52 protein-coding genes and 1 pseudogene (1 of these 53 only partly in view) are annotated in these 57,306 nt (G+C 60.9%); 25 read left to right on the top strand and 28 right to left on the bottom strand.

The window, feature by feature from the left end; genetic code table 11:
• On the top strand, positions 1–200 hold the 3' portion of the coding sequence (pqqD, locus tag BLV67_RS30325) for a pyrroloquinoline quinone biosynthesis peptide chaperone PqqD (protein ID WP_069787025.1). The gene continues 76 nt to the left of window position 1, outside the view; the window shows 200 of its 276 coding nt (coding positions 77–276); the start codon falls outside the window, past its left edge; the stop codon is at positions 198–200.
• Positions 193–1,323 carry a pyrroloquinoline quinone biosynthesis protein PqqE gene (gene pqqE / locus BLV67_RS30320; protein ID WP_141722723.1) on the top strand — a complete coding sequence of 377 codons (1,131 nt, stop codon included), beginning with the start codon at positions 193–195 and terminating at the stop codon, positions 1,321–1,323. Before pqqD ends, pqqE begins: the two co-directional genes overlap by 8 nt.
• 5 nt (positions 1,324–1,328) lie before the next feature.
• Here the strand turns inward: pqqE and BLV67_RS30315 are convergent, their stop codons facing one another.
• Both BLV67_RS30315 and BLV67_RS30310 read right to left on the bottom strand, forming a co-directional pair.
• Entirely contained in the window at positions 1,329–1,487 is a 159-nt protein-coding gene (locus tag BLV67_RS30315; RefSeq protein WP_003194776.1) for a YqaE/Pmp3 family membrane protein, read from the bottom strand.
• Positions 1,488–1,669: 182 nt separating this feature from the next.
• Positions 1,670–2,929, bottom strand: a complete 1,260-nt coding sequence (locus tag BLV67_RS30310) for an aspartate aminotransferase family protein (protein WP_069787023.1) — start codon at positions 2,927–2,929, stop codon at positions 1,670–1,672.
• 209 nt (positions 2,930–3,138) lie between these two features.
• Here BLV67_RS30310 and BLV67_RS30305 point away from each other — a divergent pair, with 209 nt between their 5' ends.
• Complete coding sequence (locus BLV67_RS30305) at positions 3,139–4,038, top strand: LysR family transcriptional regulator (protein ID WP_065929400.1); 900 nt, start codon at positions 3,139–3,141, stop codon at positions 4,036–4,038.
• A 226-nt stretch (positions 4,039–4,264) separates the two neighbouring features.
• Here BLV67_RS30305 and BLV67_RS30300 read toward each other — a convergent pair whose 3' ends face one another.
• The 10 genes from BLV67_RS30300 to bioB all read right to left on the bottom strand — a co-directional run bounded on the left by BLV67_RS30300 (position 4,265) and on the right by bioB (position 16,622).
• Entirely contained in the window at positions 4,265–6,043 is a 1,779-nt protein-coding gene (locus BLV67_RS30300; RefSeq protein WP_065929401.1) for an acyl-CoA dehydrogenase C-terminal domain-containing protein, read from the bottom strand.
• 248 nt (positions 6,044–6,291) lie between these two features.
• A complete protein-coding gene (locus BLV67_RS30295) occupies positions 6,292–8,061 on the bottom strand; it encodes an acyl-CoA dehydrogenase C-terminal domain-containing protein (protein ID WP_069787022.1) in 1,770 nt (589 codons plus the stop codon).
• 90 nt (positions 8,062–8,151) lie between these two features.
• Positions 8,152–9,441 (bottom strand): GGDEF domain-containing protein, encoded by a 1,290-nt coding sequence (locus BLV67_RS30290; RefSeq protein WP_065929403.1) that lies wholly within the window; start codon positions 9,439–9,441, stop codon positions 8,152–8,154.
• Positions 9,442–9,645: 204 nt separating this feature from the next.
• Positions 9,646–11,451: a phenylacyl-CoA dehydrogenase gene (locus BLV67_RS30285; protein ID WP_017138032.1), complete on the bottom strand. Its 1,806-nt coding sequence runs from the start codon at positions 11,449–11,451 to the stop codon at positions 9,646–9,648.
• Between the two features lie 278 nt (positions 11,452–11,729).
• Positions 11,730–12,011, bottom strand: a complete 282-nt coding sequence (locus tag BLV67_RS30280; RefSeq protein WP_017138029.1) for a hypothetical protein — start codon at positions 12,009–12,011, stop codon at positions 11,730–11,732.
• 106 nt (positions 12,012–12,117) lie between these two features.
• The gene (gene bioD / locus BLV67_RS30275; protein ID WP_069787021.1) at positions 12,118–12,798 is read right to left on the bottom strand and encodes a dethiobiotin synthase; all 681 of its coding nucleotides are present in this window, start codon (positions 12,796–12,798) and stop codon (positions 12,118–12,120) included.
• Positions 12,795–13,607, bottom strand: coding sequence for a malonyl-ACP O-methyltransferase BioC (bioC, locus tag BLV67_RS30270; RefSeq protein WP_069787020.1), 813 nt, complete (start codon positions 13,605–13,607; stop codon positions 12,795–12,797). Before bioC ends, bioD begins: the two co-directional genes overlap by 4 nt.
• On the bottom strand, positions 13,600–14,331 hold the full coding sequence (locus BLV67_RS30265) for an alpha/beta fold hydrolase (RefSeq protein WP_069787019.1): 732 nt from the start codon (positions 14,329–14,331) through the stop codon (positions 13,600–13,602). The genes bioC and BLV67_RS30265 overlap by 8 nt, the downstream gene beginning before the upstream one ends.
• Entirely contained in the window at positions 14,324–15,505 is a 1,182-nt protein-coding gene (gene bioF / locus BLV67_RS30260) for an 8-amino-7-oxononanoate synthase (protein ID WP_065929408.1), read from the bottom strand. Before bioF ends, BLV67_RS30265 begins: the two co-directional genes overlap by 8 nt.
• A 61-nt stretch (positions 15,506–15,566) precedes the next feature.
• A complete protein-coding gene (gene bioB, locus BLV67_RS30255; RefSeq protein ID WP_017138024.1) occupies positions 15,567–16,622 on the bottom strand; it encodes a biotin synthase BioB in 1,056 nt (351 codons plus the stop codon).
• A 105-nt stretch (positions 16,623–16,727) separates the two neighbouring features.
• On the opposite strand from bioB, the pseudogene BLV67_RS30250 reads away from it, so the two are divergent.
• The 5 genes and pseudogenes from BLV67_RS30250 (at position 16,728) to rarD (ending at position 22,483) form a co-directional block, all read left to right on the top strand.
• Positions 16,728–17,464 (top strand): annotated as a pseudogene (locus BLV67_RS30250) (double zinc ribbon domain-containing protein).
• Positions 17,465–17,521: 57 nt separating this feature from the next.
• Positions 17,522–18,286, top strand: coding sequence for a TOBE domain-containing protein (locus BLV67_RS30245; RefSeq protein ID WP_069787018.1), 765 nt, complete (start codon positions 17,522–17,524; stop codon positions 18,284–18,286).
• Between the two features lie 79 nt (positions 18,287–18,365).
• A complete protein-coding gene (locus tag BLV67_RS30240; RefSeq protein ID WP_069787017.1) occupies positions 18,366–20,264 on the top strand; it encodes a PhoX family protein in 1,899 nt (632 codons plus the stop codon).
• 175 nt (positions 20,265–20,439) lie between these two features.
• Entirely contained in the window at positions 20,440–21,414 is a 975-nt protein-coding gene (locus BLV67_RS30235) for a serine/threonine protein kinase (protein WP_056857817.1), read from the top strand.
• Positions 21,415–21,598: 184 nt separating this feature from the next.
• On the top strand, positions 21,599–22,483 hold the full coding sequence (rarD, locus tag BLV67_RS30230) for an EamA family transporter RarD (RefSeq protein ID WP_017138019.1): 885 nt from the start codon (positions 21,599–21,601) through the stop codon (positions 22,481–22,483).
• A 223-nt stretch (positions 22,484–22,706) separates the two neighbouring features.
• Here rarD and BLV67_RS30225 read toward each other — a convergent pair whose 3' ends face one another.
• A complete protein-coding gene (locus tag BLV67_RS30225) occupies positions 22,707–23,219 on the bottom strand; it encodes a glycine cleavage system transcriptional repressor (protein ID WP_065929413.1) in 513 nt (170 codons plus the stop codon).
• 377 nt (positions 23,220–23,596) lie between these two features.
• Here BLV67_RS30225 and BLV67_RS30220 point away from each other — a divergent pair, with 377 nt between their 5' ends.
• Complete coding sequence (locus BLV67_RS30220; RefSeq protein WP_065929414.1) at positions 23,597–25,774, top strand: malate synthase G; 2,178 nt, start codon at positions 23,597–23,599, stop codon at positions 25,772–25,774.
• A gap of 65 nt (positions 25,775–25,839) precedes the next feature.
• On the opposite strand, the gene BLV67_RS30215 is transcribed toward BLV67_RS30220, so the two are convergent.
• Both BLV67_RS30215 and BLV67_RS30210 read right to left on the bottom strand, forming a co-directional pair.
• Complete coding sequence (locus BLV67_RS30215) at positions 25,840–26,268, bottom strand: hypothetical protein (protein WP_069787016.1); 429 nt, start codon at positions 26,266–26,268, stop codon at positions 25,840–25,842.
• Between the two features lie 127 nt (positions 26,269–26,395).
• Positions 26,396–26,842: a response regulator gene (locus tag BLV67_RS30210; RefSeq protein ID WP_065929416.1), complete on the bottom strand. Its 447-nt coding sequence runs from the start codon at positions 26,840–26,842 to the stop codon at positions 26,396–26,398.
• Positions 26,843–27,089: 247 nt separating this feature from the next.
• Between BLV67_RS30210 and BLV67_RS30205 the strand changes: the two genes are divergently transcribed.
• The 8 genes from BLV67_RS30205 (at position 27,090) to BLV67_RS30170 (ending at position 36,113) form a co-directional block, all read left to right on the top strand.
• Positions 27,090–29,012, top strand: a complete 1,923-nt coding sequence (locus tag BLV67_RS30205; RefSeq protein WP_170875832.1) for a putative nucleotidyltransferase substrate binding domain-containing protein — start codon at positions 27,090–27,092, stop codon at positions 29,010–29,012.
• Positions 29,009–29,716 (top strand): 3'-5' exonuclease, encoded by a 708-nt coding sequence (locus tag BLV67_RS30200; RefSeq protein WP_065929418.1) that lies wholly within the window; start codon positions 29,009–29,011, stop codon positions 29,714–29,716. The genes BLV67_RS30205 and BLV67_RS30200 overlap by 4 nt, the downstream gene beginning before the upstream one ends.
• A 145-nt stretch (positions 29,717–29,861) precedes the next feature.
• Positions 29,862–30,380 carry an RNA polymerase sigma factor gene (locus BLV67_RS30195; RefSeq protein ID WP_065929419.1) on the top strand — a complete coding sequence of 173 codons (519 nt, stop codon included), beginning with the start codon at positions 29,862–29,864 and terminating at the stop codon, positions 30,378–30,380.
• A complete protein-coding gene (locus BLV67_RS30190) occupies positions 30,377–31,339 on the top strand; it encodes a FecR domain-containing protein (RefSeq protein ID WP_069787015.1) in 963 nt (320 codons plus the stop codon). Before BLV67_RS30195 ends, BLV67_RS30190 begins: the two co-directional genes overlap by 4 nt.
• Before the next feature lie 228 nt (positions 31,340–31,567).
• Positions 31,568–33,997, top strand: a complete 2,430-nt coding sequence (locus BLV67_RS30185) for a TonB-dependent siderophore receptor (RefSeq protein ID WP_069787014.1) — start codon at positions 31,568–31,570, stop codon at positions 33,995–33,997.
• 62 nt (positions 33,998–34,059) lie between these two features.
• Positions 34,060–35,163: a PepSY-associated TM helix domain-containing protein gene (locus BLV67_RS30180; RefSeq protein WP_069787013.1), complete on the top strand. Its 1,104-nt coding sequence runs from the start codon at positions 34,060–34,062 to the stop codon at positions 35,161–35,163.
• Positions 35,160–35,342, top strand: coding sequence for a hypothetical protein (locus BLV67_RS30175; protein ID WP_065929423.1), 183 nt, complete (start codon positions 35,160–35,162; stop codon positions 35,340–35,342). Before BLV67_RS30180 ends, BLV67_RS30175 begins: the two co-directional genes overlap by 4 nt.
• 141 nt (positions 35,343–35,483) lie before the next feature.
• Positions 35,484–36,113, top strand: a complete 630-nt coding sequence (locus BLV67_RS30170) for a glutathione S-transferase (RefSeq protein WP_065929424.1) — start codon at positions 35,484–35,486, stop codon at positions 36,111–36,113.
• Between the two features lie 186 nt (positions 36,114–36,299).
• On the opposite strand, the gene creD is transcribed toward BLV67_RS30170, so the two are convergent.
• From creD to rloA2, 4 genes are read right to left on the bottom strand one after another with little or no spacing between them, the layout of a single operon-like run.
• The gene (gene creD, locus BLV67_RS30165) at positions 36,300–37,652 is read right to left on the bottom strand and encodes a cell envelope integrity protein CreD (protein WP_069787012.1); all 1,353 of its coding nucleotides are present in this window, start codon (positions 37,650–37,652) and stop codon (positions 36,300–36,302) included.
• A 51-nt stretch (positions 37,653–37,703) separates the two neighbouring features.
• Positions 37,704–39,143: a two-component system sensor histidine kinase CreC gene (gene creC / locus BLV67_RS30160; protein ID WP_065929426.1), complete on the bottom strand. Its 1,440-nt coding sequence runs from the start codon at positions 39,141–39,143 to the stop codon at positions 37,704–37,706.
• Positions 39,143–39,811, bottom strand: a complete 669-nt coding sequence (gene creB, locus BLV67_RS30155) for a two-component system response regulator CreB (protein WP_069787011.1) — start codon at positions 39,809–39,811, stop codon at positions 39,143–39,145. Before creB ends, creC begins: the two co-directional genes overlap by 1 nt.
• Before the next feature lie 8 nt (positions 39,812–39,819).
• Positions 39,820–40,320: a retropepsin-like aspartic peptidase RloA2 gene (gene rloA2, locus BLV67_RS30150; RefSeq protein WP_069787010.1), complete on the bottom strand. Its 501-nt coding sequence runs from the start codon at positions 40,318–40,320 to the stop codon at positions 39,820–39,822.
• Between the two features lie 196 nt (positions 40,321–40,516).
• Between rloA2 and BLV67_RS30145 the strand changes: the two genes are divergently transcribed.
• Complete coding sequence (locus BLV67_RS30145) at positions 40,517–41,395, top strand: acyltransferase (RefSeq protein WP_069787009.1); 879 nt, start codon at positions 40,517–40,519, stop codon at positions 41,393–41,395.
• A gap of 485 nt (positions 41,396–41,880) precedes the next feature.
• On the opposite strand, the gene BLV67_RS30140 is transcribed toward BLV67_RS30145, so the two are convergent.
• A complete protein-coding gene (locus BLV67_RS30140; protein WP_065929430.1) occupies positions 41,881–42,453 on the bottom strand; it encodes a DUF2780 domain-containing protein in 573 nt (190 codons plus the stop codon).
• Positions 42,454–42,605: 152 nt separating this feature from the next.
• Here BLV67_RS30140 and BLV67_RS30135 point away from each other — a divergent pair, with 152 nt between their 5' ends.
• The 4 genes from BLV67_RS30135 (at position 42,606) to BLV67_RS30120 (ending at position 45,067) form a co-directional block, all read left to right on the top strand.
• Positions 42,606–43,232, top strand: coding sequence for a sigma-70 family RNA polymerase sigma factor (locus BLV67_RS30135; RefSeq protein ID WP_065929431.1), 627 nt, complete (start codon positions 42,606–42,608; stop codon positions 43,230–43,232).
• Positions 43,229–43,906 (top strand): anti-sigma factor, encoded by a 678-nt coding sequence (locus BLV67_RS30130; protein WP_069787008.1) that lies wholly within the window; start codon positions 43,229–43,231, stop codon positions 43,904–43,906. Before BLV67_RS30135 ends, BLV67_RS30130 begins: the two co-directional genes overlap by 4 nt.
• A 341-nt stretch (positions 43,907–44,247) precedes the next feature.
• Positions 44,248–44,508, top strand: coding sequence for a hypothetical protein (locus BLV67_RS30125; RefSeq protein WP_244160801.1), 261 nt, complete (start codon positions 44,248–44,250; stop codon positions 44,506–44,508).
• A 205-nt stretch (positions 44,509–44,713) separates the two neighbouring features.
• Positions 44,714–45,067 carry a hypothetical protein gene (locus tag BLV67_RS30120; protein WP_065929434.1) on the top strand — a complete coding sequence of 118 codons (354 nt, stop codon included), beginning with the start codon at positions 44,714–44,716 and terminating at the stop codon, positions 45,065–45,067.
• Between the two features lie 45 nt (positions 45,068–45,112).
• On the opposite strand, the gene fdhA is transcribed toward BLV67_RS30120, so the two are convergent.
• The 8 genes from fdhA to BLV67_RS30070 form a co-directional block, all read right to left on the bottom strand.
• A complete protein-coding gene (gene fdhA, locus BLV67_RS30115) occupies positions 45,113–46,312 on the bottom strand; it encodes a formaldehyde dehydrogenase, glutathione-independent (protein ID WP_065929435.1) in 1,200 nt (399 codons plus the stop codon).
• Between the two features lie 132 nt (positions 46,313–46,444).
• Complete coding sequence (gene purU / locus BLV67_RS30110; protein ID WP_056857793.1) at positions 46,445–47,302, bottom strand: formyltetrahydrofolate deformylase; 858 nt, start codon at positions 47,300–47,302, stop codon at positions 46,445–46,447.
• A gap of 123 nt (positions 47,303–47,425) precedes the next feature.
• Positions 47,426–48,058: a sarcosine oxidase subunit gamma gene (locus BLV67_RS30100; RefSeq protein WP_069787006.1), complete on the bottom strand. Its 633-nt coding sequence runs from the start codon at positions 48,056–48,058 to the stop codon at positions 47,426–47,428.
• A 133-nt stretch (positions 48,059–48,191) separates the two neighbouring features.
• On the bottom strand, positions 48,192–51,209 hold the full coding sequence (locus BLV67_RS30095; protein WP_069787005.1) for a sarcosine oxidase subunit alpha: 3,018 nt from the start codon (positions 51,207–51,209) through the stop codon (positions 48,192–48,194).
• The gene (locus BLV67_RS30090; RefSeq protein WP_056857790.1) at positions 51,206–51,508 is read right to left on the bottom strand and encodes a sarcosine oxidase subunit delta; all 303 of its coding nucleotides are present in this window, start codon (positions 51,506–51,508) and stop codon (positions 51,206–51,208) included. Before BLV67_RS30090 ends, BLV67_RS30095 begins: the two co-directional genes overlap by 4 nt.
• Before the next feature lie 15 nt (positions 51,509–51,523).
• Positions 51,524–52,774 carry a sarcosine oxidase subunit beta gene (locus BLV67_RS30085; RefSeq protein ID WP_010207084.1) on the bottom strand — a complete coding sequence of 417 codons (1,251 nt, stop codon included), beginning with the start codon at positions 52,772–52,774 and terminating at the stop codon, positions 51,524–51,526.
• Between the two features lie 22 nt (positions 52,775–52,796).
• Positions 52,797–54,050 (bottom strand): serine hydroxymethyltransferase, encoded by a 1,254-nt coding sequence (gene glyA, locus BLV67_RS30080; protein ID WP_065929439.1) that lies wholly within the window; start codon positions 54,048–54,050, stop codon positions 52,797–52,799.
• A gap of 237 nt (positions 54,051–54,287) precedes the next feature.
• Positions 54,288–55,016: a TraX family protein gene (locus BLV67_RS30070; RefSeq protein ID WP_069787004.1), complete on the bottom strand. Its 729-nt coding sequence runs from the start codon at positions 55,014–55,016 to the stop codon at positions 54,288–54,290.
• A gap of 90 nt (positions 55,017–55,106) precedes the next feature.
• Here BLV67_RS30070 and BLV67_RS30065 point away from each other — a divergent pair, with 90 nt between their 5' ends.
• From BLV67_RS30065 to BLV67_RS30055, 3 genes are all read left to right on the top strand, one after another.
• Positions 55,107–56,147: a threonine aldolase family protein gene (locus tag BLV67_RS30065; RefSeq protein WP_069787003.1), complete on the top strand. Its 1,041-nt coding sequence runs from the start codon at positions 55,107–55,109 to the stop codon at positions 56,145–56,147.
• Between the two features lie 184 nt (positions 56,148–56,331).
• Positions 56,332–56,532: a hypothetical protein gene (locus BLV67_RS30060; protein ID WP_065929442.1), complete on the top strand. Its 201-nt coding sequence runs from the start codon at positions 56,332–56,334 to the stop codon at positions 56,530–56,532.
• 121 nt (positions 56,533–56,653) lie between these two features.
• Positions 56,654–57,187, top strand: coding sequence for an REP-associated tyrosine transposase (locus BLV67_RS30055; RefSeq protein WP_069787002.1), 534 nt, complete (start codon positions 56,654–56,656; stop codon positions 57,185–57,187).
• Positions 57,188–57,306 lie beyond the last annotated feature (119 nt).

Here is a 57,306-nt window from a genome sequence, read left to right as displayed (position 1 = left end):
ACGTGCTGCTCTACCCCGAAGGCATGATCAAGCTCAACGACAGCGCCGCCTTGATCGGCGGGCTGATCGACGGCGAGCGCGACGTGGCCGCCATCATCGCCGAGCTGGATAAACAATTCCCCGGCGTGCCTGAACTCGGTAAAGACATTGAGGATTTCATGGAGGTCGCCCGTGCTGAGCACTGGATCGAACTTGCCTGAAAAGCCACCGATCGGCCTGCCACTGTGGTTGCTTGCCGAGCTGACTTACCGTTGCCCGTTGCAGTGCCCGTATTGCTCCAACCCGCTGGATTTTGCCGAACAGGGTAAAGAGCTGAGCACCGAGCAGTGGATCAAGGTGTTTCGCGAAGCGCGGGAAATGGGCGCTGCGCAGCTGGGGTTTTCCGGCGGTGAACCGCTGGTGCGCCAGGACCTTGCCGAACTGATCGCCGAGGCGCGCAAGCTGGGTTTCTACACCAACCTCATCACTTCTGGCATCGGCCTTACCGAGCAGAAAATCAGCGACTTCAAAAAGGCTGGCCTGGACCATATCCAGATCAGTTTCCAGGCCAGCGATGAGCAGGTGAACAACCTGCTGGCCGGCTCGAAAAAAGCCTTCGCGCAAAAGCTGGAAATGGCCCGCGCAGTGAAAGCCCACGGCTACCCGATGGTGCTGAATTTCGTTACCCATCGGCACAATATCGACAAGATCGATCGCATTATTGAATTGTGCATTGCCCTGGAGGCAGACTTCGTCGAACTCGCCACTTGCCAGTTCTACGGCTGGGCGCAGCTCAATCGTGTGGGCTTGCTGCCGACCCGGGAGCAACTGGTACGCGCCGAACGCATCACCAACGAATACCGCGCCAAGCTCGAAGCCGAAGGCCATCCGTGCAAGCTGATCTTCGTGACACCGGATTACTACGAGGAACGCCCAAAAGCCTGCATGAACGGCTGGGGCAGTATTTTTCTGACAGTCACACCGGACGGCACCGCCCTGCCTTGCCACGGCGCCCGACAGATGCCGGTGCAATTTCCCAATGTGCGCGACCACAGCATGCAACACATCTGGTACGACTCGTTCGGCTTCAACCGTTTTCGCGGCTACGACTGGATGCCCGAGCCGTGCCGTTCATGCGATGAAAAGGAAAAGGACTTCGGCGGCTGCCGTTGCCAGGCGTTCATGCTCACGGGTGATGCGAGCAACACCGACCCGGTGTGCAGCAAGTCCGAGCAGCACGGCATCATCCTCAAGGCGCGGGAAGAAGCCGAGCATGCCACCCAGACCATCGAGCAGTTGGCCTTTCGCAACGAGCGCAATTCACGGCTCATCGCAAAAGGCTGACGGCCTCAGCGCTTGGCGATGATGTACACCGCGTGGATGATGCCGGGGAAGTAACCGCACAGGGTCAGCAGGATGTTCAGCCAGAACGCCCCGCCGAAACCCACTTGCAGGAACACACCCAATGGCGGCAGCAGAATGGCGATGATGATACGAATGATGTCCATGGGTAAGCTCCAAAAAATCGGCTCGTGTGAGCCGTGTAGCTAATCGACCTTGGGCGTTCGTGAGGGTTCAGTGGGATCTGGCGTTGGGCCATCCTGAAGAGAGCAGACAAAAAAACGCCCCCAGCCAAAAGAATCAGGCTGGGGGCGCCGCGTATGCCGCGAGACGGTTCAGGAATATGAGGTTAAACGGCGATGCCCTTGCGACATTGCAGTTGGGCGGTACGCACGCGGGAGAACGCGCGCGCCAGGCGCAGGAGCATTTCGTCGATGTGGCTTTTGCTCACGTTCAAGGCTGGAGTAAAACGCAAACAGTCGGGTTGCGGGGCGATAAGGATCAGGTCTTCGTGCAATGCAGCCTTTACCACGGCATCCGCAGAATCATCTGACAGTGTCAGGCCCCACAGGAGTCCGTTGCCGCGTAGTTGCCCATGGCCGTAGCGGTAGGCCAGCCGGGCAAGGCCTTCTCCCAGGTACAGGCCGGATTCGCGTACCTGCTCAAGAAAACCGCTTTCCAGCACGGTGTCGAGTACGGCAACACCGGCAGACGCCATCAGTGCATTGCCGTGATGCGTCCCCGCCAATTCCCCCGCTTCGAAACAACAAGCCTTGCCGCGCGCCAGCAACGCCGCCAGCGGCACACCGCCGCCCAGGCCTTTGCCGAGGGTGATGATGTCGGCACGCACGCCGTACTGTTGTTCGGCCAGCAGGCTGCCGCAACGCCCCATGCCGGTTTGCACTTCATCGAGGATCAGCAGGATCCCCAGTTCACGGCACAGCCGCTCGACTCCCTTCAAATAGTGCTCGGTGGCAGGAATAACGCCAGCTTCACTCTGGATCGGCTCCAACATGATGGCAACCGTTTGGGCATCGACAGCGGCGTGCAGCGCCGGCAAGTCGTTGAAGGGCACATGGCTGAAACCCGGCAGTTGCGGCTCAAAACGGTTGCCGCCGGCACTCGTCGAGGCTGCCAACGCCGCAAAGCTTCGCCCATGACAGCCGCCGCTGGCGCTGATAATGCGATAGGCACCACCGCGATACAGCTGGCCCCATTTACGCGCCAGTTTGATCGCGGCTTCACAGGCTTCCGAGCCGCTGTTGAGCAGGTAACCCTGGTCGCTGCCGGTGTGGTCGCACAGCCGGTCGACGAGGTTCAGTTGGGCGCGGTTGTGCAGGCCATTGCCAGGGTTGATGAGCATATGAGCCTGATCGGCCAGGGCTTTGATCAATACCTGCGGGCTATGGCCGAGGCTGTTGGCGGCGCTGCCCTGGCTGAAATCCAGGTAGGCGCGCTCGTCGCTGTCCCACAGCCACGGGCCCTGGCCACGCACAAACACCTGCGCGGGCCTTGCCACAGTCGGCATCAGGGATTTACTCGAGCCGTCATGGCGCGTATCCACGATCAAATCGTCCAGGCTCGGCGCAGGGCGACGAAACAGATTCACAGCTCACCCCCGATGGCAACCGGACCTTGGTCGATGCCCCGTACAAACACACCCTTGAGGTTTTTTGCCTTGCCTATGTAAACGCCATCAACATAAACGCTATTCATTGCCCGATCCGGCCCTGTAAGCCCTGCGAATAGGCGCTAGACTAGGCGCCCGAGGGGCCATCGGCCATTTCGATTTTCCAGCTTTTTCGATAAGTAAGTCTTATGGATTTCAAGCAACTGCGTTATTTCGTCGCGGTGTATGAGGAAGGCCACGTGGGTCGTGCTGCGGAGCGCCTGTCGATCTCGCAACCGGCCCTGTCACAACAGATTCGCCAATTGGAACAGAACCTGGATGTCAGCCTGTTCGAGCGCAGCAGCAAGCGCCTGTTGCCGACATTGGCAGCACACACCTTGTACAACCACGCATTGCCGCTCATCGATGGTATGCAGCAAGCCGTCGAGGCCTTGCGCAACTTCAAGGGCCAGGCGATGCGCACCTTGGCCATTGGCGTGCTGCAAACCGTGCACACCAGCCTGGTCCCGCAGATGCTCGAGCGCGTGCGCAAAGCCCAGCCGCACCTGGTCGTGCAGATCTATGAATTGACCGGGCTTGAGATCGAGCGGCGCTTGCTCAACGGCTCGTTGGATATCGGCATCAGCTACCTGCCACCCCGCCAGCCGGGGTTAACGGGCGTGTTGCTGTACGAAGATGAACTGAAGGTGGTCATTCCCGAAGACCATCCACTGCGGGAATTCAAGAAAGTCTCGCTGAAACAGGCGGCCGAGCTGCCGATGCTGCTGTTGGGGGAAGAGTTCCAGGTGCGGCAGATCTGGCAAGGCCAGTTATCCAATTTAGGACGACGGCCTCAGGTGCAGGCGGAGTTGAATACGATGGTCGGGATTCTCGACAGCCTGCCCCATACCCAGCTCGCCACCGTATTGCCGGGGCGCTCCCAGGATGAGCACAACAGCAAGGCGCTGCTGTGGAAGCCGTTGAGTGAACCAAGAGTGCCGCTGAAGGTGGGCCTGGTGTGCCGCGACGTCCAGCGCCAGCAAGCGACGGTAGCGTTGTTGCGCACCTTGCTGGAAGACGTGATGAATGCCCCGCAGGCAAGCGCCTGACTTTTTCGCGGGCAAAAGAAAACCCCGCCGAAGCGGGGCTTTGCAGACTGTTTCCCTGACATCCATTTCACTCCGCCGTCCTGGCAGAATCCTACGTGTCCGTGTTGTTGCTTTGCGCTTCCTGCGCGACGTCCATGTGAAGTAGATTATCCGTGGATCCAATTTGGCGATAGAGGACGAATAGCAGCACGTCATGTAAGAGAATGCTTACACGCCCTCCAAGCCCTTAGAACAGTGCTTCATCCAGCAAAAACAATGATTCGCTACCGGCTTTTACCGAAGCACTCAGCGAATGAATACGCGGCAGCAGGCGGGCAAAGTAGAAGCGCGCGGTGCCCAGCTTGCTGGCGTAGAAGTCTTCTTCAGCCTCTTTGCCCAACGCGGCCTTGGCCATGCGTGCCCACATATAGGCATAGGCCATGTAGCCAAAGGCATGCAGGTACTCAACCGAAGCCGCGCCGATTTCATTCGGGTTGGTTTTGGCGCGGTCCAGTACCCAGGCGGTCAACTCATCCAGGTTATCCACGGCAGCGCTGAGCGGTCGGGTGAATTCAGCCAGCTCGGCGCCTGAAGCCGCGATGAACTGGCGGATCTCGTCAGCAAACAAGGTGTAGAACGCCCCGCCGCTGCCGACGATCTTGCGCCCCATCAAGTCCAGCGCCTGAATGCCGTTGGTGCCTTCGTAGATCTGGGTGATGCGCACATCACGCACCAACTGCTCCTGGCCCCACTCGCGGATGTAGCCGTGGCCGCCAAAGATCTGTTGGCCGAGCACGGTGGTTTCCAGGCCAAGGTCGCTGAGGAAGGCTTTGGCAACAGGTGTCAGCAGCGCCACCAGGTTGTCCGCACGTTCGCGGGCGGCGGCATCTTCACTGAACTTGGCGATGTCCAATTGGGTGGCCACGTAGGTGGAGAACGCGCGACCGCCTTCGTTCGACGCTTTCATGGTCAGCAACATGCGGCGCACATCCGGGTGCACGATGATCGGGTCGGCCACTTTGTCCTTGGCCTGGGCGCCGGTCGGTGAGCGGCTCTGCAGACGGTCGCGCGCGTATTCAATCGCGTTCTGATAAGAGCGCTCGCCCGACGCCAGGCCCTGGATACCCACGCCCAAACGCTCATAGTTCATCATGGTGAACATCGCCGCCAAGCCACGGTTCGGCTCGCCCACCAGGTAACCCACGGCTTCATCGAAGTTCATCACGCAGGTCGCAGACGCCTGGATGCCCATCTTGTGTTCGATGGAGCCGCAGCTCACCGGGTTGCGAGCGCCCAGGCTGCCATCGGCATTGACCATGAACTTCGGCACCAGAAACAGCGAGATGCCCTTTGGCCCGGCCGGCGCATCCGGCAGCTTGGCCAACACCAGGTGAATGATGTTGTCGGTGAGGTCATGCTCGCCGCCGGTGATAAAGATCTTGGTGCCACTGATGGTATAGGAGCCGTCCGCCTGAGGTTCAGCCTTGGTGCGGATAATGCCCAGGTCGGTCCCGGCGTGCGCTTCGGTCAGGCACATGGAACCTGCCCACTCACCCGAATACATTTTCGGCAGGTAGGTGGCCTTGAGCGCTTCGCTGGCGTGGGTGTTGATGGAAACACAGGCGCCGGAGGTCAGCATCGGGTACAGGCCAAACGCCAGGCTCGACGAGTTGATCATCTCTTCAACCTGGGCCGACACTGCCTTGGGCATGCCCATGCCGCCAAAGATCGGGTCGCCGCCTACGCCCACCCAGCCACCTTCGGCGTAGGTCTTATAAGCCTGTGGGAAACCATCCGGGGTGCTGACGGCAGTGTCCGCCCAACGGCAACCTTGTTCGTCGCCATTACGGCTGAGCGGCGCGATGGATTTGGCCGTGACCTTGCCGGCTTCCTCAAGGATCGCCTCAACGGTTTCGGCATCTACGGTGTCTGCCAATGCCGGCAATTGGGCCCAGGTGTTGGCGACCTCAAAAACTTCGTTGAGGACGAAGCGCATATCACGCAGCGGCGCTTTGTAATCAGCCATGGCAAACCTCGTGAGAACAGGAAAAGTGATTCGATAGGATCGGTTTTACAGGCTCCGAGTGTACCCGAACAACATTTGAGACACATAGGGTCTGTTAGTGACCAGCAAGTATTTTCGGGTCACACGAAGAGCTAATGTGGGAGCTGGCTTGCCTGCGATGCGAACACCTCGGTACATCAGTTACACCGAGTTGATGCCATCGCAGGCAAGCCAGCTCCCACATTTTGACCACAGTGAATCAGTCGCCTTTACAGCGCAAACAACTGCGCCGGCAAGCTCATCAGGCACTCACTGCCCGCCTCCACAGCGGCGCGGTGCGTTGCAGTACGCGGCAACAGGCGCTTGAAGTAAAAATCACAGGTGGCCAATTTGGCTTGGGCAAACTCGGCGTCGTCATGCGACTGCGCCGCAATGGCCATGCGCAACCACAGATACCCCAGAATGATGTAACCGCTGTACATCAAATAATCCACCGCCGCCGCGCCCACCTCATCCGGGTTTTTCATGGCGGCCATGCCGACCTTCATCGTCAGCTCGCCCCATTGCTGGTTCAGTTGATTGAGCTGCTCAACATGGGCCTTGAGCTGCGGGTGCTCGGCATTCGCCGCGCAGAACTTATGCACAAGCTTGGTAAACCCGCGCAGCAATTTGCCCTGGCTGCCCAGCACTTTTCGGCCCAGTAAGTCGAGGGCCTGAATGCCATTGGTGCCTTCATAGATCGGCGCAATCCGCGCATCACGCGCCAGTTGCTCCATGCCCCATTCGCGAATGTAGCCATGGCCGCCGAACACCTGCATACCGTGGTTGGTCACCTCCAGCCCGGTTTCGGTCATAAAGGCTTTGCAGATAGGGGTGAGGAACGCCAACAGGTCTTCGGCCTCCTGGCGTTGGGCGGCGTCACTGTTCAAGTGCGCGGTGTCGAGCAGTTGGGCAGTGAAGTAGGTCAGCGCCCGATTGCCTTCGTTGAAGGCCTTCATGGTCAGCAACATGCGCCGCACGTCGGCGTGCACGATGATCGGGTCGGCGGCTTTATCCGGGGCCTTGGCGCCGGTCAGCGAGCGCATTTGCAGGCGGTCGTTGGCGTATTTGATCGCGCCCTGAAAACTCGCCTCACCATTGCACAAACCCTGCATGCCTGTACCCAGGCGCGCGTGGTTCATCATGGTGAACATGCAATTGAGGCCCTTGTTCGCCTCGCCAATCAAAAAGCCCTTGGCGCCGTCGAAGTTCAGCACGCAGGTGGCCGAGGCCTTGATGCCCATCTTGTGCTCGATGGAACCGCAGTGCACCGCGTTGCGCTCGCCTGAATCAGCATGGAACTTGGGCACGATAAACAACGAGATCCCCTTGGTGCCCGCCGGTGCGTCCGGCAGTTTGGCCAGCACCAAGTGAATGATATTGGCGCTCAGGTCGTGCTCGCCGGCCGAGATGAAGATCTTGCTGCCGGTGATCGCATAACTGCCATCCGCCTGGGGCACGGCGCGGGTCTTGATCAAACCCAGGTCAGTGCCGCAATGGGCTTCGGTGAGGCACATGGTGCCGGTCCATTCGCCGGCGGTGAGTTTGCTGAGGAACGTGGTTTTCTGCTCCTCGGTGCCGTGGGCGTGGATCGCCGACATGGCGCCGTGGGTGAGACCCGGGTACATGCCCCAGGAGGTGTTGCTGGAGCCGATCATCTCGCTGAGCACCAGCCCCAGGGACAGCGGCAAGCCCTGGCCACCGTAGGCCGGGTCCGCCGCCACGCCATGCCAGCCACCTTCCACGTACTGGGCGAAGGCTTGCTTGAAGCCCTTGGGCGTGGTGACCACGCCGTTGTCGAAGTGGCAGCCCTCTTCATCGCCACTGCGATTAAGTGGCGACAGCACGTTTTCGCAGAATTTGGCGCCTTCTTCGAGGATCGCGCTGACCATATCGGGGCTTGCGTCGGTCGCGCCCAACGCGGCGTAGTGGCCGTGAAAATCAAACACGTTGTCGATCAGAAAGCGCATGTCGCGCAGGGGAGCTTTGTACTCAGGCATGGCAATGTCTCCGGCAGCAGATGCCTTCAACCTACTGCCGGCCACCGCCTCGAACAATCACTGTAGAACCGCTGAATACACCGCCATCACTCAACCGGCAGCGCTCTCCATGCGCACCGCGCCACGGCGGTTCTGGCCGGAGGCGACCACGCAGTTACGCCCGGCGCCCTTGGCGGCGTAGAGCGCCTGGTCGGCGGACTTGAGCACTTCTTCGGGCGTGCGCTGTTCGGCCTGGCGCTCGGCCACGCCGATGCTGACCGTCACCGACACACTCGAGGCGCCACTGCCCGCCCGGCGTTGGCGGCCCTGTTGGTCATCGTGGGGGCGGTCCGGGTTGCGCAGCTTGATGTCGTAGTTGGCGATGATCTCGCGGATCTCTTCCAGGTGCGGCATGCACTCGTCCAACGTCTTGCCGGCGAACACCACGGCAAACTCCTCCCCGCCATAACGATAGGCACGCCCGCCGCCATTGACCTTCGACAATTTGCTGGCCACCAGCCGCAGCACCTGGTCACCGACATCATGGCCGTGGGTGTCGTTAAAGCGCTTGAAGTGATCGACGTCACTCATCGCCAACACATAATTGCGCCCCAGCCGCTGCATGCGTTCGTTGAGCGCGCGCCGCCCCGGCAAGCCGGTGAGTTCATCCCGGAAGGCCATCTGATAAGCCTCGTGCGCCACGCCCGCGGCAATCATCAGCATTACCTGGCTGCACATGATGTTCAGGGTGAACGGCAGGATGAACGTTTGCGGCAGCATCCAGAACAGCCCCAGCAAACCCACCAGTTGTGCGGCGTGCAAGGGCCGTGGCTGATACCAGTACTGCGCCGCCAGGGTGACAAAACCCATCAGGAACATCGGGTACGACAGCTGGATCAGGCTCATCCAACTGCCATGCAGCGCCGGCCAGCGAATCTCCGCCAGCCAGTTCAGCAAGGCCTGGGGAAAACTCTGCTCAAGTGCCAGGGCCACGCTGCAAAAGGCAAAGAGCACGGCGCAGCGCGCCACGAAGTCGCGGAACAGGTGGGTTTTCTCCTGCCACAGCGCGTAGATGCTGAACAGCAGAGGCAACAGCAAGCAACACAGATGGAACACCACGGCGGCGTCTTCGCGCACGCGGCCGTTGTCGCGGTAGTAGTCGGTCTGGGTGTCGAGCAGGAAGTAAACGACGTACACCGTGATCATCAAAAACAGCTCGCGCTGGCGCCGATACACCGCGCAGTAGGCACCGCCGAGCAACAGCACCAAGGTCGGCAACACATTGAACAGCGAGGTGAAAAACACGCTGAGGTCTTTGATATACGCAGCCGAGAGCCCGGCCAGCAACAGCAGTAACGAAGGAAGAAAATGACTGAAACGAACAGCGGACACGCGTGACAAGGGTAAAGCTCCGACCCGCTCAGAAAGATGGCACAGTGCCTTCACTGAGCACAGTTAAGCACATTCAATGTGACCTGTATCACATTGCCATCACTGTAACGGCAGCCAGGCGCAATCCCTGAGTGCTGTGCTGTGTTTTTTATCGGCGCATAAAAAAACCGCCGCTTCCAAAAGAAGCGGCGGCTTTCAAGAGACCGGCAGGGCTTAGTAAGCCAGGCCGAAGTCTTCTTCTTTCATGTCCATCAGGTTGTTGGCGCCCGACAGCATGGTGACCTTATGGGTCTGGGTACGCGGCAGGATGCGCTGGAAGTAGAAGCGCGCAGTCTGCAGCTTGGCGGTGTAGAACGCCTCTTCGGTGGTGCCGGCAGCCAGTTTTTCGGCTGCCAGGCGTGCCATGTCGGCCCAGAAGTAAGCCAGGCACGCGTAGCCGGAGTACATCAGGTAATCCACCGAGGCGGCACCGACTTCTTCACGGTCTTTCATCGCGGCCATGCCGACCTTCATGGTCAACTCGCCCCACTCTTTGTTCAGCGCTGCCAGCGGTGCAACGAATTCCTTAACGGCTTCGTTGCCTTCGTTGGCCTGGCAGAACTTGTGCACGATCTTGGTGAAGCCTTTGAGCGCTTCGCCTTGAGTCATCAGCACTTTGCGGCCCAGCAGGTCGAGTGCCTGGATGCCGGTGGTGCCTTCGTACAGCATCGAGATGCGGCTGTCGCGAACGTTCTGCTCCATGCCCCACTCGGCGATAAAGCCGTGGCCGCCGTAGATCTGCACGCCGTGGTTGGCCGATTCAAAACCGACTTCGGTCATGAACGCCTTGGCGATTGGGGTCATGAACGCCAGCAGGCCGTCGGCTTGCTTCTTGGCTTCGTCGTCGGTGCCGTACTTGACGATGTCCACTTGCTTGGCGGTGAAGTACACCATCGCACGGTTGCCTTCAGCGAAGGCTTTCATGGTCAGCAGCATACGGCGCACATCAGGGTGCACGATGATGGGGTCAGCAGCCTTGTCTGGCGCTTTCGGGCCGGTCAGGGAGCGCATTTGCAGGCGGTCGCGAGCGTATTTCAGGCCGCCCTGGAAGCCGATTTCAGCGTGGGACAAGCCTTGCAGCGCGGTGCCCAGGCGAGCGGTGTTCATAAAGGTGAACATGCAGTTCAGGCCTTTGTTCGCCGGGCCGATCAGGAAACCGGTGGCCGCGTCGAAGTTCATCACGCAGGTGGCGTTACCGTGGATGCCCATTTTGTGTTCCAGGGAGCCACAGGTCACCGCGTTGCGCTCGCCGATCGAACCGTCTGCGTTCGGCAGGAATTTAGGCACGATGAACAGCGAAATGCCTTTGGTGCCGGCCGGTGCGTCCGGCAGGCGGGCCAGTACGATATGGACGATGTTGTCGGCCATGTCGTGCTCACCGGCCGAGATGAAGATCTTGGTACCGGAGACTTTGTAGGAACCGTCGGCCTGAGGCTCGGCCTTGGTGCGCAGCATGCCCAGGTCGGTGCCGCAGTGCGGCTCGGTCAGGCACATGGTGCCGGTCCACTCACCCGAAACCAGCTTGGTCAGGTAAGCGTCTTGCTGTTGCGGGGTGCCGTGCTCGGAGATGGTGTTCATCGCACCGTGGGACAGGCCAGGGTACATGCCCCACGACCAGTTGGCGGCGCCGACCATTTCGCTCACGGCCAGGCCCAGGGATTCCGGCAGGCCTTGGCCACCGTGCTCCACGTCGTGGGCCAGGCTCGGCCAGCCGCCTTCAACGAACTGTTTGTAGGCTTCTTTGAAACCAGTAGGGGTTTTTACGCCTGACTCGCTCCAGGTGCACCCTTCGATGTCACCCACGCGGTTCAACGGTGCCAGCACTTGCTCACAGAACTTGGCGCCTTCCTCAAGAATGGCGTCAACCATGTCCGGGGTAGCGTCCTGGCAAGCCGGCAGGCTCTGATAGTGCGCTTCATAACCAAGCAGTTCGTCACGAACGAAGCGAATATCACGCAAGGGGGCCTTGTAGTCAGGCATAGCGATAAACCTCTGCTGATGTATCTGGGATGAACAACCGCGTGGATTTGTTATGGCGGTCAAACAGGTGTTTGAAACATACGTTTACGACCTGGGGTTGTCAAGCATCGCGCCGACGCCGTTTGTCATGACGCGCATCAATGCCATGCACGGCAAGGCCTGCGGCGCAGTGCCACGTGATTTTGAAAGTGTAGAGGTTCCCAGGGGCGAATCAGCACAATGTGGGAGCGGGCTTGCTCGCTCCCACAGTAGAGCCCTATACAGACAGAGAGAGGGGATTAAGCGTAGGTATCGATCAAGGTGCCGAGCATTTCATCCGAAGCCTTGGCGACTTTCGCGCCCAGCTCCACTTGAAACTTGCCTTGGGCCATTTCGACCATGTTGCTCGCCGAGTTGGACGGCTGGGCGCGATCGTTGGCTTGCAGACGATCACTTTGTGCATCCGAGGGCTGGGTCGTCGCGGCGCCGGCGATTTTTCCGGCGGCCTGGTCGACGCGGTTCTGCCCGGCCTGAATGGTGCTCAGCCCCGAATAAAACGCGCTGCTTCCAGAGATTTCCATGGCGTAAGCCTGCCTTTAGAGAATCGTGAACTTGAATTGAAGCAGACATCCTGGCAAAACGCCCGTCAAAAACACTAATGGCATAATGCCTTAGCGATAGCCAAAATCAGTCAAGCAGGTCCAATTCCAGGTACTCGGCCACCACTTTCGCGCTGGCCTGCTTGAGCTTTGGCACCCGCCCCAGGCACGGCGCAGGCAACCGCTCAGCCAGGGTGGCGAGGTTTTCTTCCAGACGAGAGGTCTTGGGGTCGATGATATTCGCCACCCAACCCGCCAACGGCAAACCGTCGCGCGCGATGGCTTCGGCGGTGAGCAGCGCATGGCTGATACACCCCAGACGCACGCCCACCACCAGAATCACCGGCAGCTTGAGCGCAATGGCCAAGTCCGACAGGTTGTCCTGATCGGCCAACGGCACTCGCCAGCCGCCCGCGCCTTCAATCAAGGTGAAATCCGCGCGCTGCGCGAGTATGTGCTGCATCGGTTTCAACAATGATTGCACTGTAAGCGCCACACCGGCCTCTCGAGCGGCCAGGTGCGGCGCAATCGCGGGTTCGAAGGCCACCGGGTTGACCTCGGCATAGGTCAGCGGCAGCGAACATTCGGCCAGCAGTGCCAAGGCGTCGGCATTGCGCAAGCCTTTTGGGGTGACCTGGCAGCCTGAGGCCACCGGCTTTCCGGCGGCGGTGCTTTTACCCGCAAGCCGTGCGGCATGCAGCAGCCCGGCGGCGACGGTGGTTTTGCCCACATCAGTGTCGGTGCCGGTGATGAAATAAGCGGCGCTCATAAAGGTTTCTCCAGTACGGCGTACACCACTTGGTACGTGGCGGGCAGGCCCTGGGCCTGACGAAACTGCTCGTAAGCGTGCACCAGTGCAACAATCCGCGCGCGGCCCGTCAACCCTCCCGGTCGGCCGGGGTTGAGGTTATGCGCGCCCAACGCCTTGAGCTCATGGGTCAGGCTGCGCACATCCGGGTAATGCAGTACGTGAGGCTGGCGCTCCAGGCTCAGCACCCGTAAACCGCTGGCGGCACACAGCTGTTGGTAAGCCTCGAAGGTGCGAAAGCGGTTGACGTGAACCAGGCCATCCGCCGCACGCCAGCTTTGGCGCAACTCATCCAGGGTGCCCACGCACAAACTCGCAAATGCCAGCACGCCACCGGGTTGCAGCACGCGATAAGCCTCGCTGAGCACCGCATCGAAATTCGCGCACCACTGCACCGCGAGGCTGGAGAACAGCAGGTCGAAGCGCTCAGTTGCCAGCGGCAAGCGTTCTGCATCACCCGCGATAAAGTGCTGCGCGCCACCCAAAGGCCGCGCATGGCTGAGCATGCCTTCGGCGATATCCAGCGCCACCCCTTGGCTTGCCGGCAACAAATCGCCCAGCACACGGCTGAAATAACCCGTGCCGCAACCCACATCCAGCCAGCGTCGGGGTGCGATGGCAGCGGGCAGGCGCGACAACAGCTCATGCCCGACTGCGCGCTGCAACTCGGCGACGCTGTCGTAACTGGCGGCGGCGCGGGAAAACGAGGCCGCCACCTGGCGCTTGTCCGGCAAGCCGCCCGGCAGTAGCGGCTGGGATAAATCAGTCATCAACACACTCATGCAAAAAAGCCTGGATGGCCCCCGCTACTCCGTGAGGGTCTTCCAGAAGAAAAGCGTGACCGGCCTGTTCAATCAGGCCGATTTCTACATCAGGCAGCAGGGCCAACAGGTCACTCGCAGCTTCGGCGGGCACCAACCCGTCCAGCCCCGCAAACAGGTGCAGTTGCGGGCCGCGATACGCCTGCAAAGCGGCGCGGGTATCCAGTTGAGCAAGCAGTTCCAGGCCAGGCATCAACACGCTCGACGACGTATTCGGCGCCCCGCTGACCAACAGGCGCGACAGCCCGCGCGGGTCTTCGGCACCTTTGGCGCATAACAAACCGAAACGTTTAAGGGTGACTTGAGAGTCGGCGTGGCAACCCGCGAGGAACGCATCGAACGTCTCGGCAGGCATCGCACTGGGCCAGCCTTCATGGGCAACAAAACACGGATTGCTCGCCAACGTCAGCAGCCCGCAGCAGCGTTCGCCGCGCCGCGCCGCCAGCTCGGAGGCGAGCATGCCGCCCAGGGACCAGCCGCCCAGCCAGGCGTTGTCCGGCAGCGTGGCGTCGAGTTCGTCGAGCCATTCCTCCAGATCGCTGGAAGCCAGCACCGGCAACGGTTCGATATGCACGTGCAGGTGTTCGTCCAAACCCTGCAAGGCGGCAGCCAAAGACTCCAGCGGTGACACGCCGAGCCCCCAACCGGGCAGCAATACCAGTCGATCACGCATGGTCGGGCTCCGTAATACTTAACAACCGGAAACACTCATCCAATGCGCTTAACAATAGCTGCACCTGCGCCGCGCTGTGGGCCGCCGTCAGTGTCACGCGCAAACGCGCACTGCCGGCCGGTACGGTCGGTGGGCGGATGGCCGTCACCATCAGGCCGCGTTCGCGCAACATCTGCGACAGGCGCATGGCGGTGGCGCTGTCGCCAATCAGGATCGGCTGGATCGGCGTGAAGCTGTCCATCAAGCGCAGGCCAAGCTGCTCGGCGCCCTGGCGGAACTGGCGGATCAGGCCATTGAGGTGCTCACGTCGCCAATGCTCGGTACGCAGCAGCTCCAGGCTTTTCAAGGTGGCGCAGGCCAATGCCGGTGGCTGGCTGGTGGTGTAGATGTAGGGCCGGGCGAACTGGATCAGGCTTTCGATCAGCGCTTCACTGCCTGCCACAAACGCCCCGGCGGTGCCGAACGCTTTGCCCAGGGTGCCGACCAATACCGGCACGTCTTCCTGGCTCAAGCCGAAGTGCTCGACAATTCCGCCGCCCGTAGCACCTAACGGTCCGAAGCCATGGGCGTCATCGACCATCAACCAGGCGCCTTTGGCGCGGGCCTCACGGGCCAGTGCAGGCAAGTCGGCCAGATTGCCGTCCATGCTGAACACCCCATCGGTGACCACCAACGTATTGCCGGTAGCCTTCTCCAGGCGCTTGGCCAGGCTGCTGGCGTCGTTATGCAGATAGCGATTGAAACGCGCCCCGGACAGCAAGCCGGCATCCAGCAGCGAGGCGTGGTTGAGCCGGTCCTCCAGTACCGTATCGCCCTGCCCCACCAACGCGGTGACCGCGCCCAGGTTGGCCATATAGCCGGTAGTAAACAGCAGCGCACGCGGGCGCCCGGTGAGGTCGGCCAGCGCTTCCTCGAGTTCATGGTGCGGCGTGGCATGGCCGATCACCAGGTGCGAAGCGCCACCGCCCACGCCCCAGCGGGACGCACCGGCGCGCCAGGCCTCGATCACTTGCGGGTGATTGGCCAGGCCCAGGTAGTCGTTATTGCAGAACGCCAACAGCGGTTGCCCATCCACCACCACTTGCGGGCCTTGCGGGCTCTCAAGCAAAGGGCGTTGGCGATAGAGGTGTTCGGCACGGCGGGCAGCGAGGCGCGCGGCGAGATCAAAAGACATGCAGGCCTCGGCAGATCAAAGAACTTGAGACTGAATGCAATCCAACTGTGGGAGCTGGGCGTTAAACCACCGCGTTATAGAACTGCTCGCTGCTCTTTTGCTCCACCAACGCCTGCTCAATCGCCGCCTGATGCACTTCGTCGGCGTGCTCTTCACGGGCTTCCGGCAAGATCCCCAGGCGCGAGAACAGTTGCATGTCCTTGTCGGCCTGCGGGTTGGCGGTGGTCAGCAACTTGTCGCCGTAGAAAATCGAGTTGGCACCGGCAAAAAACGCCAGGGCCTGCATCTGCTCGTTCATCGCCTCACGCCCAGCCGACAAGCGCACATGGGATTGCGGCATCAGGATGCGCGCCACGGCGAGCATGCGGATAAAGTCGAACGGGTCGATGTCTTCGGCGTTTTCCAGCGGCGTACCGGCGACCTTCACCAGCATGTTGATCGGCACCGACTCCGGATGCTCCGGCAGGTTGGCCAGCTGGATCAGCAGGTTGGCGCGGTCGTCGAGGGACTCGCCCATGCCGAGGATGCCGCCCGAGCAGATCTTCATTCCCGAATCACGCACGTAAGCCAGGGTTTGCAGGCGCTCGCCGTAAGTGCGGGTAGTGATGATGCTGCCGTAGAACTCCGGCGAGGTATCGAGGTTGTGGTTGTAGTAGTCCAGGCCGGCCTGGGCCAGGGCTTCGGTCTGGTCCTGATCGAGACGGCCGAGGGTCATGCAGGTTTCCAGGCCCATGGCCTTCACGCCTTTGACCATCTGCAGCACGTAAGGCATGTCTTTGGCCGAAGGGTGCTTCCAGGCGGCGCCCATGCAGAAGCGCGTCGAGCCGATGGCCTTGGCGCGGGCCGCCTCTTCGAGGACCTTCTGCACTTCCATCAGCTTTTCTTTTTCCAGGCCGGTGTTGTAGTGGCCCGACTGCGGACAATATTTGCAATCTTCCGGGCAGGCGCCGGTTTTGATCGACAGCAAGGTCGACACCTGCACGCGGTTGGCGTCGAAATGCGCGCGGTGCACGGTCTGCGCCTGGAACAACAGGTCATTGAAGGGTTGCACAAACAGCGCTTTGACTTCGGCTAAAGACCAATCGTGACGCAGGGTGGCAGAGGTGCTGGCGCTCATGGGCGATTCCTTGATTATGCTTGGGCTTACGCTGTGGGAAGGGCAATAGCGGCAATACCCACAGTCAGTCACGACACGGATGCTCGGCATATTTAAGGAAGATTCATGCACTGTCAACCTGGATACAAACATCAGGTTTACATCTGGTTAGAAAACAACCAGATCTGTTTAATCTGCGATGAAGCGACAAACTCCAGCCACAACCTGTGCAATGTCTGCGAAATCGAACTGCCCTGGCTGTTGGAGCACTGCGAGGTGTGCGCCCTGCCACTGCCATGGAGGGTTTGATCTGCGGCCCCTGCCAAAAAAAACCGCCGGCCTATAAACAGGTGATCGCACCCTGGACCTACAGTTTCCCCGTCGACACCCTTATCAGCCGCTTCAAACACCAGTCGCGCTGGCCGCTGGGCCATCTGCTCGCACGCTTGCTGGGGCAGTATCTGCAACACCGTTTCGACAACACCGAACTCACCCGTCCCGACTGCCTGCTGCCGGTGCCCATGGCGCGCAAGCGCCTGCGTGAGCGCGGCTTCAACCAATCGTTGATGCTGGCCCGCTGGCTCAGCGCAGACCTCGACCTCCCACACGATGAACACCTGTTGTTACGCCCCCATGAAACCGTCGCGCAACAAGACCTCGATGCCAAGACCCGCCAACGCAACCTGCTCACGGCGTTTGCGCTGGCGCCCGACGCCCAGGTGCGGGGCCGCCACTTTGCGCTGGTGGACGACGTACTCACCACCGGCGCCACCGCTCACAGCCTGGCCCGGCTGTTGATGGACGCCGGCGCCCGTCAGGTCGATGTGTACTGCCTGGCCCGCACGCCAAAACCGGGCACATGACTTGACTCGCGTGCGTGGCGCCTGCAACGTCCGCTGACCTTATCGAAGCGTATCCACATGTCCCTGCCGACCTCCTTGAGCCAACACATCATCCGCCGTCCCCAGCGCATCGCCTTGCTGGCGCACATTGCCGAGCAGGGTTCGATCACCCGCGCGGCCAAGAGCGCCGGCCTGAGTTACAAGGCTGCATGGGATGCGATCGACGAGCTGAACAATCTCGCGCAAAAACCGTTGGTGGAGCGCAGCGTCGGCGGCAAAGGCGGCGGCGGCGCCAAGCTGACGGCCGAAGGTGAACGGGTGCTGCGTCTGTACCAGCGCCTGCAAGTGTTGCAAGCCGAGGTGCTGGGTTCGGATGAAGACGCGAGCGACCTCAACCTGCTCGGCCGCCTTATGCTGCGCACCAGCGCGCGCAACCAATTGCACGGCCAGGTCAGCGCCATCGAACACCAGGGCCGCAATGACCTGATTCGCCTGCAACTCTCGGGCGGCTTGAGCCTGAGTGCGCAGATCACCCACGACAGCACGCAACGGCTGGAGCTGGAGACCGGCGTAGAAGTGGTCGCCTTGATCAAGGCCGGGTGGCTGGAATTGCTCGCCATCGGGCAGACTGCAACACCTGGACACAATTGCATGAGCGGTGTGATCGAAACGATTCTCGAGGCCGATGATGGCCCCAGCGAAGTGCGCATCGCCCTGCCCAGCGGCCAGGTTTTATGCGCCCTGGCGCAGCCCGCCGCGCTTAAGGCACTGGCTGCGGTCGAAGGCGCAGCGGTCCGGGTGCAGTTCTCGCCCAACAATGTGCTGCTCGGCACACCGGCCTAGGCGCCCGCCGTCTTCAAGCTGCAACAAATTCGTCACGAGCGCTCCTTAAGGTGTCTGCAAAAACCGCAGGGAGCCTGAAATGGGCCTACTAGAAGAAAACCAAGCCACCGACCTTGAACAGATGGTCGGCCTCACCCGCCGCCGTTTTATCGGCGCCGGTGCCCTGTGCGGTGCCGCGATGTTCCTGGGCGGCAACCTGCTCACCCGCAGCGCAATGGCCGTGAACGCAGCCACCGCCAGCCCCTTGCTCGGCTTTACCAGCATCGCCGCCGCCACCAGCGACGCCATCACCTTGCCGCCGGGTTACTCCGCCTCGGTGCTGATCAGTTGGGGCCAGCCGTTGCACAAGAACGCACCGGCCTTCGACCCGTCCGGCAACGGCACCGCCAAGGCCCAGGAACAACAGTTCGGTGACAACAACGACGGCATGAGCCTGTTTGCCTTCCCCGGCGACAACAACCGTGCGCTGATGGCCATCAACAATGAATACACCAACTACCGCTACCTCTATGCCCACGGCGGCGCACCGCAATCGGCTGAAGACGTGCGCAAGGCCCAGGCCAGCGAAGGCGTATCGGTGATTGAGGTGCGGCGCAAGGGCGACACCTGGCAGTTCGTGCAGGACTCGCGCTACAACCGCCGCATCCACGGCAATACGCCGATCCGCCTGAGCGGCCCCGCTGCCGGCCATGCCTGGCTGAAAACCAGCGCCGACAACACCGGCAAAAAAGCCCTCGGCACCTTCCAGAACTGCGCCAACGGCAAGACCCCGTGGGGCACTTACCTGACCTGCGAAGAGAACTTCACCGACTGCTTCGGCAGCAGCAACCCGCAACAAAACTTCGACGCCGGGCAAAAGCGCTACGGCGTGGTGGCCACCAGCCGCGAGATCAACTGGCACCTGCACGACCCGCGCTTCGACATGGCCAAGAACCCCAACGAACTCAATCGCCACGGCTGGGTGGTGGAAATCGACCCGTTCGACCCGCAGTCCACGCCGGTAAAACGCACCGCCCTGGGCCGCTTCAAACACGAAAACGCCGCACTGGCTGAAACCCGTGATGGCCGCGCCGTGGTGTACATGGGCGACGACGAGCGTGGCGAGTTCATCTACAAGTTCGTCAGCCGCGATCCGATCAACCACCACAACCCCAAAGCCAACAAGAACCTGCTCGACCACGGCACCTTGTACGTGGCGATTTTCGATGCCGGCGACGGCGATGCCGACCACCCCAAGGGCAAGGGCGAATGGGTCGAACTCACCCACGGCAAAAACGGCATCGACGCCAGCTCGGGTTTCGCCAGCCAGGCCGAAGTGCTGATCCACGCGCGCCTGGCCGCCAGTGTGGTGAAAGCCACACGCATGGACCGCCCGGAATGGATCGTGGTCAGCCCCACCGACGGCCAGGTGTATTGCACGCTTACCAATAACGCCAAACGCGGCGAAGACGGCCAGCCGGTGGGCGGGCCGAACCCGCGCGAGAAAAACGTCTACGGGCAAATTCTGCGCTGGAAAGCCGATGCGGATAACCACGGCGCCAACACCTTCACCTGGGACTTGTTTGTGGTGGCCGGCAACCCCGGTGTGCATGCGGGTACGCCGAAGGGCGGCTCGTCCAACATCAACCCGCAAAACATGTTCAACAGCCCCGACGGTCTCGGCTTCGACAAGGCCGGGCGCTTGTGGATCCTTACCGACGGCGACTACAGCAACAAGGGCGACTTCGCCGGCATGGGCAATAACCAAATGCTGTGCGCCGACCCCAACACCGGGGAAATCCGCCGTTTCATGGTTGGGCCGGTGGCGTGCGAGGTCACGGGTATCAGCTTTTCGCCGGACCAGAAGACCCTGTTTGTGGGGATTCAGCATCCAGGGGAAACCGGCGGTTCGACCTGGCCGGAGCATCTGCCCAATGGCAAGCCGCGCTCGTCGGTGATGGCGATTCGGCGGGATGATGGTGGAATAGTCGGCGCCTGACAGGACCTTGTGGCGAGCGGGCTTGCCCCGCGTTGGGCTGCGCAGCAGCCCCAAAACAGCGGGAGCGCTGCGCACTCCAACGCGGGGCAAACCCGCTCGCCACAACAGCCACCACCTGGCTATGCTGTTACCATACCCGGCCGGACGCGGCGCCCTGCTGCGCGCAGGAGTTCGCATGGCCCACCCGTTTGAAACACTCACCCCTGATTTAGTACTCGACGCCGTCGAAAGTATCGGCTTCCTCAGCGATGCGCGCGTGTTGGCGCTCAACAGCTACGAAAACCGTGTGTATCAGGTGGGCATCGAAGACTCCGAGCCGCTGATCGCCAAGTTCTACCGCCCGCAACGCTGGACCAACGAAGCGATCCTGGAAGAACACCGCTTCACCTTCGAACTGGCCGAGTGTGAAGTGCCGGTGGTTGCGCCGCTGGTCCACAACGGCGAAAGCCTGTTCGAACATGCGGGTTTTCGCTTCACCCTGTTCCCACGCCGTGGCGGCCGGGCGCCGGAGCCGGGTAATCTCGACCAGCTGTATCGCCTTGGGCAATTGCTCGGGCGCTTGCACGCCGTGGGTTCCACCCGCCCGTTTGAACACCGTGAAGCCTTGGGCGTGAAGAACTTCGGTCACGATTCCCTCAACACCTTGCTCGAAGGCAATTTCATTCCCAAGAGCCTGTTGCCCGCTTACGAGTCGGTCGCCCGCGACCTGCTCAAGCGTGTGGAAGAGGTGTACAAGGCCACGCCACACAAGAACATCCGCATGCACGGCGACTGCCACCCCGGCAACATGATGTGCCGCGACGAGATGTTCCACATCGTCGACCTGGATGACTGCCGCATGGGCCCGGCCGTGCAGGACCTGTGGATGATGCTCGCCGGTGACCGCCAGGAATGCCTGGGCCAATTGTCGGAATTGATGGACGGCTATCAGGAGTTCCACGACTTCGACCCACGCGAACTGGCCTTGATCGAACCCCTGCGCGCCTTGCGCCTGATGCATTACAGCGCCTGGCTGGCCCGCCGCTGGGATGACCCGGCGTTCCCCCACAGCTTCCCGTGGTTCGGCAGCGAGCGGTATTGGGGCGACCAGGTGTTGGCGTTGCGCGAGCAACTGTCGGCGCTCAATGAAGAACCCCTGAAACTCTTCTGACTACCGATCGTCCCCACGCTCCGCGTGGGAATGCATCCTGTGACGCTCCGCGTCACGCACCTCAACTGCGGACGCAGAGCGTCCAACACGGCATTCCCACGCAGAGCGTAGGAACGATCATCCCATTGCCTGACAAAAATCCTTACAATCGCGCTTTGTAAGCTGCCTGAGCAAGGATTCTGCAATGCACGCCGCCAACCCCCGCAAGGGGTACATCCTGGGCCTGAGTGCCTATGTCATCTGGGGTCTGTTCCCACTTTATTTCAAAGCCATCGCCAGTGTTCCCGCCGCCGAAATCATCGTGCACCGCGTGTTGTGGTCGGCGCTGTTCGGCGGTTTGCTGCTGATGGTGTGGAAGCACCCCGGCTGGTTCCGCGAACTGCGTGACAACCCCAAGCGTCTGGCGATTCTGGCACTCAGCGGCTCATTGATTGCGGCCAACTGGCTGACCTACGTGTGGTCGGTGAACAGCGGGCGCATGCTGGAAGCGAGCCTGGGTTACTACATCAACCCGTTGGTGAATGTGCTGCTCGGCATGCTGATCCTGGGCGAGCGCCTGCGCCGCCTGCAATGGATCGCCGTCGGGCTGGCGGCGGTGGGTGTGGCGCAGCAAGTGTGGCAAGTCGGCAGTTTGCCGTGGGTGTCACTGGTGCTGGCGCTGACTTTCGGCTTCTACGGTTTGATCCGCAAACAGGCGCCGGTCAAGGCGCTGCCGGGGCTGGTGGTGGAAACCTGGATGCTGGTGCCGATCGCCGTCGCCTGGTTGTTGTTCAACCCGTCGGCCCATAGTGCGCAGCTTGAGTTTTGGAGCACTTCCGAAGCCTGGTGGCTGGTGGCCGCAGGCCCGGTGACGCTGATCCCGCTGGTGTGCTTCAACGCCGCCGCACGGCATCTGCCCTACACCGCGCTGGGCTTTCTGCAGTACGTGGCGCCGACGCTGGTACTGCTGGAAGCGGTGCTGCTGTTCGGCGAACACCTGGCGACCAGCACGCTGATTGCCTTCGCGTTCATCTGGGCAGGCCTGGTGGTCTACAGCCTGGATGCCTGGCTGACGGTGCGCAAACGCTGATCAAATAACGTACAAACCTCTGCAAGCCACAGTGCACGTGGCTTGCAGGCATTCACCCCAAGGTTATCCACAGCCTGATCCCCGCCATTTGTGCACAAGCCCTTGAAACTGCTCGTTTTTTGCTCAACCGACGAAGAGGCCCGGTCAGCTTGGCCTGGCGCCGGGTCTCTACAGGTTATCCACAGGCCCATGCAAGATTTCCATGCATAACCCAGTGGACCGATTATTCCTCGTGGTGCAGTTCCACCATCAAATCATCGGCCAAGGTTTCCAGGGACAGCTGCAGGGTATCCAGGGACAACGCGGTCGGCACTTGCAGCAGCGCTTCGGCACTGAACAGTGGATCACCGCTCATGGGCGCCGGACGTACATCCGTGCTCAGGCTGGCCAGGTTCACGCCTTGCTTGCTCAGCAGCGCTGTGATTTCGCGCACGATGCCCGCGCGGTCATTGCCTACCAGCGTCATCATGATCGATTTGGACGCCGAGGCCTGCCCGCTGCTGCCCTCGCCCACCAGCACACGGATTCCGTGTGTGGATAAGTCCTCCAGCGCCCCCACCAGCGCCTGACGCTGTTCCGTCGGCACACTGACCCGCAAGATCCCGGCAAACTGCCCGGCCATGTGCGCCATGCGGCTTTCCAGCCAGTTGCCGCCGTGGGCAGCAATGTTCTGCGCGATGCGTTCAACCAGGCCGGGTTTGTCGGCGGCGATAATAGTGAGTACAAGATGGTCCATGGCGAAGCCCTCGGTGGGTTGATCATCGATTATAGGCACACACCCTGTGGGAGCGGGCTTGCCGCGATGGGGCCTGTCAGTTACACATCGGTTGGCTGAGCTATCGCTATCGCGGGCAAGCCCGCTCCCACACACAGCCAAGGCCTGGAGAAGTGGCCAGGAACAAATCGTGTACCATTTTTATATTTATCTGGAACAATCCAATAGTTTTTTGAGAACATCCGATTCTCCGCTGTGACCGTACGACCAAAATGAGTCGCTAAACGACGTATTTAGTCTAATTTTCACAACCGCAAGTCATCATGTAGTATGCCCAACCGTGCACTACATAATGAAAATCTGAAACAGCGCATAAGCTCCGCAGAGTGAGGCAAGCAATGACTGAACACGTTCAAGTCGGTGGCCTGCAGGTCGCCAAAGTCCTGTTCGACTTCGTGAACAACGAAGCCATTCCCGGCACCGGCATTACTGCCGACCAGTTCTGGGCCGGCGCCGACAAGGTCATCCACGACCTGGCACCGAAGAACAAAGCCCTACTCGCCAAACGCGATGATTTCCAGGCGCGGATCGACACCTGGCACCAGACCCACGCCGGCAAGGCCCACGACCCAGTGGCTTACAAAGCCTTCCTGCAAGATATCGGCTACCTGCTGCCGGAAGCCGCAGACTTCCAGGCCTCGACCCAAAACGTCGACGACGAAATCGCCCGTATGGCCGGCCCGCAGCTGGTCGTGCCGGTCATGAATGCCCGCTTTGCCCTCAACGCCTCCAATGCCCGCTGGGGCTCGCTGTACGACGCGCTGTATGGCACCGATGCCATCAGCGAAGCCGACGGCGCCGAGAAGGGCAAGGGTTACAACAAAGTGCGTGGCGACAAGGTCATTGCCTTCGCCCGTGCTTTCCTCGACGAAGCCGCGCCGCTCACCGCCGGCAGCCACGTCGACTCCACCGGTTACAAGATGGTGGATGGCAAGCTCATCGTCAGCCTCAAGGGCGGCAGCAACAGCGGCCTGCGCGACGATGCACAGCTGATCGGCTTCCAGGGCCCTGCGGCCGAGCCGATTGCGATCCTGCTTAAACACAACGGCCTGCACTTCGAAATCCAGATCGACGCCAGCACCCCCGTCGGCCAGACCGACGCCGCCGGCGTCAAAGACGTGCTGATGGAAGCCGCGCTGACCACCATCATGGACTGCGAAGACTCCGTCGCCGCCGTGGATGCCGATGACAAAGTGGTGATCTACCGCAACTGGCTCGGCCTGATGAAGGGCGACCTGGCCGAGGAAGTGGCCAAGGGCGGCAAGACCTTTACCCGTACCATGAACGCCGACCGTGTCTACACCGGCGCGGATGGCCAGGACGTGACCCTGCACGGCCGTTCGCTGTTGTTCGTGCGCAACGTTGGCCACTTGATGACCATCGACGCGATCCTGGATAAAGACGGCAACGAAGTGCCGGAAGGCATCCTCGACGGCCTGCTCACCAGCCTGGCGGCGATCCACAGCCTCAACGGCAACAGCAGCCGCAAGAACAGCCGTACCGGCTCCGTGTACATCGTTAAACCGAAGATGCACGGCCCCGAAGAAGCCGCGTTTACCAATGAGCTGTTCGGCCGCATCGAAGACGTGTTGAACCTGCCGCGTAATACGCTGAAAGTCGGGATCATGGACGAGGAGCGCCGCACCACGGTCAACCTCAAGGCCTGCATCAAGGCGGCGAGCGAGCGTGTGGTGTTTATCAACACCGGCTTCCTCGACCGCACCGGCGATGAAATCCACACCTCCATGGAAGCCGGCGCGATGGTGCGTAAAGCTGCCATGAAGGCGGAAAAATGGATCGGCGCCTACGAAAATTGGAACGTCGATATCGGCTTGAGCACCGGCCTGCAAGGTCGTGCGCAGATCGGTAAAGGCATGTGGGCCATGCCCGACCTGATGGCGGCGATGCTTGAGCAGAAAATCGCCCACCCATTGGCCGGCGCCAACACCGCCTGGGTGCCATCGCCGACGGCAGCTGCGCTGCACGCCCTGCACTACCACAAGGTTGATGTGTTCGCCCGTCAGGCCGAGTTGGCCAAGCGCGAACGCGCCTCGGTGGACGACATTCTGACCATCCCTCTGGCCAGCAACACCGATTGGTCCGAAGAAGAAATCCGCAACGAGCTGGACAACAATGCCCAGGGCATCCTCGGCTATGTCGTCCGTTGGATCGACCAGGGCGTCGGCTGCTCGAAAGTGCCGGACATCAACGATGTGGGCCTGATGGAAGACCGCGCCACCCTGCGCATCTCCAGCCAGCACATCGCCAACTGGTTGCGCCACGGCATCGTCAACGAAGCCCAGGTGATGGAAAGCCTCAAGCGCATGGCGCCGGTGGTGGACCGTCAAAATGCCGGGGATGCGTTATATCGCCCGCTGGCACCGGACTTCGACAGCAACATCGCGTTCCAGGCGGCGGTGGAGTTGGTGATTGAAGGGACCAAGCAGCCGAACGGGTATACGGAGCCTGTGTTGCATCGCAGGCGTCGTGAGTTCAAAGCCAAGAACGGGCTTTGATTAAACGCTGAACAAAACAAAGCCCTGTTCGTAAGATCAGGGCTTTGTTCTTATCAGGCGGGTAATCACGCAAACACAAACGTGGCTTCTCCTGTACCGTTAATCGTAACTTCCATCTCCTCATGGACAAACGTCAAATTCATGTAGGTAATATAATTTGTATACGTATTCGGGGAACCCGCGTCTTTGGAAATAACCATAAATTTCCCGGACGCAGGAGCAATAAAATAATTACCCGACTCGTCTCTATAATCGATGTTTCCTCGATGCTTATCTATATCTCGCGGGAAGCTGAATTCATACGCTGCCTCGCGTGGAAACAGCGTATTCCCGTACTCAGCTGTCAACGAACCCGCCCCGTCGGTGATGACCGAAAAATCTCTCAGACTTGCTCTCAGATTAGAAGGCTTTACAAGGCGTGCCTTTCCATCCCTGAGAATTAGAACACTTGCGTCATCGCTACTTGCTTGATCATTAGACTTTTTAATAGGCATAACGAGCTCCTGTGGAGGATGTAAGGTCCTGGCTGAAAACCAGAACTCTCCGGCCAAGTAAACAACCCGCCCACCTGCTTGCCTACTGTGAGAACTGACAGTTCAAATAAAAAAAGATAAACGGCAGTTATTGAGCCATCCCCAACTCGCGCTTGACCATCTTCGCCAACTTCACGCTATCAATTGGCTTGAGCAAAAAATCCACCACGCTCAAATGCATCGCATCGATCACATCCGGCGCTTCCGCGTCCCCCGACATGATGATGATCGGCAACGCGGCACGGGTTGAATCGCGCACCTTGCGAATCAATTGCAGGCCGTTGCTCGGCGCCATGCGCAAATCGGTGATCAGCAAACCGATGGAACTGCTGGAGCTCAACAAATCCCACGCTGCCTCACCACTGGCGGCGGTCATGCAGCGAATGCCGTCCAGGCCCAGAATTTCTGCCAGCAATTCACGTGCGTCCTTGTCGTCATCGACAATCAGCACCCGTTGTGGCGGCAGATCGGGCTCCAGCATCACGGCGCTCAGCGCCTCGCGCTCGGCATCACTCAAAATATCGTGGTCGGACATACGTTTCTCAGCAGTTCTATTCAAGCTCCCAGCACACTCGTCAGACATCTGCGGAAGGGCGAACAATGTGCACTTCGTCGGAAAGTTTGCCTAGTGGGCGTTCTACGGGGTTTGGACGATAGTCATGTAAGGTTTTTCCCTAGTTGTGGTGGGTTTTACCGAGACCTAGACTTACGTCCAATGGGCACCCGCCGCGCGGGAGTCGACCATGCAGGACGATAACGACAAAAAAACTGCGGTCACTGTTATGAGTAAAGCTGATGCTTTCACGCAGGCGGGAAAAACCGCCGTGTTGCAGAACATCCACGGCACTTTGCAATTCCTGCAACGCTTCCCTCCGTTTAACCAGATGGAAAACGCCCACCTGGCGTTTTTGGTCGAACAGTGCCAACTGCGCTTCTACGGCCCCGGCGACAGCATTCTCAAACCGTCCGGCGGGCCGGTGGAGCACTTCTATATCGTCAAGCAGGGCCGCGTCGTCGGCGAACGGCCGGACTCGACGCAAGCCACCTTCGAAATCACCACCGGCGAGTGCTTCCCCCTCGCCGCGTTGCTGGGTGAGCGTGCCACCCGCACCGAGCACAAAGCCGCCGAAGACACCTTTTGCCTGCAACTGAACAAGCCGGCGTTTATCAAGCTGTTCGCCCTTTCCAGCCCGTTTCGCGATTTTGCCCTGCGCGGTGTCAGCAGCCTGCTGGATCAGGTCAACCAGCAGGTGCAGCAAAAGGCCGTGGAAACCCTGGGCACCCAGTATTCGCTGAACACCCGCCTGGGTGAATTGGCCATGCGCCATCCGGTCACCTGCAGCCCGACCACGCCCCTGCGCGAAGCGGTGACGCTGATGCATGAGCAACAAGTGGGCAGCATCGTGATCGTCGATGCGCACAAGGCGCCGCTGGGGATTTTCACCTTGCGCGACCTGCGCCAGGTGGTCGCCGACGGCACCAGCGACTTCAATCAAGCCATCGCCGGCCATATGACCCAGGCGCCGTTCTTTTTAAGCCCGGACCACAGCGCCTTCGACGCGGCCATCGCCATGACCGAGCGGCATATCGCCCATGTGTGCCTGGTAAAAGACCAGCGCCTGTGTGGCGTGGTGTCCGAGCGCGACCTGTTTTCTCTGCAACGGGTCGACCTGGTGCACCTGGCCCGCACCATCCGCAACGCGCCTCGAGTGGAAAACCTGGTGGTGATTCGCGGCGAGATCGGCCAACTGGTGGAACGCATGCTGGCCCATGGTGCGTCGTCCACCCAGATCACCCACATCATTACCCTGCTCAACGACCACACCGTGTGCCGAGTGATCGAACTGACCCTGGCCGACAAAGGCGACCCTGGCGTGCCCTTCAGCTGGCTGTGTTTCGGCAGCGAAGGGCGCCGTGAACAAACCCTGTTTACCGACCAGGACAACGGCATCCTGTTCGAAGCCACGGACGCCGCCGAAGCCGCCGAGATCCGCGGCCGCCTGCTGCCACTGGCGCAGCAGATCAACCAAAGCCTGGCGCTGTGCGGCTTCAGCCTGTGCAAGGGCAATATCATGGCCGGCAACCCCGAGCTGTGCCTGTCGCGGGCTGAATGGGCGCGGCGCTTTGGTGCCTTTATCCGCGAAGCCACGCCGGAGAACCTGCTGGGCTCAAGCATCTATTTCGACTTGCGCGTGGTGTGGGGCGACGAGCGCGGGTGTGAGCAACTGCGCCAGGGCATTCTGGATCAGGTGGCCGATAACCGCTTGTTCCAACGTATGCTGGCCGAGAATGCCTTGCGCCAGCGCCCGCCGGTCGGGCGTTTCCGCGACTTTGTGCTGACGCGCAAAGGCACCGAAAAGGCCACGCTCGACCTCAAGGTGCAGGGCCTTACACCTTTTGTGGATGGCGCACGCCTGTTGGCCCTGGCCAATGGTATTCACACCAACAACACCCTGGAGCGCCTGCGCCAACTGGTGGCCAAGGAGGTCATCGAACCGCTGGACGGCGCCGCCTATGAGGAGGCGTATCACTTTATCCAGCAAACGCGCATGCAGCAGCATCAGCTGCAAACCCGCGAGAACCTGCCGTATTCCAACCGTGTCGACCCCGACAGCCTCAACCACCTGGACCGGCGCATCCTGCGCGAATCCCTGCGCCAGGCCCAACGCCTGCAAAGCAGCCTGACGCTGCGGTATCAGCTGTGAGCCTGTTCGGTTGGCTGCGTAAGAAAAAACCCGGGCTCGACGCAACCCAACAGCAGCGCCTGGCGCACTTGCCCAGGCCCGCAGCCTTGGGCGACGGGTCTTTACGCAGGCAACGCTGGGTGGTGGTCGACCTGGAAACCAGCGGCCTGAACCTCAACCGCGACCAGGTGCTGTCCATCGGTGCAGTGATCATCGAGGATGGCGCAGTGGATTTTTCGCAGATGTTCGAGCGCACCCTGCTACGGGCCAACACCAAGGTTGGCCCCAGCGTGTTGATCCACGGCCTCGGCCCCAGTGCGATTGCCGCCGGCAGCGACCCGGCCGAAGCCTTGCTGGATTTTATGGCCTTTGTCGGCGACAGCCCGTTGCTGGCGTTCCATGCGCCGTTCGACCAACACATGCTGTGCCGGGCGCTCAAGGACAGCCTGGGTTATCGGTTGACCCACCCGTTCCTTGATGTCGCCGACATCGCCCCGCTGTTGTGCCCCGACGCGAATATCCGTGAAGCCGGGCTCGATGACTGGATCAGCCACTTCAAGCTGCACGTGGGCGAACGCCATCACGCCAGCGCCGATGCATTGGCCACGGCAGAGCTGATGCTCATCCTGTTCAGCCGTGCGCGCCAACAGGGAATCGACAGCCCACAGGCGCTGCAAGAGCGCTTGAGCCAATGGACACGGCGCAAACAAACACCCTCTTTCTAGCGAAACGCGAAGCGTCCCAGGAGGCATTCCCACGCAGAGCGTGGGAACGATCGTCCGACAGACGCCAATTGCGCCCACTCCCGGCCTCTGACACAATCGCGAATAATTCTCGTTAGTTTAAACCCCTTGTTTATTCGGTGATGCCTTGTCGTCGGTCCAAACCCCACACAGTCAGCTTGTTGGCGCGTTGTATCGCGACCATCGTGGCTGGCTATTGGCGTGGCTGCGACGCAATGTGGCCTGCCCGAGCCGCGCCGAAGACCTGAGCCAGGACACCTTCATGCGCCTGCTGGGCCGCGACGAACTGCGCGAACCCCGCGAGCCGCGCGCGTTTCTGGTGGCCATCGCCAAAGGCTTGCTGTTCGACTACTTCCGCCGCGCGGCACTGGAACAGGCCTACCTCACCGAACTGATGCTGATCCCGGAAAGCGAACACCCTTCGCCCGAACAACAGCAACTGATCCTCGAAGACCTCAAGGCCATCGACCGCCTGCTCGGCAAACTGTCGAGCAAGGCCCGCGCCGCCTTCCTCTATAACCGCCTCGACGGCCTGGGCCACGCCGAAATCGCCCAGCGCCTTGGCGTGTCGGTGCCGCGTGTGCGCCAGTACCTGGCCCAGGGCATTCGCCAGTGCTACATCGCGCTGTATGGCGAGCCGCTGTGACCGGCGCCAAACCGGTCACCGCCCGTGTGCTGGATGCGGCGATTGCCTGGCAACTGTCGCTGGGCTCGGGCGACGGCAGCGCTGTGGAACAAGAAGAGTTCGGCAAATGGCTGGCCAGCGATGAAGAACACGCGCGCGCCTGGCGCCAGCTGGGCATGCTCGACCAGCGTTTCAGCCTGGCCTCGGGCCCGGCGCGGGCGGCGTTGTTGCAGTCACGCCAAGGCATTCGCCAGCGCGTGCGCAAGTTGGGCAGTGGTTTGGCCAGCATCGCGCTGGTGATTGGCCTCGCGCTGTTTGCCGGTGAACGTTACGTGCCCATCCACTATTGGCTGGCCGACCAACGCACGGCCACCGGCGAACAACGCACGCTGAAGCTGGCCGACGGCACGCTGATCAACCTCAACACCCACAGCGCCATCGACGTGCGCTTTGATGAAAAACGCCGATTGATCGTGTTGCAGGAAGGCGAAATCCTGGTCGAAACCGGCCACAACGATGCGCGGCCGTTCTACGTGCAAACCCGCGACGGCAGCCTGCGCGCCCTGGGCACGCGGTTTATCGTCAGGCGCGAAGACGACGCCACGCGCCTGAGCGTGCTGCAATCTGCTGTGGCCGCCCAGCCTGAGGCGCTGCATCAGGAACAGATTTTCAAGCAAGGCCAGCAAGTGCTGATGCGCAGCGACGGCCTCGGCCCTGCGCTGGTGCTCACACCCGCCGCAGACGCCTGGACGCGCGGCATGCTGGTGGTCGACAACGCCCGCCTGGGCGATGTGGTTGCCGAACTTGGCCGCTATCGCACCGGCTACCTGGGCGTGGACAAAAACGTGGCCGACCTGCGCATCACCGGCAGCTTCCCGCTGCACGACACCACGCTGGCGCTCAACGCCCTGCTGCCGACCCTGCCGGTGCAGATCGAGCAGCACACGCCGTGGTGGGTGACGGTGAAGGGTAAGCCTTAGGTTTTTCAGCGCCTGGGCGATCGCCTTCGCGAGCAAGCCCGCTCCCACAGTTGACCGTGTTCTAACTGGAAAAACGCGGTCAACTGTGGGAGCGGGCTTGCTCGCGAAGAGGTCCTCAAAAACACCATAACGCTTCAGAGCAAAAATATTTCCACCCAGCCCTATCACTTTTTGATTCTCGTCCGGCACCTAGGCAATTGAGAAATATTTTCATTCAGGAGCCGCCCCATGTCCCGCACGCTAGACACCTTGTTGCGCCCCAGCCTGTTAGCCGTGGCCATTGCCCTCAGCGCCCCGCTGACGAGCACCGCGCTGATCGCCGCCGAGCAAGCCAGCAACGTGCGCGCCTACAACCTGCCGGCTGCGCCATTGGCCAGCACCCTGAACCAGATCGCCAGCCAGGCCGGTTTGGCGCTGACGCTTAACCCATCGCTGGCAGCGGGCAAGACCTCGGCACCGGTCAAAGGCCAGTTCGATGCCCAGGGTGCGTTGCGTGAGGCGTTGCGTGGCACGGGGTTGCAGTTGGAGCAGAGCAGCGCGGGGACGTTTACGCTGGTGGCCATTCCTGAAGGTGTCGTGGCGTTGCCAGAGACCAGCATCATTGCCCAGGGCAGCGATGAAAGCGCTTGGGGGCCCGTCGACGGCTACCTGGCCAAGCGCACCGCGGCCGGCACCAAGACCGACACCGCGCTGGTTGAAGCGCCGCGCTCGATCTCCGTCGCCACCCGCGAGCAGATGCAGGACCGCAACGTTCAGAACCTGGATGACGCGGTTAAATACATGCCCGGCATCGTGTCCGCCAGCTACGGCAGCGACACCCGCTACGACTGGATGCGCGTGCGCGGCTTCGAGCCCACGCAATTCCTCGATGGCCTGCCACTGCCACGCGGCGTGTACGCCAACCCGAAAGCCGAAACCTGGAACCTCGACCGCCTCGCCCTGCTGCGTGGCCCGGCCTCGTCGGTCTACGGCCAAACGCCGCCGGGCGGCCTGCTGGACATGGTCAGCCGTCGTCCCAGCGAAGAACAAAGCAGCGCCATCCAAGTGCAATACGGCAGTGACAATTACCGCCAGATCAACTTCGCCAGCACCGGCAAGATCGATGATGAAGGGCAGTTTCTGTATGACCTCAGTGGCGTGGTGCGCGATGCCGACACCCAGATCGATCACATCGACAACAAGCGCTACAACATTGCGCCGAGCCTGACCTGGAATATCGACCCGGATACCAAGCTGACTTTTCTGTCGCAGTTCACCCGTGACGATACCGGTGCCACCAGCCAGTTTTTGCCCATCCAGGGCACCAAGCTCAAATCACCCCTGGGTGATATTTCCCATCACAAAAACCTGGGCGACCCGGATTACGAGTACTACGACCGCACCTACTACGCGTTGGGCTATGCATTCGAGCATCGCATCAATGACACCTGGCAGTTCCGTCAGAACCTGCGCTACACCAAGTCGGAGTTGTCATTTCAGACACTCACCGTAGGTGCGTATCCCTACACGATGGTTGACGCAGACGGCAACGTCGGCCGCACCTCGACAAACGTGGACGAGAACATCGGCCAATTGGCCCTGGACAACAACTTCCAGGCCGACTTCACCACCGGCGACATCTCCCACACCCTGTTGCTCGGCCTGGATCACCAGCGCACCGATACCTCTTACCTGTCGATTTACGGCGATGGCCTGAAGACCAACGTCAACAATCCGATCTACGGCCAGCCCATCGTTCGTCCCGCTCGCTCCGGGGCTTATTACGACTACAACCAGAAAACCGTGCAGACCGGCCTCTACGCTCAAGACCAGATGGCGCTTGACCAATGGCGCCTGACCTTGGGCGGCCGCGAAGACTGGGTGCATCAGGGCACCACGTACTTCAACCAGAAAGATGCGACCAATACCGACCGAATCAAACATTTCAGCGGCAACGCCGCACTCAGCTACGTATTTGATTCCGGCTTCGTACCCTATATTTCCTACGCTGAATCCTTCCAACCGGCGAGCAATGCCAGCGTCTCGGCGACCGAGTCCTACAAACCCACCGAAGGCAAACAGTGGGAACTGGGTATCAAGTACCAGCCACCGGGCTCGAACACTTTGCTCAGTGCCGCCGTGTATGACCTGACCCAGAAAAACGTGCTGGTAACCACCACTACCGCCGGCAGCATTCCAGTCACCAACCAGACCGGTGAAGTGAAGGTCAAAGGCCTGGAACTGGAAGCCGTGTCTGATGTGACCGACAACCTCAAAGTTATCGCTTCCTATACCCTGGCCAAATCCGAGGTGCAAAAAGGCGACTACAAAGGTAATCGTCTGCAACTGATGCCAAACCAGCAAGCAACCCTGTGGACCGATTACACCTGGCACACGGGTGTCCTCGACGGCTTCGGTATTGGCCTGGGTGCGCGCTACACCGGCAATACCTATGGCGACCAAGGCAATACGTGGTTGGGCAAGGCCGACGCCTACACCGTGTTCGATGCGGCCGTGCACTACGACCTCGGCCGTCTGGACAACAGCCTCAAAGGTGCCTCGGTAAAACTCAACGCGACCAACCTGTTCGACAAGGACTACATTTCAACCTGCGATGGTTTCTATTGCTACTACGGCGACCAACGCAGCGTCGTCGCCAGCGCCACCTATCAATGGTAATCGGCTGAGTTAACAACCGGGCCGCCCCTGTGGGCGGCTTCGGTGTGTCTGAAGGCTAGAAAATGAAAAGCAAAACCATCCGCCGCTGGTCCTTCATCCACACCTGGACCAGCCTGATCTGCACGGTATTCCTGCTGCTGCTCGCCCTTACCGGCCTGCCGTTGGTGTTTCACCACGAGATCGACCACCTGCTGGGCAACGAGCCTGAACTGGCACAGATGCCTGCCGATACGCCGCAACTGAACCTTGAGCAGTTGGTGGCCAAAGCCCTGGCCCATCGCCCCGGCGAGGCCATGCAGTACCTGGCGTGGGACGAAGACGACAAGAACGGCGTGATCGCGATCATGGCCGCCACGGCCGGCACCGAGCCCAACTCGTCCCACACCTTCATGCTGGATGCGCGTACCGGTGAGGCCGTGGAAACCCCGGCGGCCAATGGCGGGTTGACCCTGTTCCTGCTGCGTTTGCACGTGGACATGTTCGCCGGGCTGCCGGGCAAGTTGCTGCTGGCGTTCATGGGCATTCTGTTTGTGGTGGCAATTGTCTCGGGCACGGTGCTGTACCTGCCGTTTATGCGCCGGTTGAAGTTCGCCACCGTACGTAAAGACAAATCCGCCCGCCTGCGCTGGCTCGACCTGCACAACCTGATCGGCGTGGTCACGCTGACCTGGGCGCTGGTGGTGGGCGTCACCGGCGTGATCAGCGCCTGCGCCGATTTGATCATCGCCGCCTGGCGCCAGGACAGCCTCAGCGCCATGATCGAGCCGTACAAAAACGCGCCGCCGCTGACCCAACGCGCACCGGCCACCGAATTGCTGAGCATCGCCGCCAAGGCCGCGCCCGGCATGGAGCCGGACTTTATCGCCTTCCCCGGTACGCGCTTTTCCAGCGAACACCACTACGCGGTGTTCATGAAGGGCAGCACGCATCTGACCTCGCACCTGCTCACGCCGGTGCTGATCGACGCCGGCACCCTGGCCGTCACCGCCATCGCCGAACGGCCGTGGTACATGGACGCCATGGGCATGTCCCAACCGCTGCACTTTGGCGACTATGGCGGCATGCCGATGAAAATCCTCTGGGCGGTGCTGGATGTGCTGACCATCATCGTGTTGGGCAGCGGGGTTTACCTGTGGATTGTGCGGCGCAAGGCGGCCAAGCCATGAAGCCGCGCCAGTCGAGTTTCTGGAAGGTGTTCGGCATTCCGCTGGGGGTAGGCCTGCTCAGCGCGGCGGGGTTGTTTGCGGCGCTGTTGGGTGACGGGTTGTGGGATTCGTTGAGTTGGGTGGGGTTGGGTGTTCCTGCTGCCATTGGGGCTTGGGGGTTGTTTAAGCGGCGCGGCTGAAGGCGCTATCGCAGGCAAGCCAGCTCCCACCTTTAACGGTGTTCACAATTCAACAGGTGGGAGCTGGCTCGCCTGCGATTAGGCCTTCAAAAACAACCACAATCCCTCTAGGCTAGCCCCTGCCTTTTCCGAGGAATGCCCATGTCCGCGCCCAGCATGACCTTGTTTCACAACCCCGCTTCACCCTTTGTTCGCAAAGTCCGCGTGCTGCTGATCGAGACCGGCCAGCAGGACCGCGTGGCCTTGCATGGCTGCATGCCGACGCCGGTCAACCCCGATGCACAGGTGGTGCAGGACAACCCCGTGGGCAAGATCCCGGCCCTGCGCCTGGCCGATGGGTCGGTGCTGCACGACAGCCGGGTGATCCTCGATTACTTCGACCACCAGCATGTCGGCAACCCGCTGATCCCGCGTGACGGCTCGGCCCGCTGGCGCCGCCTCACCCTCGCCTCGATGGCCGACGGCATCTTGGATGCCGCCGTGCTGGTGCGTTACGAAACCGCCATGCGCCCGGTCGAAAAACACTGGGACCAATGGCTGCAAGCGCAGCGCAACAAGATCCACCGCGCCCTCGCCGAGCTGGAAGCCGAAGCGATTGCCGAACTGGCCAGCCACTTCGACATCGCCGCCATCGGCGTGGCCTGCGCCCTGGGTTACCTGGACTTTCGCCACCCCGACCTGCAATGGCGCGCCGGCAACCCCAAGCTTGCCGATTGGTATGCCGAGGTCAGCCAACGGCCTTCGATGCTTGAGACCCAGCCGCCCCACTAACTTTCATCCACACTCCCTGTGGGAGCGGGCTTGCTCGCGAATGCGGTGGCTCTGTTGGAACTACTGTGACTGACACACCGCTTTCGCGAGCAAGCCCGCTCCCACATTGAAGAGTGGTGCTGCTGAGGAAGGTGGCAATCCTTGCTACCAGTTGCGCCCGCACCTGCTGATCTTCACGCAACCCAATCATTGCGCCACCTCCCGAACCTTGCGTTTACCCACGCCATACCAATCCAGCTTGCGCGTCAGCACCATCACTGTACCCAGCAAACCAAACAGCAACAGCGAGCCCATCAGCAGCGCGTAATCCTCAGCGCTCAACAGCCCGTACAACAAGCCATACAACGCCGCCAACCCCGCCGAAAAGCCCAGACCATGCACAACACTGCGCAGCACGTGGCACACATAAAAACCAATCAACAACACACAGGCACTCGCCGAGATCAGGTAGGCCAATGCAAAGCCCAGGTGTTCGGACAACGACAACAACAGCAGGTAGAAAAACGCCAAGGCAAAGCCCACCAATGCGTACTGAATCGGGTGCACCGCGAGGTTCTTCAGCACTTCAAACAAGAAGAAACCGGCAAACGTCAGGGCGATAAACAGCAGCGCGTATTTGATCGCACGGTCGCTCTTGAGGTACTGGTCCACCGGGTCGATGAAGTTCACGCCAAAGCTGCGGCGGGTGAAGTCTTCACAGCCCTGGCGGTCCAGGCAGGTTTGCAGGGCTTGTTCGAGGTTGGTGGAGAAAAACGAGGTCTGCCAGCTGGCGCTGAAGCCCTTGGCGGTGACCTCTCGTTGCGCCGGCAGGAAGTTGCCGATAAAGCTTGGGTGCGGCCAGTTGGAGGCGAGTGACACCTGGCTGGTCTTGCCCACCGGCACCACTTGCAACTGTTCGGTGCCTTGCAGGCGCAGGTCAAAAGCGAAGTCCACCACGCCCGGTTGTTTGCTGTCCTGCGCGGGCAGCGTTACATGCACGCCCTCGCCCAACCAGTCCACTTGCGAGCCGGGCGAGAAGGCCAGGCGTTGGCTGCCCAGCTCAAGCTTCAGGGCGTTTTCGATGCCACGAATATCGCTGATACCCACCGCCAGAAACGCCGGCTCGAAACGGTAATCGGCAAAGTTTTCGGTAATGCCCAGTTGCGCCGGCAACTCGAAACGCCCACTGATGCGGTTGTCTGCATGGAACAGTCGCGCCTGGTAGATGCCGCGCGAGCGCAGTTCGGTTTGCACCTTGCCGTCGAGTTCAAAACGGTCCGGCAGAAAATACAGACGGCCGCGCTCTTCACGGGTTTCCTCGTAGCGTTTGTTGAGCTTTTCATTGAGTTTCCACTCGCGCACGGTCCTGCGGTACGGCACCACCATGACCGGGCCGGTAATGCGTTGGCTGTAGCTGGAGCTGCGGGCGATGTCCATCAGCACGCCGTCGCGCAGTTGCTGGCGGTCGCTGATGATGCCGTTAATCATCAGCAGCGGAATCAGCAACAGCAGGATCAGCAGCGCAATGGCGCCAAGTTTGAACAGCAGGCTTCGGTTCATGGGGCTCTCCCTGTTTGGATGGGCAGAGCGTGAACCGCGCCTGTGGGAGATTTATGTGGGCACTGTGGAGACTGTGTGGAGATGCAGCACCACCTGCACGCCGCCGTGCACATTGCCGATCTGCAATGCGCCGCCGTGCAGCTTCATCACCTCTTCGACAAAATTGAGCCCCAGGCCGGTGCTTTTGCGCCCGCTGATCGGGCGCGGCAACGAGTAGAAACGCTCGCTCAGGCGTGGCAAGGCGTAGTCGGGAATCGGCGCAGCCTGGTTGAACAAACTGACCTGCACGTCGTTGTGCTGCGTCTGTGCGCTGAATCGCAAGGTGCCGCCGGGCGGGGTGAAATCCAAGGCGTTATCGAGCAGGTTGCCCAGCGCCTGGCGCAGCAGGAAAGGCTCACCGAAGACCTTCACATCCGCCGCTATCGTCTGTTCCACCTGCAGGTCAGCGCCTTCGATTCGCGCACATTGCGCCTTGAGCACCTCGTCGACCAAAGCCGCCAACGGCATGCGAATCTGTTCTTCCAAACCCTGGCGTTGCTCCACCTGGGCCAGGTTGAGCAGCCGCTCGATCAACTGCTGCAAGCGCGCGCTTTCGCTGTCGATATTGCCGACAAAACGCTGCTGCTGCTCGCGGCTCATATCGCCCTGCAGCAATTCCGCCGCGCCGCGAATAGCCGCCAACGGGCTTTTCAATTCGTGGGTCAGGGTGTGCACGTAATGCTCGACGTAGGCCTTGCCTTCCAGTTGCGTGCGCATGTGCTCAACGGCAGTGGACAGCTGCTTGAGTTCGCCGCCTCGGTAATGCGGCAACTCGGCACGTCGCCCTTCACTCACCGCCTGGGCATACGCCGTGAGCCGATGCAGCGCCACGCTCAGCCACCACGACAGCAATGCACCCAGCAGCAGGCCCAACACCACCAACCCGGCGCCGTACCACAGCAGGCGGTTCTCGGTGCGATCCACATAAGGCTGCAACGAGCTGTTGGGCTTGGCCACCGTGACCACGCCGATGATTTGCCCGTTGTCGCGGATCGGCGCGCCCACGTGCATCACCGACGAAGTGGGATCGTCCAGTTCGCTGCGGGTGGAACGCGCGCCGTACTCGCCGCGCAGGGTCAAATACACGTCGTTCCACTTGGAATAGTCCTGGCCCACCGCTTCACCCGTGGAGTCGAGCAGCACGATGCCATGGGCGTCGGTCACATAAATGCGGTGGTTAACCTGATTTTTCGGCAGGCCCCAGATGGTCGCGCCAGGCTGGCGACTGCCATAGGCTTTGAGCAACTCGGGCCAGTGGCTTTGGCCGAGGGTGCCGTTCTTTACGTCCAACCGCAGGATCTCGGCCAGCAGGTTGGCCGTGTCCACCAGGGTTTCTTCGGTGGACTGGCGCACGCCGGGGCGGATTTCCTTCATCACCGTGTTGAGCACAAAGTAACCGGTGAGGCCGATAAACAGCGCATACACCAGGAAGATCCGCAGCCCCAGGCGCATCAGCTGTGGCTCGGGCTGTAGCTGTAGCCGAGGCCGCGATGGGTCTGGATCGGCTCGGCATCCGCCGCAATGCCCCGCAGTTTGCTGCGCAGGCTTTTGATATGGCTGTCGATATTGCGCTCGTAGCCGGCATCGGCCGGCACGCCCACCGCGTCGAGCAATTGTTCGCGGCTGAACACCCGCTCGGGCTGCTCCAGCAGGCTTTGCAGCAGGCGAAATTCATGCCGGGTGAGGCTCAAAGCCTGGCCGCGATAACTGATCTGCATGCGCTCCAGGTCGACCTGGAACACGCTCGGCGCGGCGCTTGGGCTTACGCGCTTGAGAATCGCCCGAACCCGCGCCGCCACTTCCCGTGGGCTGAACGGCTTGACCACATAATCGTCGGCGCCGATCTCCAGGCCCACCACGCGGTCGATCTCGCCATCACGCGCACTGAGAAACATCACCGGCACTTCGCTGAAACGGCGCAGTTGCTTGCAGGTTTCAAAGCCGCTGATGTCCGGCAGGCCGATGTCGAGGATGATCAGGTCGGCAGGCGTCTGACGTTGATGGGCCAACGCCTCCTGGCCAAGGCTCAGCCAGGTGGTGGTGAAGCCCTCGCCTTGCAGGGCAAAGATCAGCGTATCGGCTATCGCCGCTTCGTCTTCGACAATCAGGATGTGCGGCATAGGCTCGATCAGCAGTCCGGTTTGTCAGCAGTGTAGCGACGGGCCGGGTTTACCGCCGCCCCGAACTCACGCAGGGCCTTGGCACCGATCAGCAACGGATAGTTGAAGCTGCTGCGGTCGGTGAGGTTGACCTCCACGGTGCGCTTGACGTTGCCCAGGCACATTTCCAGGTCGATCACCGGGCGCTTGGCCACGGTGGCTTCGTCCTTGTCGTCGTCCTCGTCGGCGCGGCTTTTGATTTTGCTGATGCGCGAGACTTTATGCTCATAGACCTTGTCGCTGGCGTCGTTGCCGCCGAGGCGGAAGCGCACCCAGTCATCGCCATCGCGCTGGAATGTTTCGATGTTGCGGGCCGACAGCGAGGCGGTCAGCGCACCGGTGTCCATCTTGGCCTTGAAGGTTTGGCCGATCTCCGGCAGTTGGATGTATTCGTAGCGACCGTAGAGGGTCGGTTCGGCGGCCATGACGGGCACGGCAACCAGGGCGAGCGAGGCAAGGAGCAGTTTCACGAAGTGATTTCCTCGGAAAGAAGTAGGCGGATTCTAGACCGCAAAAGCGTTGTTTAGTTAGATCGTTCCCCCGCTCTGCGTGGGAATGCAGCTCTGGGCGTTCCGCGTCAGCTCACATTCGTGCGGCAATTTGCGATTTGGCCTCTAGACTCAGCTTGCTTATCATGGCCCGCCCACCCGATTCCAAGAGTTACTTATGCGCCGACTGCTCACCGGCTGTTTTGTCACACTGCTGTTATTGCTCAACACCCTGGTGCTGTTCGGGCCGTTGATGGTGTTTGCCCTGCTCAAGCTGGTAGCGCCCGGCCGCTTTCGCGACTATGCCTCCCGGGCTGTGATGTGGATCGCAGAGACTTGGGCGGAGATCGACAAGCTGATTTTCGCGCTGTGCATCCCCACCCAATGGGATATTCGCGGCGGCGACGAGCTACGCGGCGACACCTCGTACCTGGTGATCAGCAACCACCAATCCTGGGTCGACATTCCCGCGCTGATCCAGGCGCTCAACCGGCGCACGCCGTTCTTCAAATTCTTCCTGAAAAAAGAGCTGATCTGGGTGCCCTTCCTGGGCCTGGCCTGGTGGGCGCTGGATTACCCGTTCATGAAGCGTTACACCAAGGCGTTCCTGGCCAAGCACCCGGAGCTGGCGGGGCAGGATTTGAAGATCACCAAAGAGGCCTGCGAGCTGTTCAAGCGCCAGCCGGTAACGGTGGTCAATTACCTGGAAGGAACACGGTTCAGCGAGGCCAAACGCAAGCAGCAGCAATCGCCATTTGCCCGTCTGCTAAAGCCCAAGGCAGGCGGCGTGGCGTTTGTGCTGGCGGCAATGGGTGAGCAGCTGGACGCGATTCTCGACGTGACCGTCGTCTATCCGCAGCAAAAGATCCCCGGGTTCTGGGACTTGATCAGCGGCGCCGTGCCGAAGGTGATCATCGATATTCGCACCCGCGAGTTGGACCCGGCATTGTGGCAAGGGGACTACGAGAATGATCCGGCGTTTCGCCAGACCGTCCAGAACTGGGTGAACCAGCTCTGGCAGGAGAAGGACCAGAGAATTGACACACTTCTCAAATAAAGCTGCCCGTGGTGTCTAAAACCTGTTCATTCAATACGGGCCGTGCGTTATTGAATCAAGGTGAGTACTGACTAACGGGGAAAACATTCGCCCCAAACGTTAAGTGCCCTATCATTGGGTTCTTCGGGGCCCTGTGCGTTGGAGGCACTGGCCGTTCCATTCTGGTCTCTGACGCGCCGCTCCAGATGGTCCTTATAACTGGTACCTGTGCGCGAATACATTTCCTGGGCCGGGTCCGGCCTGAGGTTGGGAGGAATGAGCGCCAAGGTGTTAGTTGGAAAACGTAGATTTATCATAGAGTCACCACCTAAAGTTCATGACAGGAAACCTTCCAGGCGCGTTATGGAGAACACTTGGAAGGTCACAATCAGTGGCTCTGCCTTTGCTGTGGTTCCCTACAAATCAATACCTTTGATTGCGGGTATTTTTTCATTTTCACCCTCAATAAAGTTACGCACCTTGTACGAACTACCCATTAAAAGAAGTTAGCTACCAGTGCCCCACGCCGAGGCCAGCTTGCCCAGCACCGACTCGTTGGCACCCTGGCCGCCCAGGTATTGCAGAATCACCGGCGCAAACTTGCCGATCATGCTGTTATCCATGCCCAGTGCACTGAAAGCGGTGTTCAGGTCACCGGTGTCCTTCACGTTACCCAACAAACCATCCAGGCCGCTGGTCTTGCTGCCGCCGCTCTGGCCGAGCATCCCGCTCAAGGCGCCAAGGCTGCCCAGGGCGTTGTTCCCCGAGAGTTGATCCAGGCCCGGCACACTCTTGCCCAGTTGCGAGTAGTCGGTACCGCTCAGTTTGTTCTTGGCCAGGCCCAGCATGGCGCCGGTACCGCCCACGGCTTGTTCGGGGGTGATGTTCAATTGCGAGGTCAGGGCGCTCAGCAGGCCGGCGGTCTCAGAGCTCGGCGCTGCAGCCGCCGCCTTGTTGTTGCTGCCCTGGGCACCGGAGACGGCATTGGCCACGTCACCGAGGCTGAAACCTGCGGCAAACACCGGGCTGGCGGCCATGGTCAACAGGCAGGACAGGGCAAAACCGCGTGAAATCTTCATCAAGACAACCTCTGAATGTAGGAGCTAAAAGCAGGCGTTTGACTGACAGTCCCGAAGGAATGTTCCCACTTGCACATGAGTTCAGAGAAATCCGCATCCAAATGTTCCCTGCGCGCGTATATCCAGACATGCACCGCCCGGAGTCGGATGGAATGAATGCTCAAGCTGGACTACCCTCTGCCTACCGTGCGCCGTCCCGTCGCCCTCGAACGAGAGCCTGGAGAAGCCCTATTTCCGTCCACGATGCTGACCCATTGCGGCCCCTGCTGGCCCAATGCGCCCTGGGCAACCGCCAGGCGTTCGAGACCCTATACCGCAGCGTGTCGCCGCGATTGCACGGCGTTGCTTTTCGTTTCATGGGGCGCTCGGACCTCGCCGAAGAGGTGTTGCAGGAGGCTTTTGTGCGCATCTGGTACAACGCTTCGCGCTACGAAGCCCATTTGGCCGCGCCGATGACCTGGATGGTCAACATCACCCGCAACCTGGCCATCGACCAATTGCGCAAACACCGCGAACAGCCCTTGGCCGACGGCCAGCAGGACGCCCTGCTCGACGACGGCCCCAGCGCCCACGAGCAACTCGCCAGCGAGCGCGAAGCCCGCGCCCTCAACCGCTGCCTCGACACCCTCGACGGTATGCAGCGCCAGTCGATCAGCGTGGCTTACTTCCAGGGCCTGTCGTGCTCGGAGCTGGCCGAACACTTGGCCGCGCCCCTGGGCTCGGTCAAATCCTGGATTCGCCGTGGCATGGAGCGCCTGCGCAGGTGCCTTGAATCATGAACTACCAAACCACCGCTCTGCGTCGCGCCCTGGCTGCCGACTATGCCATCGGCTTGATGCCCGCCACTGCGCGTCGGCGCTTTGAAAACCTGCTGCTGGACGATGCCGCGCTGCGCGTCGAACTCGGCCATTGGCAGGATGCTCTGGCCAGCCTGACGGGCGCCGTGCCCGAGCGGCCAGTGCCGGAGCATGTGTGGGCCGGCATCAAGGCGCGCATTGAGCCGCAAGTGCTGCATGTGCCGGCGAAGAAACCGTTCTGGATGAATTTCCGCCTGCTGGCCGCTGCCTGCGCGATCGTCGTGGCGGTGCTGGTGGGCGTGCTGTATCAGCGTGATATCGGCGCCGAGTACAACGCCACGTTAGTGGCCGCCAACCAGCAGCCGGCGCTGCAGGTGCAGGCGTTTGGCGATCACCTGCAAGTCGAGCCGCTCACATTGGCGGCTGTAGAGCCGACGCGTGCCCTGGAACTGTGGGTCATTGCGGCCGGTGGCAAACCCGTTTCCCTGGGCCTGGTGCCGAGCTCGGGTAAAGGCCGAATCGAGCTGAGCAAGGAGCAGCAAGCGCTGCTGACCGCACCCGCGACCCTCGCCGTCAGCCTGGAGCCACAAGGCGGCTCGCCCACCGGACAACCCACCGGCCCCGTGCTGTACCAGGGCGCCCTGGCCACTCGCTGACACCCCGCACCTGTGTGGGAGCTGGCTTGCCTGCTCCCACATTTGATCTGCATTGGCCGGGCGACTTGCTCCTGGCGATGGATGGCGCTTATAGTTCGGCGGTCGTCCATATGGCGACACGGGTTTGGCGACTCGATTGAAATAATGCATGCAAAAGCACATGCTCCTTTGCAGGTGCTTTCGCACGCGTAAGGCTGCTTTATGGCGGCTGTGCGCGGGAGACCTTCGGGTCTGCCGGCCTTTGCTTTATTTCACCGGTTCGCCAACCTGCGTACAGCTGCCACCCATTCGTTTGGCGACGTGTGAGTGGTAGCCTCACTCTCTGAAATAAAGGTTAAAACATGAACCGATACATGCCGCTTACCGGCCACGACGCCACCACGCCCTCCCTGCTCATCGTCACCCAAGTGCCGCTCGACGTACTCCACGATGCCGCCGTCTACCGCATCCGCGCGGTCACCCAAGTCATGGAAAACCTGGCGTTTCGTGAAGGCCTGAACACCGACAACCTCGTCCTCCAGAACTTCGCCCTGCTCTGCGCCATTCCGTTGCGCGATGGCTGCGATTTGCTTGATGTGATCAGCAGGCGTTTGCAGGCTTAAAACAGCACCAAAGGGCGACGCCCTGTCGCCCTTTCCTTACCTGCATAGGCAATTCCCGGCAGCTTCAAATACGCCGAGTTTCCATATAAGACGAATTTCTTATAATGGATAATTATAAAAAACTGTCATTTCTCACAGTACCCCACGTTAGCAAACCTACTTAGCATTCAGACTCCACCTCACAGTTCAATATTAAGGATCAAATATGAATTATAAATTCGCCGTAGGGATGCTGGCTGCTTGTGTATTGGCTGGGGGCGCTCATGCAGCTGATATCAAGGACTGCCCGGCACCTGGCACCATTAAATCTGAAGCATTCCAGGAAACCATCCAGGGCAATACCGTCGACGGTTTCAAATACACTGCCAAGAGCGGCGGGAAGGAGTGGACGGGCCAAACGGGTGCTACTAAAGATGATTACCTGGCCGCTAAATATGAACTTCAGGCAGAGACGTTCAATGTAGTGAATGGAAAGCTGCGCTGTGACTACGGCGGCAAAACGCTGGTAGAAAATGGTGAAACGGCTGTTCCTAACTTAAGACTCACAGCACCGCAATAATTAATAAGGGCGACTTTGCGGTCGCCCTTATCATTTCACTTTTATTTACGCCGCACTAAACATCTTATGCGGATCAATCACAAACTTCTTCGGCACGCCCGCATCAAACTCGCCATACCCACGCGGCGCGTCATCCAGGCTGATCACCTGCACACCGACAATGTCCGCAATGTTGATACGGTCCCACATGATCGCCTGCATCAGCGCGCGGTTGTACTTCATCACCGGCGTTTGCCCGGTGTGGAAGCTGTGGGATTTGGCCCAGCCCAGGCCAAAGCGAATGCTCAGGCTGCCCATTTTGGCGGCAGCATCCACAGCACCTGGGTCTTCGGTAACGTACAGGCCAGGGATACCGATTTTGCCCGCCACGCGCACCACGCCCATCAGCGAATTGAGCACGGTGGCCGGGGCTTCGGCCTTGGCGCCTTCATGGCCGTGGCCACGGGCTTCGAAGCCTACGGCGTCTACCGCGCAGTCCACTTCCGGCTCGCCCAGCAAGGCGGCGATTTGTTCGTGCAGTGGGGTGTCTTTGGACAGGTCGGCAATCTCGAAACCCTGGGCCTTGGCGTGGGCCAGGCGGATTGGGTTGACGTCGCCGATGATCACCACCGCTGCGCCGAGCAGGCGGGCGGAAGCGGCAGCGGCCAGGCCAACGGGGCCGGCGCCTGCGATGTAGACGGTGCTGCCAGGGCCAACGCCGGCAGTGACGGCGCCGTGGTAGCCGGTCGGCAGGATGTCGGAGAGGCAGGTCAGGTCACGGATTTTCTCCATGGCCTTGTCGCGGTCCGGCAGTTTGAGCAGGTTGAAGTCGGCATACGGCACCAGCACGTATTCGGCCTGGCCGCCGGTCCAGTCGCCCATGTCGACATAGCCGTAGGCGCCACCGGCACGGGCCGGGTTGACGGTGAGGCACACGCCGGTGTGCTGCTCTTTGCAGGAGCGGCAGCGGCCGCACGCCACGTTGAATGGCACCGACACCAGGTCACCGATCTTCAGGTTCTCGACGTCGCTGCCCTTCTCGATCACTTCGCCGGTGATTTCATGCCCCAGTACCAGGCCGGTCTGGGCAGTGGTGCGGCCGCGCACCATGTGTTGGTCGGAGCCGCAGATGTTGGTGGAGACCACGCGCAGGATGACGCCGTGCTCAATCTTCCTGCCACGGGGGTCCTGCATTTTGGGATAGTCGATTTTCTGTACTTCGACCTTGCCGTTGCCGAGATACACGACACCACGATTACCAGACATGCTTTCACCTCGCTGTTGTTTTTATGGAACCGCGTCGCCCAGGCAGGCGGCGCGTTTAAGTGCTCGGGTACAGATGCTGTTTTTGCGTTGTTTGTCAGGGCCCCTTCGCGGGCTTGCTCGCGAAGACGTCAGTCAGAGCACCACGGTTCTATTGGCGTTTAGAAACACCCGCCGCTCAATGTGATACCCCACCGCACGCGCCAACGTCAGCCCTTCGATATCGCGCCCCTTGGCAATCAAGTCCTCGGGATAGTGGCTGTGGTCCACCACCTCCACGCCCTGGGCGATGATCGGGCCTTCATCCAGATCGTTGTTGATGTAATGCGCCGTGGCGCCCACCAGTTTCACACCCTTGTTGTAGGCCTGGTGATACGGCTTGGCGCCTTTGAAACCGGGCAGCAACGAGTGGTGAATGTTGATGGCCTTGCCATCGAGCTTGCGGCACAACTCCGGCGACAGCACTTGCATATAGCGCGCAAGAATCACCAGTTCGGCGCCGGTTTCTTCAATCACTTGCCACACCTGACGCTCCTGGGACGGTTTGTCGTTGGGGTCGAGGGGGAAATGGTAGTAGGGAATCTGGTGCCAGTCGGCCAAAGGTTTCAAATCAGGGTGGTTGGACACCACCGCGACCACGTCCATCGACAGTTGGCCGATGCGCTGGCGGTAGAGCAAATCGTTGAGGCAGTGATCGGCCTTGGAGACCATGATCACCACTTTTGGCCGGTAGTTCGGCGCCGTCAGCTCGAAGATCATGCCAAAGGCTTCGCCGCGAGTAGCCAGGCCATCGCGGAACGCCTGCTCGTCAAAGCCCTCGGGCTGACGGAATTCCACGCGAATAAAAAACCTTCCCGAGAGGCGGTCATCGAACGAATGGTGCTCGGTGACGTAGCAGCCCTGCTCGAACAGGTAGCGGGTGACCGCGTCCACCGTGCCGAGCACGCTGGGGCAGTCGGCAGTCAAAATCCATGTATCGGGTGCGCGGCTCATTGTGCGTGACTCCTTGATCGTTCCCACGCTCTGCGTGGGAATGCCGCCATGGACGCTCTGCGTCCGCTCTTGGGACGCGGAGCGTCCCGGGATGCATTCCCACGCAGAGCGTGGGAACGATCGTTATGCAACGACATTCAGGCCAAATTCGGCGGACGCATCCTGCAGCCACAACCACCAGTAATCCGAGAAGCTGCGGCGGATCAGCAGCTCCCAGGTGTCTTCAGCCGTGTGACGGATCACCAACTGCGACTTGGCGAACACCGTGCCCACCGCCTTGCCCACCGGGAAGTTATTAGGGTGCACGTCGTAGCTGGTGGACTTCATCAACACGTCGCGCACATTAGGGCCGCTGAGTTCGAGGATCTGCTGGCCGCCGCTGACGTTGACGATCTGGATATGCAGCTCGCCCAGAGCAGCGCGCAGGTTTTGTTCGGCGGCAAATTCTTCGCCGCTTGGCACGATTAACAGCCACTCGTCCGGGCCGAGCCATTGCAGGCTGGTGTCGCCTTTGACGATGACCTGGAGTGCGCCGGGCAGTTCGATGCCGAGGGCTTTGTGCACACCGGCGGCGAACGCGGCGTCATGGCCATCGCCACGAATCGTCAGGTGGCCGAGGAGTTTCTTTTCCCGCACGGTCACGCCGGCGTTCTTGCGGCCCTTGCCGACCAGGCTGGCGAGGTCGGCATGGTGCAGCGACGACTCGGCCTTGGCGCCGGAGGTGGGGCGTTGTTGGTAAACATTGGCTGCTGTCATAAAGCACCTTGTCTCTTAAGTTGATCGTTCCCACGCTCTGCGTGGGAATGCCGCCATGGACGCTCTGCGTCCGCTCTTGGGACGCGGAGCGTCCCGGGATGCATTCCCACGCAGAGCGTGGGAACGATCAGTTTCAGATGTTCTGGCGATCGCCTTTCGGGTCAAAGAACACCGAGGACACAATCTCTGCCTCGATCACGCTGCCATCCGCCTGCGGTGAGAACACTCGCTCACCCATGCGCTTCAAACCGCCCTTGACCACCGCCATCGCAAACGAATAACCCAGCGAGTTGTGCGCATAGCTTGAGGTCACATGGCCGACCATCTTCATCGGGATCGACTGTTTAGGGTCGAACACCAATTGCGCGCCTTCCGGCAGCCATACATTCGGGTCAATCGGCTTCAAGCCCACCAGTTGCTTACGCTCTTCACGCACGCAGTCTTCACGGTTCATCCCGCGCCAGCCGATCCACGAGAACGGTTTGGTGCGGCCTACGCACCAGCCCATGTTCAGGTCGTCCGGGGTCATCGAGCCGTCGGTGTCTTGCCCGACGATGATGAAGCCCTTCTCGGCGCGCAATACGTGCATGGTCTCGGTGCCGTACGGCGTGAGGTTGTACTTCTTGCCCGCCGCAACGATCTGTTCGAGTACGCCCATGGCGTAGTCGGCCTGCACGTTGACTTCGTACGACAGCTCGCCGGTAAACGAGATACGGAACACCCGCGCCGGCACGCCGCCAACCAGGCCTTCTTTCCAGGTCATGAACGGGAAGCCGTCCTTGTCCAGGTCGATGTCGGTGACTTCCGCCAGCAGCTTGCGGCTGTTGGGGCCGGACAAGGTCATGGTCGCCCAGTGGTCGGTGACCGAAGTGAAGTACACCTTGAGGTCTGGCCACTCGGTCTGCTGGTAGATTTCCAGCCACTGGAGTACGCGTGCCGCGCCGCCGGTGGTGGTGGTCATCAGGAAGTGGTTGTCGGCCAGGCAGGCTGTTACGCCGTCGTCGAAGACCATGCCGTCTTCCTTGCACATCAGGCCGTAGCGAGCCTTGCCCACGTCGAGCTTGGTCCAGGCGTTGCTGTAGATGCGGTTGAGGAACTCGCGGGCATCCGGGCCTTGAATGTCGATCTTGCCGAGGGTGGATGCATCCAGCAGGCCGACGCTGTCGCGCACGGCCAGGCATTCGCGCTTCACGGCGGCGTGCAGGTCTTCACCGTTACGTGGGAAGTACCAAGGGCGTTTCCATTGGCCGACGTCTTCAAACTCGGCGCCGTTTTTGACGTGCCAGGCTTGCAGCGCGGTGTAGCGCACCGGCTCGAAAATGTGCCCACAGTGACGGCCCGCGATGGCGCCGAAGGTCACCGGCGTGTAGTTCGGGCGGAACATGGTGGTGCCCATCTGCGGGATGGTCACGTTCAGCGAGCGGGCCGCGATGGCCAGGCCGTTGACGTTGCCGAGCTTGCCCTGGTCGGTGCCGAAGCCCAGCGCGGTGTAGCGCTTGACGTGTTCGACCGACTCGAAGCCTTCGCGGGTCGCCAGCTCAATGGCAGCAGCGGTGACGTCGTTTTGCAGGTCGACAAATTGCTTCGGCGCCCGTGCGGTCGGCTTGTCATGGGGCACCTGGTAAATGCCCAGGGTCGGCTCTTCCAGACGGCTCAAGGCTTTTGGCAGCGTGCCTTCCACCGGCGCAAACCCGGCTTCGCTGGCTGCGCGCACGCCGCCTTCAAAACCATCGGCCAGGGAATCGCCGAGGCCGTAGACGCCATTGATGCCACCGACACACACGCGTTTTTGCGGGGCTTCACCCGGTACGAAACCGAGGATGTCTTCGCGCCAGGTCGGCTTGCCGCCCAGGTGCGAGGCCAAGTGAACCACTGGGCTGTAGCCGCCGGAGCTGGCCACCAGATCGCAGTCCAGCCACTCGCCTGGGCTGGTGACTTTGTGCGCTTTGACGTCAATCGCCGCCACACGCGCAGCGGTCACGTGTTTGCTGCCACGGGCTTCGATCACGGCGCTGCCGGTGAGGATACGAATGCCTTTGGCGCGGGCTTCTTCCACCAGCGCGCCACGTGGGTTGTGACGCACATCAGCCACGGCGACCACTTGCAGGCCCGCATCGAGCCAGTCCAGCGCCACGCGGTAGGCGTGGTCGTTGTTGGTCGACAGCACCAGTTTTTTGCCAGGTGCCACGCCGTAGCGGCGCACGTAGGTAGAGACCGCACCGGCGAGCATATTGCCCGGCACGTCGTTGTTGCCGTACACCAGCGGACGCTCGCACGCACCGGTCGCCAGCACCACGCGCTTGGCGCGCACACGGTGGATGCGCTGGCGCACCTGGCCGATGGGCGCACGGTCACCGAGGTGGTCGGTGAGGCGTTCGTGGATGGTCAGGAAATTGTGGTCGTGGTAGCCGTTGACGGTGGCTCGCGGTAGCAACACCACGTCCGGCAGGGCCTTGAGTTCCGCGATTACGCTGGCAACCCACTCGGCCGCCGGCTTGCCGTCGAGGCTTTCACGCGAGTCCAGCAAGGAGCCGCCGAATTCTTCCTGTTCGTCAGCAATGATCACGCGGGCACCGCTGCGCGCAGCGGCCAGTGCGGCGGCCAGGCCGGCAGGGCCGGCACCGACAATCAGCACGTCGCAGTGACGGTTGAAGTTGTCGTAGGTGTCCGGGTCGTTCTCGGTTGGCGAGCGGCCCAGGCCCGCAGCCTTACGAATGTACTTTTCGTAGGTCATCCAGAACGATTGCGGGTACATGAAGGTTTTGTAGTAGAAGCCCGGCGGCATCAGCTTGCCGCCGACCTTGCCGAGAATGCCCATCACGTCATTGTTGACGTTCGGCCAGCCGTTGGTGCTGGTGGCGACCAAACCCTGGTACAGCGCCTGTTGCGTGGCACGCACGTTGGGGATCTGGGTGGCTTCGGTGGCGCCGATCTGCAGCACTGCGTTCGGCTCTTCGGCACCGGCGGCAAAGATGCCGCGCGGGCGCGAATACTTGAAGCTGCGGCCGATGATGTCGACGCCATTGGCCAGCAATGCTGCGGCCAGGGTGTCGCCCTCAAAGCCTTTGTAGCTCTGGCCGTTGAAGGTAAACGTCAGGGCTTTGTTGCGGTCGATGCGACCACCGTTGGACAGGCGATTGATCTGGCTCATACCTTCTCTCCAGAAGCCTTGGCGGTGAATTGCGGCTTGCTGCCAATCTTGTAGGTTTCAAGAATTTCGTAGGTCAGGGTGTCGCGGGTGGCGTTGAAGTACTGACGGCAACCGGCGGCGTGAATCCACAGTTCGTGGTGCAGCCCGCGAGGGTTGTCACGGAAGAACATGTAGTCGCCCCACTCTTCATCGGTGCAGGCATTCGGGTCCAGCGGGCGCGGGATGTGCGCTTGGCCGGATGCGTGGAATTCCTCTTCGGAGCGCAGTTCGCCACAGTGAGGACAGAAGATATGCAACATAGGGAATTTCTCCTGTTAGTGGGCGACGGCCGCAGCGCCGTGTTCGTCGATCAACGCACCGTTGTGGAAACGGTCGATGGAAAAAGGTGCTGCCAATGGGTGCATTTCACCCTTGGCGAGGCTGGCGGCAAACACGTTGCCTGAGCCTGGAGTCGCTTTAAAACCACCAGTACCCCAGCCGCAGTTGAAGAACATGTTCGGCACCGGCGTCTTGGAGATGATCGGGCAGGCGTCCGGCGTGGTGTCGACGATGCCGCCCCACTGGCGGTTCATGCGCACCCGCGACAGCACCGGGAACATCTCGACGATGGCCTGGATGGTGTGTTCGATCACCGGGTACGAGCCGCGCTGGCCATAGCCGTTGTAGCCGTCGATACCGGCGCCGATCACCAGGTCGCCCTTGTCGGACTGGCTGATGTAACCGTGCACGGCGTTGGACATGATCACGCTGTCGATAATCGGCTTGATCGGCTCGGACACCAGCGCTTGCAGCGGGTGGGATTCGATCGGCAGGCGAAAGCCTGCCAGCGAGGCCATATGCCCGGAGTTACCGGCGGTGACCACACCGACGCGCTTGGCGCCGATAAAACCCTTGTTGGTTTCGACGCCGATGCACACGCCGTTTTCCTTGCGAAAGCCGATCACTTCGGTCTGCTGGATCAAATCCACGCCGAGCGCGTCAGCCGCACGGGCGAAGCCCCAGGCCACGGCATCGTGACGGGCCACGCCGCCGCGCCGTTGCACGGTGGCGCCGAGTACCGGGTAGCGGGTGTTTTTTGAGCAGTCGAGGTACGGAATCTCGTCGGCCACCTGTTTGGCGTTGAGCAGTTCGCCGTCCACACCGTTGAGGCGGTTGGCGCTCACGCGGCGCTCCGAATCCCGGATGTCCTGCAAGGTGTGGCACAGGTTGTAGACGCCGCGCTGGGAGAACATCACGTTGTAGTTCAGGTCCTGGGACAAGCCTTCCCACAGTTTCATCGCGTGTTCGTACAGGTGCGCCGACTCGTCCCACAGGTAGTTGGAACGCACGATGGTGGTGTTGCGCGCGGTGTTACCGCCGCCCAGCCAGCCTTTCTCGACCACGGCCACATTGGTGATGCCGTGTTCTTTGGCCAAATAGTAAGCCGTCGCCAGACCATGCCCGCCGCCGCCGACGATAACCACGTCGTAGACCTTTTTCGGTGTGGGCGTGCGCCACATCTTCTGCCAGTTTTCGTGGTGGCTGAGTGAGTGCTTGAAGAGGCCGAAGCCCGAGTAGCGTTGCATAGTCATTACTCCAAAACCGCGCTCAGCGATAAACCGGGAAATCAGCGCACAGGGCAGACACGTGCTTGGCCACGTTGGCCTCGACATCGGCGTCGCCGAGGTTGTCGAGGATGTCGCAGATCCAGCCGGCCAGTTCGATGCATTGCGGCACCTTGAAACCCCGCGTAGTCACCGCCGGGGTGCCGATGCGCAGGCCCGAGGTCACGAACGGCGACTGCGGGTCATTCGGCACCGCGTTCTTGTTGACGGTGATGTGAGCGCGACCGAGGGCGGCGTCCGCCTCTTTGCCGGTGAGGCCCTGGCGGATCAGGCTGACCAGGAACAGATGGTTATCGGTGCCGCCGGACACCACGTCATAGCCGCGCTTGATGAACACGTCTGCCATGGCCTGGGCGTTGTCGATCACCTGTTGTTGATAAGCCTTGAAACCTGGCTCCAGCGCTTCCTTGAAGCACACAGCCTTGCCGGCGATCACGTGCATCAGCGGGCCGCCCTGGGCGCCGGGGAACACCGCAGCGTTGAGTTTCTTCTCGATGGCTTCGTTGGCCTTGGCCAGGATCAAGCCGCCACGCGGGCCGCGCAGGGTCTTGTGGGTGGTGGTGGTGACCACATCGGCGTAAGGCAGCGGGTTCGGGTACAGGCCCGCGGCAACCAGGCCGGCGACGTGGGCCATGTCGACGAACAGCAGCGCCCCCACTTTGTCGGCGATCTGGCGAAAGCGCGGGAAATCCAGGGTCTTGGAGTAAGCCGAGAAGCCGGCGACGATCATTTTCGGTTGGCACTCGACGGCCAGGCGCTCAACTTCGTCGTAGTCGATCAACCCGGTGTCGGTGTTGATGCCGTACTGCACGGCGTTGTACAGCTTGCCCGAGGACGACACTTTGGCGCCGTGGGTCAGGTGGCCGCCATGGGCCAGGCTCATGCCGAGGATGGTGTCACCGGCATTGATCAGCGCCAGGTACACCGCGCTGTTGGCGGATGAGCCGGAGTGCGGCTGCACGTTGGCGTAATCGGCGCCGAACAGTTGTTTGGCGCGGTCGATGGCCAGGGCTTCAACCTTGTCCACATGCTCGCAGCCGCCGTAATAGCGCTTGCCGGGGTAGCCTTCGGCGTATTTGTTGGTCAGGCCACTGCCCTGGGCTTCCATGACGCGTTTGCTGGTGTAGTTCTCTGACGCGATCAGCTCGATATGATCTTCCTGACGCTGCTCCTCGGCATTCATCGCCGCCAGCAATGCGTCGTCATACCCTTGGATCTGGTCTTTTTTGCTGAACATCGCGTCTCTCCCAGCCTTTCGTATTGTTGAGGCCCTCGCAGGGCCCTTTGATGCGATGGTAGGGCTGGCGCAGAGAGGTCAAATGCCTACGCACGCCACGCAAAGGTGCGTTTACGACATGGCACGAACAACGCAGAACAAATGTGGGAGCGGGCTTGCTCGCGAAGGCGGTGAGTCAGCTTGCACATGTATTGGCTGACCCACCGCCTTCGCGAGCAAGCCCGCTCCCACAAGGGGTTAGGCGAGCGCCTGGCGGACGAGTAATAGCAACAGAAAATGCAGTGGATACAGGGCATACGCCCAGCGACGCATGGCCGGTGGCGAGGCGTTTTTGGCATGTCGCAACAAGAGCAGACCCGCCAATGGCGCAATCAGGCAAGCGGCCAACCCCATCAGCGCCACAGGCGTGCCGCTATTGAGCAGAATCTGCCATTGGTTGGCGGCCAGGCAGACCAAACCCGGCAACAGGCTGAAATACCATGGCCGGGTGAACACCAGCAGCATCACCAGCGGCAGCAACACACCGAAAAACCCGAACATCAGCTGGGCAGACAACAGGGCCGCGATGACTAGGGCGATCAGCGCCAATCCTCGATCAAACAGCGCCTTCTGCTGCCATCCTCGGGCAATCAGCAACCCCAGCGCCAACGTCGGCAAGACGTTCAACGTATCGGCATCCTCGATAAACAGCCGGTAGGGCACTTCACTGATCACACTGAACAGCAACAGCCAGCCCAGGTAGCGCCATTGGCCGGTGACGGGCGTATTGGCGAGCCGGTGCACATTGGCCGCAATCGCCAGGCAAAACCACGGGAACGCCAGACGCCCCGGCACATACAGGCCGTCCAGGCTCAAACCGACATAGCGCAAGTGGTCCAGCACCATGCTCAGCAACGCCAGCCACTTGAGCAGATCCTGTGCGCCATCGCGGACGCGTCCGACAGCCAACGTGTGTGTACCGTGCATAATTCCCCAGTGACTTTGCATTTACAGTGCGTGCGCACCCGCGACAATCTTGGTTACAGTGCGCACCAACATCGACCACAGGAATGGGCCATGACTGACAAGAGCCAACAATTCGCCAGCGACAACTATTCCGGCATCTGCCCGGAAGCCTGGGCCGCCATGGAACAAGCCAACCAGGGCCATCAACGCGCCTACGGCGATGATGAGTGGACCCATCGCGCCGCCGACGGTTTCCGCAATTTGTTCGAAACCGACTGCGAAGTGTTCTTCGCCTTCAACGGCACCGCGGCCAACTCCCTGGCGCTGTCTTCGCTGTGCCAGAGCTACCATAGCGTGATTTGCTCGGAAACCGCCCACGTCGAAACCGACGAATGCGGCGCGCCGGAGTTTTTCTCCAACGGCTCCAAGCTGCTCACCGCCCGCACCGAAAACGGCAAGCTGACCCCGGAATCGATCCGCGAGATCGCCCTCAAGCGTCAGGATATCCACTACCCGAAACCGCGCGTGGTCACCCTCACCCAAGCCACGGAAGTGGGCAGCGTGTACACCCCGGAAGAAATCCGCGCCATCAGCGTCACGTGCAAAGAGCTGGGCCTGAACCTGCACATGGACGGCGCGCGTTTCTCCAACGCCTGCGCGTTCCTGGGCTGCTTGCCGGCCGACCTGACCTGGAAAGCCGGTGTGGACGTACTGTGCTTCGGCGGCACCAAAAACGGCATGGCAGTCGGCGAAGCCATCCTGTTCTTCAACCACAAACTGGCTGAAGACTTTGATTACCGCTGCAAACAGGCCGGCCAACTGGCCTCGAAAATGCGCTTCCTCTCGGCGCCATGGGTGGGCCTGCTGGAAAACGACGCCTGGCTCAAGCACGCCCGCCACGCCAACCACTGCGCGCAATTGCTCAGCGGCCTGGTGGCGGACATTCCCGGCGTGGAGCTGATGTTCCCGGTACAGGCCAACGGCGTGTTCCTGCAACTCTCGGAACCGGCTATCGCGGCGCTGACGGCCAAGGGCTGGCGCTTCTACACCTTCATTGGCAAAGGTGGCGCACGGTTCATGTGCGCGTGGGATACAGAGGAAGAACGTGTAAGAGAATTAGCCGCAGACATCAGGGAAGTGATGAACGCGTAAGCCTCTCGAATACTGGCGCATTGCCGAGTCTGTTATTTGGTGTTTCTGACAGCATCACAGCCCAATTTCATCGACTAGCCTCTTGGAACCCGAAAGGAAAACGCCGCTGCAGCGGCCACCTTTCGGGAACAACTGCCTGCCGAATAATCGGCCGGAAACGGAAATCCAGCAGAGGGCTAAACCTATGGAATATCAATGCGACGGCAGTAACCTCAGAATCGACGGCGCTACCAGCACCACCGTCATCGACTGGGATGAATTCCGGAGGATCGCCAACGTCGGCGACACCATCCGCGAGCCATCAAGGACGCTGAGGATCTACGACAAAGCCTATGAATTGACAGCATCAGGCCAGCATTTTGTCGTCCATGTCTACGCGCAGTAACCGTTAACACCTGTGGGAGCGGGCTTGCCCGCTCCCACAGGTGATCGTTCCCACGCTCTGCGTGGGAATGCCTCCCCGGACGCTCCGCGTCCAACCCGCACCCCGATTCAAGGACGAATCCATGGGCAGAAGCCGCTACGTCATCACCGAACCTGAAAAGCCGCACTTCCTCACCTGCACCGTCATGGAATGGCTGCCGCTGTTCACCCGTGACTACATCGTTGGTCATCTTTTGGACTGTTGGCGATATCAACAAAGCCACCATGCCTTGAATCTCTTCGGCTACGTCATCCTCGAAAACCACTTGCACTTCATCGCTCAGGCGCCCGACCTTGGCAAATGCGTGAGCCAATTCAAATCCTTTACCGCCGGTACCATCATTGACGATTTGCAGCGCCGAGGCGCAGAGCGTTTATTACAACGCCTGCGGTTCAGCAAACGGGCGCACAAGATAGACCGGGTTTATCAACTTTGGCAGGAAGGCTCACACGCTGAGTTGGTGTACAGCGAGCGGGTGATGCACCAAAAGCTTGATTACATTCACCACAACCCGGTGAAACGAGGATATGTGGACTTAGCCGAACACTGGCGGTATTCCAGTGCGCGCAATTACGCAGGACAAGAAGGACTCATCGATATTCAACGCTGGCACTAATGCTCGCTCCCACACGCTCCGCGTCCCGCCCTATGGGCATGGCCTGAATACCGGGCACTCTGTGACGCGGAGCGTCACGGGCTGCATTCCCACGCGGTGCGTGGGAACGATCAGATCGG

Origin of the sequence: Pseudomonas salomonii, assembly GCF_900107155.1 — a bacterium.
GTDB lineage: Bacteria > Pseudomonadota > Gammaproteobacteria > Pseudomonadales > Pseudomonadaceae > Aquipseudomonas > Aquipseudomonas salomonii.
This window is presented reverse-complemented; position numbering and strand designations above follow the sequence as displayed.

Bases quoted from the DNA above. Each gene is read 5' to 3' on its own strand.
- BLV67_RS30125 (WP_244160801.1), top strand. From the start codon at position 44,248: ATGAACCGATACATGCCGCTTACCGGCCACGACGCCACCACGCCCTCC.
- bioB (WP_017138024.1), bottom strand. From the start codon at position 16,622: ATGAGCGCCAGCACCTCTGCCACCCTGCGTCACGATTGGTCTTTAGCC.
- bioC (WP_069787020.1), bottom strand. From the start codon at position 13,607: ATGACTGATTTATCCCAGCCGCTACTGCCGGGCGGCTTGCCGGACAAG.
- BLV67_RS30055 (WP_069787002.1), top strand. From the start codon at position 56,654: ATGGGCAGAAGCCGCTACGTCATCACCGAACCTGAAAAGCCGCACTTC.
- BLV67_RS30235 (WP_056857817.1), top strand. From the start codon at position 20,440: ATGGCCCACCCGTTTGAAACACTCACCCCTGATTTAGTACTCGACGCC.
- BLV67_RS30205 (WP_170875832.1), top strand. From the start codon at position 27,090: ATGAGTAAAGCTGATGCTTTCACGCAGGCGGGAAAAACCGCCGTGTTG.
- BLV67_RS30120 (WP_065929434.1), top strand. From the start codon at position 44,714: ATGAATTATAAATTCGCCGTAGGGATGCTGGCTGCTTGTGTATTGGCT.
- fdhA (WP_065929435.1), bottom strand. From the start codon at position 46,312: ATGTCTGGTAATCGTGGTGTCGTGTATCTCGGCAACGGCAAGGTCGAA.
- BLV67_RS30085 (WP_010207084.1), bottom strand. From the start codon at position 52,774: ATGCAACGCTACTCGGGCTTCGGCCTCTTCAAGCACTCACTCAGCCAC.
- BLV67_RS30220 (WP_065929414.1), top strand. From the start codon at position 23,597: ATGACTGAACACGTTCAAGTCGGTGGCCTGCAGGTCGCCAAAGTCCTG.
- purU (WP_056857793.1), bottom strand. From the start codon at position 47,302: ATGAGCCGCGCACCCGATACATGGATTTTGACTGCCGACTGCCCCAGC.
- BLV67_RS30135 (WP_065929431.1), top strand. From the start codon at position 42,606: ATGAATGCTCAAGCTGGACTACCCTCTGCCTACCGTGCGCCGTCCCGT.
- BLV67_RS30285 (WP_017138032.1), bottom strand. From the start codon at position 11,451: ATGCCTGACTACAAGGCCCCCTTGCGTGATATTCGCTTCGTTCGTGAC.
- glyA (WP_065929439.1), bottom strand. From the start codon at position 54,050: ATGTTCAGCAAAAAAGACCAGATCCAAGGGTATGACGACGCATTGCTG.
- BLV67_RS30090 (WP_056857790.1), bottom strand. From the start codon at position 51,508: ATGTTGCATATCTTCTGTCCTCACTGTGGCGAACTGCGCTCCGAAGAG.
- rarD (WP_017138019.1), top strand. From the start codon at position 21,599: ATGCACGCCGCCAACCCCCGCAAGGGGTACATCCTGGGCCTGAGTGCC.
- BLV67_RS30300 (WP_065929401.1), bottom strand. From the start codon at position 6,043: ATGGCTGATTACAAAGCGCCGCTGCGTGATATGCGCTTCGTCCTCAAC.
- BLV67_RS30065 (WP_069787003.1), top strand. From the start codon at position 55,107: ATGACTGACAAGAGCCAACAATTCGCCAGCGACAACTATTCCGGCATC.
- BLV67_RS30145 (WP_069787009.1), top strand. From the start codon at position 40,517: ATGCGCCGACTGCTCACCGGCTGTTTTGTCACACTGCTGTTATTGCTC.
- BLV67_RS30185 (WP_069787014.1), top strand. From the start codon at position 31,568: ATGTCCCGCACGCTAGACACCTTGTTGCGCCCCAGCCTGTTAGCCGTG.
- BLV67_RS30100 (WP_069787006.1), bottom strand. From the start codon at position 48,058: ATGACAGCAGCCAATGTTTACCAACAACGCCCCACCTCCGGCGCCAAG.
- creC (WP_065929426.1), bottom strand. From the start codon at position 39,143: ATGCGCCTGGGGCTGCGGATCTTCCTGGTGTATGCGCTGTTTATCGGC.
- BLV67_RS30170 (WP_065929424.1), top strand. From the start codon at position 35,484: ATGTCCGCGCCCAGCATGACCTTGTTTCACAACCCCGCTTCACCCTTT.
- bioD (WP_069787021.1), bottom strand. From the start codon at position 12,798: ATGAGCGCCGCTTATTTCATCACCGGCACCGACACTGATGTGGGCAAA.
- BLV67_RS30070 (WP_069787004.1), bottom strand. From the start codon at position 55,016: ATGCACGGTACACACACGTTGGCTGTCGGACGCGTCCGCGATGGCGCA.
- BLV67_RS30305 (WP_065929400.1), top strand. From the start codon at position 3,139: ATGGATTTCAAGCAACTGCGTTATTTCGTCGCGGTGTATGAGGAAGGC.
- BLV67_RS30245 (WP_069787018.1), top strand. From the start codon at position 17,522: ATGTCCCTGCCGACCTCCTTGAGCCAACACATCATCCGCCGTCCCCAG.
- BLV67_RS30095 (WP_069787005.1), bottom strand. From the start codon at position 51,209: ATGAGCCAGATCAATCGCCTGTCCAACGGTGGTCGCATCGACCGCAAC.
- creD (WP_069787012.1), bottom strand. From the start codon at position 37,652: ATGAACCGAAGCCTGCTGTTCAAACTTGGCGCCATTGCGCTGCTGATC.
- BLV67_RS30280 (WP_017138029.1), bottom strand. From the start codon at position 12,011: ATGGAAATCTCTGGAAGCAGCGCGTTTTATTCGGGGCTGAGCACCATT.
- BLV67_RS30180 (WP_069787013.1), top strand. From the start codon at position 34,060: ATGAAAAGCAAAACCATCCGCCGCTGGTCCTTCATCCACACCTGGACC.
- bioF (WP_065929408.1), bottom strand. From the start codon at position 15,505: ATGTCTTTTGATCTCGCCGCGCGCCTCGCTGCCCGCCGTGCCGAACAC.
- BLV67_RS30060 (WP_065929442.1), top strand. From the start codon at position 56,332: ATGGAATATCAATGCGACGGCAGTAACCTCAGAATCGACGGCGCTACC.
- BLV67_RS30295 (WP_069787022.1), bottom strand. From the start codon at position 8,061: ATGCCTGAGTACAAAGCTCCCCTGCGCGACATGCGCTTTCTGATCGAC.
- BLV67_RS30215 (WP_069787016.1), bottom strand. From the start codon at position 26,268: ATGCCTATTAAAAAGTCTAATGATCAAGCAAGTAGCGATGACGCAAGT.
- BLV67_RS30265 (WP_069787019.1), bottom strand. From the start codon at position 14,331: ATGCGTGATCGACTGGTATTGCTGCCCGGTTGGGGGCTCGGCGTGTCA.
- BLV67_RS30175 (WP_065929423.1), top strand. From the start codon at position 35,160: ATGAAGCCGCGCCAGTCGAGTTTCTGGAAGGTGTTCGGCATTCCGCTG.
- BLV67_RS30240 (WP_069787017.1), top strand. From the start codon at position 18,366: ATGGGCCTACTAGAAGAAAACCAAGCCACCGACCTTGAACAGATGGTC.
- BLV67_RS30130 (WP_069787008.1), top strand. From the start codon at position 43,229: ATGAACTACCAAACCACCGCTCTGCGTCGCGCCCTGGCTGCCGACTAT.
- BLV67_RS30140 (WP_065929430.1), bottom strand. From the start codon at position 42,453: ATGAAGATTTCACGCGGTTTTGCCCTGTCCTGCCTGTTGACCATGGCC.
- creB (WP_069787011.1), bottom strand. From the start codon at position 39,811: ATGCCGCACATCCTGATTGTCGAAGACGAAGCGGCGATAGCCGATACG.
- BLV67_RS30225 (WP_065929413.1), bottom strand. From the start codon at position 23,219: ATGGACCATCTTGTACTCACTATTATCGCCGCCGACAAACCCGGCCTG.
- BLV67_RS30210 (WP_065929416.1), bottom strand. From the start codon at position 26,842: ATGTCCGACCACGATATTTTGAGTGATGCCGAGCGCGAGGCGCTGAGC.
- BLV67_RS30315 (WP_003194776.1), bottom strand. From the start codon at position 1,487: ATGGACATCATTCGTATCATCATCGCCATTCTGCTGCCGCCATTGGGT.